General features: G+C 64.8%; 61 protein-coding genes, 1 pseudogene and 1 riboswitch (1 of these 63 only partly in view). Of the genes and pseudogenes, 33 read left to right on the forward strand and 29 right to left on the reverse strand.

All coding sequences use genetic code 11. The annotated features are described in order from the left end of the window. Window positions 1-121: 121 nt before the first annotated feature. The gene (locus tag FHS78_RS13660; protein WP_167094934.1) at window positions 122-646 is read left to right on the forward strand and encodes a hypothetical protein; all 525 of its coding nucleotides are present in this window, start codon (window positions 122-124) and stop codon (window positions 644-646) included. Window positions 647-1144: 498 nt separating this feature from the next. Continuing rightward, window positions 1145-1567 (forward strand): hypothetical protein, encoded by a 423-nt coding sequence (locus tag FHS78_RS13665; protein WP_167094935.1) that lies wholly within the window; start codon window positions 1145-1147, stop codon window positions 1565-1567. A gap of 66 nt (window positions 1568-1633) precedes the next feature. Here the strand turns inward: FHS78_RS13665 and FHS78_RS13670 are convergent. Both FHS78_RS13670 and FHS78_RS19685 read right to left on the reverse strand, forming a co-directional pair. Then, a pseudogene (locus FHS78_RS13670) lies at window positions 1634-2644 on the reverse strand (DNA-packaging protein); the annotation flags it as partial. Next, on the reverse strand, window positions 2553-3095 hold the full coding sequence (locus FHS78_RS19685; RefSeq protein WP_343041982.1) for a hypothetical protein: 543 nt from the start codon (window positions 3093-3095) through the stop codon (window positions 2553-2555). The gene FHS78_RS19685 and the pseudogene FHS78_RS13670, both read right to left, overlap by 92 nt. 150 nt (window positions 3096-3245) lie before the next feature. Here FHS78_RS19685 and FHS78_RS13675 point away from each other — a divergent pair, with 150 nt between their 5' ends. Then, window positions 3246-3854: an HAD-IA family hydrolase gene (locus tag FHS78_RS13675; RefSeq protein WP_167094937.1), complete on the forward strand. Its 609-nt coding sequence runs from the start codon at window positions 3246-3248 to the stop codon at window positions 3852-3854. Between the two features lie 145 nt (window positions 3855-3999). On the opposite strand, the gene FHS78_RS13680 is transcribed toward FHS78_RS13675, so the two are convergent. After that, window positions 4000-4515: a hypothetical protein gene (locus FHS78_RS13680; RefSeq protein WP_167094938.1), complete on the reverse strand. Its 516-nt coding sequence runs from the start codon at window positions 4513-4515 to the stop codon at window positions 4000-4002. A 9-nt stretch (window positions 4516-4524) separates the two neighbouring features. Then, the gene (locus FHS78_RS13685; protein ID WP_167094939.1) at window positions 4525-4998 is read right to left on the reverse strand and encodes a YcgN family cysteine cluster protein; all 474 of its coding nucleotides are present in this window, start codon (window positions 4996-4998) and stop codon (window positions 4525-4527) included. Window positions 4999-5231: 233 nt separating this feature from the next. Here FHS78_RS13685 and FHS78_RS13690 point away from each other — a divergent pair, with 233 nt between their 5' ends. Further along, window positions 5232-7349 carry a transglycosylase domain-containing protein gene (locus tag FHS78_RS13690; RefSeq protein WP_167094940.1) on the forward strand — a complete coding sequence of 706 codons (2118 nt, stop codon included), beginning with the start codon at window positions 5232-5234 and terminating at the stop codon, window positions 7347-7349. A gap of 156 nt (window positions 7350-7505) precedes the next feature. Here the strand turns inward: FHS78_RS13690 and dmeF are convergent, their stop codons facing one another. Together dmeF and FHS78_RS13700 are read right to left on the reverse strand one after the other, a co-directional pair. Further along, on the reverse strand, window positions 7506-8492 hold the full coding sequence (dmeF, locus tag FHS78_RS13695; RefSeq protein ID WP_167094941.1) for a CDF family Co(II)/Ni(II) efflux transporter DmeF: 987 nt from the start codon (window positions 8490-8492) through the stop codon (window positions 7506-7508). Between the two features lie 23 nt (window positions 8493-8515). Then, entirely contained in the window at window positions 8516-8788 is a 273-nt protein-coding gene (locus FHS78_RS13700) for a metal/formaldehyde-sensitive transcriptional repressor (protein ID WP_167094942.1), read from the reverse strand. Window positions 8789-9152: 364 nt separating this feature from the next. Here FHS78_RS13700 and FHS78_RS13705 point away from each other — a divergent pair, with 364 nt between their 5' ends. From FHS78_RS13705 to FHS78_RS13740, 8 genes are all read left to right on the forward strand, one after another. Further along, on the forward strand, window positions 9153-10964 hold the full coding sequence (locus FHS78_RS13705) for an ATP-binding cassette domain-containing protein (protein WP_167094943.1): 1812 nt from the start codon (window positions 9153-9155) through the stop codon (window positions 10962-10964). Window positions 10965-11128: 164 nt separating this feature from the next. Next, complete coding sequence (locus FHS78_RS13710; protein ID WP_167094944.1) at window positions 11129-11608, forward strand: hypothetical protein; 480 nt, start codon at window positions 11129-11131, stop codon at window positions 11606-11608. 160 nt (window positions 11609-11768) lie between these two features. After that, on the forward strand, window positions 11769-12818 hold the full coding sequence (locus tag FHS78_RS13715; protein ID WP_167094945.1) for an ABC transporter substrate-binding protein: 1050 nt from the start codon (window positions 11769-11771) through the stop codon (window positions 12816-12818). Window positions 12819-12995: 177 nt separating this feature from the next. Then, window positions 12996-13757 (forward strand): ABC transporter ATP-binding protein, encoded by a 762-nt coding sequence (locus FHS78_RS13720; RefSeq protein ID WP_167094946.1) that lies wholly within the window; start codon window positions 12996-12998, stop codon window positions 13755-13757. Then, window positions 13754-14560 (forward strand): ABC transporter permease, encoded by an 807-nt coding sequence (locus FHS78_RS13725; RefSeq protein ID WP_167094947.1) that lies wholly within the window; start codon window positions 13754-13756, stop codon window positions 14558-14560. Before FHS78_RS13720 ends, FHS78_RS13725 begins: the two co-directional genes overlap by 4 nt. Before the next feature lie 384 nt (window positions 14561-14944). After that, window positions 14945-15280 (forward strand): DUF2849 domain-containing protein, encoded by a 336-nt coding sequence (locus FHS78_RS13730; protein WP_167094948.1) that lies wholly within the window; start codon window positions 14945-14947, stop codon window positions 15278-15280. A gap of 44 nt (window positions 15281-15324) precedes the next feature. Next, on the forward strand, window positions 15325-16983 hold the full coding sequence (locus FHS78_RS13735; protein ID WP_167094949.1) for a nitrite/sulfite reductase: 1659 nt from the start codon (window positions 15325-15327) through the stop codon (window positions 16981-16983). Continuing rightward, window positions 16970-17494, forward strand: a complete 525-nt coding sequence (locus tag FHS78_RS13740; RefSeq protein WP_167094950.1) for a DUF934 domain-containing protein — start codon at window positions 16970-16972, stop codon at window positions 17492-17494. Before FHS78_RS13735 ends, FHS78_RS13740 begins: the two co-directional genes overlap by 14 nt. A gap of 77 nt (window positions 17495-17571) precedes the next feature. On the opposite strand, the gene FHS78_RS13745 is transcribed toward FHS78_RS13740, so the two are convergent. Next, on the reverse strand, window positions 17572-17958 hold the full coding sequence (locus FHS78_RS13745; RefSeq protein WP_167094951.1) for a winged helix-turn-helix transcriptional regulator: 387 nt from the start codon (window positions 17956-17958) through the stop codon (window positions 17572-17574). A gap of 73 nt (window positions 17959-18031) precedes the next feature. Between FHS78_RS13745 and FHS78_RS13750 the strand changes: the two genes are divergently transcribed. Next, window positions 18032-18358 (forward strand): nuclear transport factor 2-like protein, encoded by a 327-nt coding sequence (locus tag FHS78_RS13750; protein ID WP_167094952.1) that lies wholly within the window; start codon window positions 18032-18034, stop codon window positions 18356-18358. 157 nt (window positions 18359-18515) lie between these two features. On the opposite strand, the gene phaP is transcribed toward FHS78_RS13750, so the two are convergent. Then, entirely contained in the window at window positions 18516-18875 is a 360-nt protein-coding gene (gene phaP, locus FHS78_RS13755; RefSeq protein WP_167094953.1) for a phasin family protein, read from the reverse strand. A gap of 166 nt (window positions 18876-19041) precedes the next feature. Next, complete coding sequence (locus tag FHS78_RS13760) at window positions 19042-20388, reverse strand: D-amino acid dehydrogenase (protein WP_167094954.1); 1347 nt, start codon at window positions 20386-20388, stop codon at window positions 19042-19044. A 144-nt stretch (window positions 20389-20532) separates the two neighbouring features. On the opposite strand from FHS78_RS13760, the gene FHS78_RS13765 reads away from it, so the two are divergent. Further along, entirely contained in the window at window positions 20533-21870 is a 1338-nt protein-coding gene (locus tag FHS78_RS13765; protein WP_167094955.1) for an aminotransferase family protein, read from the forward strand. A 20-nt stretch (window positions 21871-21890) separates the two neighbouring features. Here FHS78_RS13765 and FHS78_RS13770 read toward each other — a convergent pair whose 3' ends face one another. After that, a complete protein-coding gene (locus tag FHS78_RS13770) occupies window positions 21891-22346 on the reverse strand; it encodes a hypothetical protein (RefSeq protein WP_167094956.1) in 456 nt (151 codons plus the stop codon). 107 nt (window positions 22347-22453) lie between these two features. Here FHS78_RS13770 and FHS78_RS13775 point away from each other — a divergent pair, with 107 nt between their 5' ends. After that, a complete protein-coding gene (locus FHS78_RS13775) occupies window positions 22454-22888 on the forward strand; it encodes a MarR family winged helix-turn-helix transcriptional regulator (RefSeq protein WP_167094957.1) in 435 nt (144 codons plus the stop codon). A gap of 122 nt (window positions 22889-23010) precedes the next feature. Next, window positions 23011-24219 carry an Acg family FMN-binding oxidoreductase gene (locus FHS78_RS13780; RefSeq protein ID WP_167094958.1) on the forward strand — a complete coding sequence of 403 codons (1209 nt, stop codon included), beginning with the start codon at window positions 23011-23013 and terminating at the stop codon, window positions 24217-24219. A gap of 249 nt (window positions 24220-24468) precedes the next feature. Here FHS78_RS13780 and FHS78_RS13785 read toward each other — a convergent pair whose 3' ends face one another. After that, on the reverse strand, window positions 24469-25689 hold the full coding sequence (locus tag FHS78_RS13785; protein ID WP_167094959.1) for a mechanosensitive ion channel family protein: 1221 nt from the start codon (window positions 25687-25689) through the stop codon (window positions 24469-24471). 26 nt (window positions 25690-25715) lie between these two features. Continuing rightward, the gene (locus tag FHS78_RS13790; RefSeq protein ID WP_167094960.1) at window positions 25716-27359 is read right to left on the reverse strand and encodes a peptide chain release factor 3; all 1644 of its coding nucleotides are present in this window, start codon (window positions 27357-27359) and stop codon (window positions 25716-25718) included. Window positions 27360-27538: 179 nt separating this feature from the next. Between FHS78_RS13790 and FHS78_RS13795 the strand changes: the two genes are divergently transcribed. Then, window positions 27539-27757, forward strand: a complete 219-nt coding sequence (locus FHS78_RS13795) for a hypothetical protein (protein ID WP_167094961.1) — start codon at window positions 27539-27541, stop codon at window positions 27755-27757. A 107-nt stretch (window positions 27758-27864) separates the two neighbouring features. On the opposite strand, the gene FHS78_RS13800 is transcribed toward FHS78_RS13795, so the two are convergent. Then, entirely contained in the window at window positions 27865-28293 is a 429-nt protein-coding gene (locus FHS78_RS13800; protein ID WP_167094962.1) for a MerR family transcriptional regulator, read from the reverse strand. 64 nt (window positions 28294-28357) lie between these two features. On the opposite strand from FHS78_RS13800, the gene FHS78_RS13805 reads away from it, so the two are divergent. Then, window positions 28358-28996, forward strand: a complete 639-nt coding sequence (locus FHS78_RS13805; protein ID WP_167094963.1) for a cation efflux transmembrane domain-containing protein — start codon at window positions 28358-28360, stop codon at window positions 28994-28996. 102 nt (window positions 28997-29098) lie between these two features. Here the strand turns inward: FHS78_RS13805 and FHS78_RS13810 are convergent, their stop codons facing one another. Then, window positions 29099-29440, reverse strand: a complete 342-nt coding sequence (locus FHS78_RS13810) for a DUF1491 family protein (protein ID WP_167094964.1) — start codon at window positions 29438-29440, stop codon at window positions 29099-29101. Window positions 29441-29615: 175 nt separating this feature from the next. Here FHS78_RS13810 and FHS78_RS13815 point away from each other — a divergent pair, with 175 nt between their 5' ends. From FHS78_RS13815 to FHS78_RS13830, 4 genes are all read left to right on the forward strand, one after another. Continuing rightward, on the forward strand, window positions 29616-30683 hold the full coding sequence (locus FHS78_RS13815; protein WP_167094965.1) for a hypothetical protein: 1068 nt from the start codon (window positions 29616-29618) through the stop codon (window positions 30681-30683). A 486-nt stretch (window positions 30684-31169) separates the two neighbouring features. Then, complete coding sequence (locus tag FHS78_RS13820; RefSeq protein WP_167094966.1) at window positions 31170-32003, forward strand: hypothetical protein; 834 nt, start codon at window positions 31170-31172, stop codon at window positions 32001-32003. 354 nt (window positions 32004-32357) lie between these two features. Continuing rightward, window positions 32358-32822 carry a DUF5330 domain-containing protein gene (locus tag FHS78_RS13825; RefSeq protein WP_167094967.1) on the forward strand — a complete coding sequence of 155 codons (465 nt, stop codon included), beginning with the start codon at window positions 32358-32360 and terminating at the stop codon, window positions 32820-32822. A 170-nt stretch (window positions 32823-32992) separates the two neighbouring features. After that, window positions 32993-33412, forward strand: a complete 420-nt coding sequence (locus tag FHS78_RS13830; protein ID WP_167094968.1) for a SufE family protein — start codon at window positions 32993-32995, stop codon at window positions 33410-33412. A gap of 60 nt (window positions 33413-33472) precedes the next feature. Here FHS78_RS13830 and FHS78_RS13835 read toward each other — a convergent pair whose 3' ends face one another. Both FHS78_RS13835 and FHS78_RS13840 read right to left on the reverse strand, forming a co-directional pair. After that, the gene (locus tag FHS78_RS13835) at window positions 33473-34243 is read right to left on the reverse strand and encodes a DUF6456 domain-containing protein (protein WP_167094969.1); all 771 of its coding nucleotides are present in this window, start codon (window positions 34241-34243) and stop codon (window positions 33473-33475) included. 3 nt (window positions 34244-34246) lie between these two features. Then, on the reverse strand, window positions 34247-34705 hold the full coding sequence (locus FHS78_RS13840) for a helix-turn-helix domain-containing protein (protein WP_246220508.1): 459 nt from the start codon (window positions 34703-34705) through the stop codon (window positions 34247-34249). Between the two features lie 142 nt (window positions 34706-34847). Between FHS78_RS13840 and FHS78_RS13845 the strand changes: the two genes are divergently transcribed. Beyond that, the gene (locus tag FHS78_RS13845) at window positions 34848-35411 is read left to right on the forward strand and encodes a helix-turn-helix domain-containing protein (RefSeq protein ID WP_167094970.1); all 564 of its coding nucleotides are present in this window, start codon (window positions 34848-34850) and stop codon (window positions 35409-35411) included. 13 nt (window positions 35412-35424) lie between these two features. Here the strand turns inward: FHS78_RS13845 and FHS78_RS13850 are convergent, their stop codons facing one another. The 5 genes from FHS78_RS13850 to FHS78_RS13870 all read right to left on the reverse strand — a co-directional run bounded on the left by FHS78_RS13850 (window position 35425) and on the right by FHS78_RS13870 (window position 38523). Beyond that, window positions 35425-35916 (reverse strand): hypothetical protein, encoded by a 492-nt coding sequence (locus FHS78_RS13850; RefSeq protein WP_167094971.1) that lies wholly within the window; start codon window positions 35914-35916, stop codon window positions 35425-35427. A 102-nt stretch (window positions 35917-36018) separates the two neighbouring features. Next, window positions 36019-36567, reverse strand: a complete 549-nt coding sequence (locus tag FHS78_RS13855; RefSeq protein WP_167095087.1) for a PAS domain-containing protein — start codon at window positions 36565-36567, stop codon at window positions 36019-36021. Between the two features lie 97 nt (window positions 36568-36664). Then, window positions 36665-37057: a Ros/MucR family transcriptional regulator gene (locus tag FHS78_RS13860; protein WP_167095088.1), complete on the reverse strand. Its 393-nt coding sequence runs from the start codon at window positions 37055-37057 to the stop codon at window positions 36665-36667. A 250-nt stretch (window positions 37058-37307) separates the two neighbouring features. Next, window positions 37308-37754, reverse strand: coding sequence for a hypothetical protein (locus FHS78_RS13865; protein WP_167094972.1), 447 nt, complete (start codon window positions 37752-37754; stop codon window positions 37308-37310). Between the two features lie 25 nt (window positions 37755-37779). Further along, window positions 37780-38523, reverse strand: coding sequence for a ParA family protein (locus FHS78_RS13870; protein WP_246220509.1), 744 nt, complete (start codon window positions 38521-38523; stop codon window positions 37780-37782). Between the two features lie 123 nt (window positions 38524-38646). Then, window positions 38647-38742: riboswitch (cyclic di-GMP riboswitch) on the reverse strand. A 163-nt stretch (window positions 38743-38905) separates the two neighbouring features. On the opposite strand from FHS78_RS13870, the gene FHS78_RS13875 reads away from it, so the two are divergent. Continuing rightward, window positions 38906-40033 carry an aromatic ring-hydroxylating oxygenase subunit alpha gene (locus FHS78_RS13875; protein ID WP_205305321.1) on the forward strand — a complete coding sequence of 376 codons (1128 nt, stop codon included), beginning with the start codon at window positions 38906-38908 and terminating at the stop codon, window positions 40031-40033. 260 nt (window positions 40034-40293) lie between these two features. Beyond that, entirely contained in the window at window positions 40294-41085 is a 792-nt protein-coding gene (locus tag FHS78_RS13880) for a helix-turn-helix domain-containing protein (protein ID WP_167094973.1), read from the forward strand. On the opposite strand, the gene FHS78_RS13885 is transcribed toward FHS78_RS13880, so the two are convergent. Beyond that, a complete protein-coding gene (locus tag FHS78_RS13885) occupies window positions 41082-42191 on the reverse strand; it encodes a DUF2336 domain-containing protein (protein ID WP_167094974.1) in 1110 nt (369 codons plus the stop codon). The two genes, FHS78_RS13880 and FHS78_RS13885, sit on opposite strands and share 4 nt — an antisense overlap. A 165-nt stretch (window positions 42192-42356) precedes the next feature. Here FHS78_RS13885 and FHS78_RS13890 point away from each other — a divergent pair, with 165 nt between their 5' ends. The 3 genes from FHS78_RS13890 to FHS78_RS13900 are packed head-to-tail and all read left to right on the forward strand — an operon-like array spanning window position 42357 to window position 43458. Continuing rightward, window positions 42357-42665 carry a hypothetical protein gene (locus tag FHS78_RS13890; protein WP_167094975.1) on the forward strand — a complete coding sequence of 103 codons (309 nt, stop codon included), beginning with the start codon at window positions 42357-42359 and terminating at the stop codon, window positions 42663-42665. Between the two features lie 55 nt (window positions 42666-42720). Then, a complete protein-coding gene (locus FHS78_RS13895) occupies window positions 42721-42993 on the forward strand; it encodes a hypothetical protein (protein ID WP_167094976.1) in 273 nt (90 codons plus the stop codon). A gap of 6 nt (window positions 42994-42999) precedes the next feature. After that, complete coding sequence (locus tag FHS78_RS13900) at window positions 43000-43458, forward strand: hypothetical protein (RefSeq protein ID WP_167094977.1); 459 nt, start codon at window positions 43000-43002, stop codon at window positions 43456-43458. A gap of 149 nt (window positions 43459-43607) precedes the next feature. Here the strand turns inward: FHS78_RS13900 and FHS78_RS13905 are convergent, their stop codons facing one another. The 4 genes from FHS78_RS13905 to FHS78_RS13920 are packed head-to-tail and all read right to left on the reverse strand — an operon-like array spanning window position 43608 to window position 45403. After that, window positions 43608-44354: an SDR family oxidoreductase gene (locus FHS78_RS13905; RefSeq protein WP_167094978.1), complete on the reverse strand. Its 747-nt coding sequence runs from the start codon at window positions 44352-44354 to the stop codon at window positions 43608-43610. Window positions 44355-44400: 46 nt separating this feature from the next. Further along, the gene (locus FHS78_RS13910) at window positions 44401-44631 is read right to left on the reverse strand and encodes a tautomerase family protein (RefSeq protein WP_167094979.1); all 231 of its coding nucleotides are present in this window, start codon (window positions 44629-44631) and stop codon (window positions 44401-44403) included. Window positions 44632-44642: 11 nt separating this feature from the next. Continuing rightward, window positions 44643-44975: a carboxymuconolactone decarboxylase family protein gene (locus FHS78_RS13915; RefSeq protein WP_167094980.1), complete on the reverse strand. Its 333-nt coding sequence runs from the start codon at window positions 44973-44975 to the stop codon at window positions 44643-44645. Between the two features lie 5 nt (window positions 44976-44980). Next, entirely contained in the window at window positions 44981-45403 is a 423-nt protein-coding gene (locus FHS78_RS13920; RefSeq protein WP_167094981.1) for a (R)-mandelonitrile lyase, read from the reverse strand. A 125-nt stretch (window positions 45404-45528) separates the two neighbouring features. Between FHS78_RS13920 and FHS78_RS13925 the strand changes: the two genes are divergently transcribed. Together FHS78_RS13925 and FHS78_RS13930 are read left to right on the forward strand one after the other, a co-directional pair. Next, the gene (locus tag FHS78_RS13925) at window positions 45529-46422 is read left to right on the forward strand and encodes a LysR family transcriptional regulator (RefSeq protein ID WP_167094982.1); all 894 of its coding nucleotides are present in this window, start codon (window positions 45529-45531) and stop codon (window positions 46420-46422) included. Window positions 46423-46498: 76 nt separating this feature from the next. After that, window positions 46499-47299: a carbon-nitrogen hydrolase family protein gene (locus FHS78_RS13930; RefSeq protein WP_167094983.1), complete on the forward strand. Its 801-nt coding sequence runs from the start codon at window positions 46499-46501 to the stop codon at window positions 47297-47299. Window positions 47300-47516: 217 nt separating this feature from the next. On the opposite strand, the gene FHS78_RS13935 is transcribed toward FHS78_RS13930, so the two are convergent. After that, the gene (locus FHS78_RS13935; protein WP_167094984.1) at window positions 47517-48560 is read right to left on the reverse strand and encodes a DUF2332 family protein; all 1044 of its coding nucleotides are present in this window, start codon (window positions 48558-48560) and stop codon (window positions 47517-47519) included. 130 nt (window positions 48561-48690) lie between these two features. Continuing rightward, entirely contained in the window at window positions 48691-49839 is a 1149-nt protein-coding gene (locus FHS78_RS13940; RefSeq protein ID WP_246220510.1) for a citrate synthase/methylcitrate synthase, read from the reverse strand. Window positions 49840-49953: 114 nt separating this feature from the next. Here FHS78_RS13940 and FHS78_RS13945 point away from each other — a divergent pair, with 114 nt between their 5' ends. Continuing rightward, window positions 49954-51219 (forward strand): citrate/2-methylcitrate synthase, encoded by a 1266-nt coding sequence (locus FHS78_RS13945; RefSeq protein WP_167094985.1) that lies wholly within the window; start codon window positions 49954-49956, stop codon window positions 51217-51219. Between the two features lie 6 nt (window positions 51220-51225). Here FHS78_RS13945 and FHS78_RS13950 read toward each other — a convergent pair whose 3' ends face one another. Then, on the reverse strand, window positions 51226-52419 hold the full coding sequence (locus tag FHS78_RS13950) for a sensor histidine kinase (protein ID WP_167094986.1): 1194 nt from the start codon (window positions 52417-52419) through the stop codon (window positions 51226-51228). A 270-nt stretch (window positions 52420-52689) separates the two neighbouring features. On the opposite strand from FHS78_RS13950, the gene FHS78_RS13955 reads away from it, so the two are divergent. Together FHS78_RS13955 and FHS78_RS13960 are read left to right on the forward strand one after the other, a co-directional pair. Then, a complete protein-coding gene (locus FHS78_RS13955) occupies window positions 52690-53946 on the forward strand; it encodes an MFS transporter (RefSeq protein ID WP_167094987.1) in 1257 nt (418 codons plus the stop codon). Further along, window positions 53943-54633, forward strand: partial view of an MFS transporter gene (locus FHS78_RS13960; RefSeq protein ID WP_167094988.1) — the 5' portion only. It continues 557 nt past the right edge of the window; the window shows 691 of its 1248 coding nt (coding positions 1-691); its start codon is at window positions 53943-53945; its stop codon lies beyond the right edge, outside the window. The genes FHS78_RS13955 and FHS78_RS13960 overlap by 4 nt, the downstream gene beginning before the upstream one ends.

The raw sequence follows: 54633 nt of genomic DNA on the forward strand, positions 1-54633 counted from the left end.
ATGAACTCCGTCTCGAAGTCCTCAAGCTCGCGAAACGCTGGAAGCCGAAAACAAGCCGGTGAAATGGGCGGGGTGTGACCGGAACACCGCTTACGGGAATACACATATTGTTGGGGAAAAGATGCTTGATATCGCTCAATGGCTGGATTCATTCCATTCATTGGTATGGGTGGCGTTAATTGTCATCTGCCTGCAATTCGTGGTCGCGGGAGCGCTCATCTCACTCGCCTACTACATCGTTTCCAAGGACAAGTTACGGCTGGAACTGTTCTCGCGTCGCCTCAGCGTTTTCGAGGGCATCCAGGAAATCCTCACTGACTATATCGTAAGAGAACATATCGGCCCGGAAGAGTTGCGGCGCTACGTATCGGTCACCTCCGAAGCGCCTTTCATCCTCGGGCAGGATGTCGTCGCGCATCTCAACGAAATCCGCTCGCGCTTCATCGTCCTTGTCGTGTGGGGACAACTTCCCGACAGGAACAATCTCCCCGCTTCCGAACGCGAGAAGGCGGAAATGGCGGAACGCTGGATCAAGGACCACATCGATTCCGATACGCTGCAAAAGCTCTTCGTGAAGGAAATGGGTCTCTTCTTCTCCCGGAGAAAACGGGAACGACCCCGGACCCTTCAAACCACAAGCGCCTAAGAAAACGCGCCTTCGCGCCACGGGCGCACCCCACCCGATTTTCATGGTGCCGCGAGAAGCGCATCGCCGGCGTTCGGCGCAAGACGCTGCAACACGCCATGCCCCATGCCGACAATCCTGTCATCTTTCGACGCGGGTACAACTGCGATTTGTACGCCGCCAATCCATGCGATGAAAAACGGTCAGCCGGACCGTCCGTATGCTGCCGACCCGCATCCCGTCGGCACGACGGAGGCTGGTGTGATTCTATTGAGCAAAATATCCATATCGGACCCGATTAGATGCATTAGTAAAGTGAAATTACAATTTCTAATGCAATATTATGGATCAGGTCGGACGAACCGCTTGTCCATTTAAGCTTTCTTGAATGTAAGCTTCTTTGCATCTAGGGACCCGGTACACATCATGGTTTTGACTGTAGCGCTAATAGTTACAATTCAATTTGTGCTGGGTTTCGGAGCGCTCGCTCTGGCTTGCGCCTATTCGTCCCGGTGTCATATGCGGAGGGGCCTTTTCAAACGACAGCTCACCATATTCGAGGGCGTCCAGGACACCTTCACCCATTTCGTGACGCATGGCCGGATCGATGCGGACAGCCTTCGCTTCTTCACATCCGTCACAGCCGAGGCACCGCTCATCCTGGGGCCGGACATCGTTTCCCTTCTCGACGAGATCCGCTCGCACCTCCTCTTCATGGCCATGATCGAGGAACGGCAGCAGGCGGGCGACCTGACGTCTTTCGAGCAGAAGCAGCTCGACAACGCAAAATGCCGGCTGCAGCGGATGATAGACACCAACGCGCTCCAGACCCTCTTCATGAAGGAAGTTCACCAGCGCTCGCACATCGGCAAGCGGGTGAACCACATCCGGCGCAAGATGTTTCCCGGATTGCCGTCCGGCGCGACCTCCCCCTCCTACTGACGGGAAAACGCATGGCGAGCCCGCTCGCCCGCCATGCGCATCGCATCACCGCTGTTTGCTCTTGCCGTCGCCGCCCTGATTGCTTTCGGCGACGATCCGGTCCGCACCATGGTCGCGATAGGCCTTCGCCGTCCTGTTCGCCCAGGCCAGCGGCGAGACGCGCGGCAGGCTGCGGTCGTCCAGCACAAACCCGTGCCCGCGCGCATCCCGCCCGGCGACCACGATGCCGCATTCGTCCGACGCCGGACCGCTCGTCACTGGCGGGTCCACCGCCACCACGATGCGCGTCAGCTCCGGCAGCGCATTCACCCGTGTCTCTTCCAGCAAGCCGCGCGACCAGAGCGCATGCGGATTGTCCTCGATCAGTTCCGCGTCGAGTTCCTGCCGCCCCAGCCGCGTGCCCTCGTAGCGCGCGATCACCGAGCGGAAAAACGCATCCGCCAGATTGGCGCGGTTGGCATAGGTCGAGGCTTTCGTCACCGCCGTCGCTTCGTCCTTCATGAGGCGCTTGACCAGCGGCACCGGCCTCGGCGTCGTCGTCACCACCTGCCGGGGCCGCTCGCCCAGCCTGAGGCCGAATTGCAGCATGTCCCAGGCCGCTTCCGCATAGCGCCATTTCGCCAGCTCGTCGGCCCAGGCCGCGTCGAATTGCGGCCCGCGCAGGCTTTCCGGTTCCGTCGCCGAAAACAATTGCGCCACCGCGCCGTTCGGCCATAGAAGTCTGCGCCGCGAGGCCTCGTATTTCGGCTTCGCCACGCCGGAGATGGCCATGAGCCCGGACGGCCCGTCCACCATCACCTCGCGTGCATCCGCATAAGTTTCGCCGACAAGTGCGATGCGGCCGGCTCGGTTCGCGTCCACCTGCGCCCGCACCCATTCCGCGCCCGCGCGGGTTTTCCCTGCGCCGCGCCCGCCCAGCACCAGCCATGTCGTCCAGTCGGTCGACGGCGGCAACTGGTCGGCGCGCGCCCAGAAGGGCCAGTGTTCAATCAGAAACGCCGCTTCCTTCGCCGTCAGGCTTTTCAGGAAGCCGCGCCTCGCCGTTTCCGGCAGCGAGGCCAACGAGGCGGCGCTCAAGCTCGGCGCGGAGCGCGGCGCCCCCCTTGTCTGCTCCATCCTTCGGTTTCGCCTTCTTGGTCGCGTTCTGAATTTCGGTCAGCTTGTCGAGCGAGCGCACCAGCACGGTCAGCCGCTTCGCCGCGCGTTCGCGGTCGGCGGGTGCACCGTCCTGCTCATATTCCTTTTCGATATCGCCGATTTCCCGGTCGATGAGCCGTCGCAGCCGCGTCAGCAGATTGGCCTGCGTCAACCGTCCCGCCGTGGCGCGCTCCTCCGGCGCGGCGTTTTTCGCGCGGCTTTGCGTACATCGCATCGGCCAGCCTTCACGGGTCGCCCTGGCGGAAAGGGTCTGCCACGGAATGCCCAGCGTCGCCGCCGTCTCGCGCAGCGGGATTGCCGGATCGGCATAGGCGCGCCTCACCGCCGCCCAGTCGATGCTTTCCGCATCCTGTTCGTTCGTCTCGTTCACGGATTTCCCGATATACAAAAGAAGGTAGGAAGGAGCGGCCCGCTTGCCAATTGGGGATATCTTCGAAATTGCAAGTCGTCCCCGCATGCGTATCGTGGGTTCGAATCCTATCCTCTCCGCCACGCACAATAAGTTGGAGAACGCGAAAACATGGTCCGCTGCCTGATGCTCGATGTGGACGGGGTCGTGGTCACGGGCCGCCCGGAAGACGGCCTGTCCTGGGCCACCGACATCGAACGCGATCTCGGCATCGCGCCCGATGCGCTGCGCGACATCTTCTTCGCGCCGCACTGGACCGACATCGTGACGGGCCGCAAACCGCTTCTCGACACGCTCCACACCTGCCTGCCCGCGCTTGCGCCCTCGCTCACCGCGCAGGCCTTCATCGACTACTGGTTCGAAAAGGATTCGCGCATCGACCGCGCCGTGCTGGCCGCCTGCGACGCGCTGCGCGGGCGCGGCGTGCGGGTCTTCCTCGCCACCAATCAGGAACATCTGCGCGCGGCCCACCTCATGGACCGCCTCGCGCTGCGTCCTCATGTCGACGGCATGATCTATTCCGCCGATATCGCCGCGCGAAAGCCGGATCGCGCCTTTTTCGACGCCGCCGAAAGGATCAGCGGCGCCGCGCCGCATGACATTCTTCTGGTGGACGATACGAAGGCCAATATAGACGCCGCCCTCGCAGCAGGCTGGAACGCCGCGCATTGGGCGCCGGGGACGACTCCCGAAACACTTCCGGATATGGTCCGAAGATAGGAAGCGAGCGCCCCGCTGCCAATTGGGGATATCTCGTAAAATACGAAACGGATGTCATCCCGGCGAAAGCCGGGACCCAATCCACGTTTCGGCATGCCGGGAGGATACTTGTTGCCCGGACCTATTGGCGGTGGCGTATCGCCTTTCACCCTGAGCGGCACAAATACCAGTTCGGATCCCGCACAGGCTTGCAATTCGCTGGGGAATAAAAGTCCTCTATTCGGGCATTGGTGGATACTTTTACGATCCAGATGCCTTCAGTACTCCCGCCGAACCCGTGGCCGAAAATCAGGAACTTAACCAGCCGAACATTCTTCCAGCCAAGGGCGGTCTCATTCTCTGGAGATTCTTCCGACCGAAAGACATCCACCGACTGCACGTCGATCTTCGCCATCTGACGCACGATGTCGGTGTAAGCAGCCTTATCCTCTGATGACAAAGGCCCGTATTGCTTATTGAGATGCATGTTCCCCTTTTCAGGGGTGAAATCCTCGGTGATATATTTGAACTTGGGATTTTTAATAAGCTCACGATCCAGCGTCTCGAATGCTTTCTCGTGAGCATGGAAGATGGCCTCCGCCTCGTCCATCGTTCCCCATTCTTCACATGCGAAAAGGGAAAGGAGGGCGAACAGAACAAAGAGCCGAACCGATATTTTCATGAAAGGCCCTCAATCCGCCTCGTCGCCCAGCTCGTCCCTGTCGTCGAAGGGCCAGCTTGCTTCGTGGTCCTCTATGTCGTCCTTCACGTCGGACTCATAGACGAACCGTCCCCGTACGGACATTCCGGCCTCGATCACCGTCCGGTATTCGCCGGAGCGCAAGGGGTGCCACCACGCAAGGCCCCGCCCCTCCTTCAGCCGCCGATAGGCGCAGGAAGGCGGCATCCAGTCGATGTCCTCGATATTGTCCGGCGTCAGCGGAATGCAGTCCGGTACGCGCTTGTTGCGGTTAGGGTAGTCCGTGCAGCGGCAGGTGCCCGCCTCCAGCAGGTCGCAGCCCACATCGGTATAGATGAGCTCGTCCGTCTCCTCGTCCTCGAGCTTGACGAGACAGCATTTGGCGCAGCCGTCGCATAGCTGCTCCCATTCCGCCTTCGTCATTTCGTCGAGGCGCTTCACGCGCCAGAAGGGTTCTTCGCTCATGCGCGCCTCTTGCCCCTTTGCGCGAACGGGGTCAAGTGTGCAGTGCCAGGTGTGCGGTGCAATGTCCCGCGCGATCTGTGCCGCCCGGGTCACAATAGTGCCCCATTCATGCCCTGTTCAGCCCTTTTCCGGCCATATCCCCTGCACAAACATGGTGATTATGGCCGGCATCGGTATTCTCCGCCCCCTATGGTCGCCATCGGGGGACGGGACTTCAGCGGGGCAATGGCGCTTTGAGCGATAACTGGGACGATCCGGAATATCCGCCTTCCGCGGAGCGGCTTCCGTCGCCGCCGGAGAACGATCCGGCGCCTTCGGGCCCGCGCCACGGGCCGACCGCGCGCCTCCTCGCCATCCTCGCCGCGGGTCTGGACTGGTTCCGCGCGATCGAGATGCCCCGGGGCCGCGAGTGGATCGCGCCCATCGCCTCCTTCGTCTTCACCTTCTTCTTCATTCTGGCCGCGCTGCTCGTCTTTGACACGCTGCCCAAGATCGACGGCCGCCTTGCCGCCGGTCCGCATTCGCCGGGGCTTGCCGTCACCGTGCTCGACACGAACGGCAAGGAAATCGGCTCGCGCGGCGGGCGCGCGGCGAAGGACGTTCCGCTGGGCGAACTGCCGCCCTATCTGGTGAACGCCTTCATCGCCACCGAGGACCGCCGCTTCTACGAGCATGGCGCGGTCGAACTGCGCTCGATCCTGCGCGCCGCGCTTGCCAATCTGAGCGCGGGCGGTTTCGTGCAGGGCGGGTCGACCATCACCCAGCAGCTTGCCAAGAATCTTTATCTCGACAATGCCCGCACGCTCTGGCGCAAGGCGCAGGAAGCGCTGATCTCCGTCTGGCTCGAACGCCGCCTCACCAAGGACGAGATCCTCGAGCTTTACCTGAACCGCATCTATATGGGCGGCGGCACCTATGGCGTGGAAGCGGCGTCACAATATTATTTCGGCAAGTCCGCCCGCGAGGTCACGCTGGCCGAGGCCGCCATTCTGGCCGGTCTGCCCAAGGCGCCCAGCCGCTTCGCGCCCAGCACCAATCTGAAGGCGGCCCGCACGCGCGCCGGCCATGTGCTCGACGCCATGGTGGCGAACGGCAACATCACCGAGGCCGAGGCGCGGGAAGCCCGCACAAATCCGGCGGAGATGGCGGTTCGCGACGCGCCGGACAGCGAAAACTATTTCCTCGACTGGGTTTATGACCGGGTGGGCCGGCTGCTGCCCGAGGCCCGGGGCCGGTTCATCGTCCGCACCACGCTCGACCGGAAAAAACAGGCCGCCGCGGCCGCCGCCATCGCCGGGGCGCTCAAGGCCAATGGCGAAAAGCTCAATATCTCGCAAGGCGCGATGATCGCGCTGGCGCCCGACGGCTCCATCCTCGCCATGGTGGGCGGCAAATCCTATGGCGACAGCCAGTTCAACCGCGCCGTGCAGGCCCGCCGCCAGCCCGGCTCCGCCTTCAAGCCCTTCGTCTATCTGGCCGCGCTGGAAGACGGCATGAAGCCCTGGTCGGGCTTTTACGACAAGCGTCTCGACTATAATGGCTGGACGCCGCAGAACGCCGGCGGCAAGAGCTGGGGCCAGGTCACCATGACGACCGCGCTTGCCCATTCCATCAACCGCGTCGCGGTGCAGGTCGGCGACAAGGTCGGCGTGGAGCGGGTTCGCGAGGCGGCAAAGGAACTCGGCATCGCCTCGCCCATTCCGCATAATCTGTCGATCACGCTCGGCTCGTCCGGCGTGTCGCTGATGGAACTCACCGGCGCCTATGCCGCCTTCCCGGCCGAAGGGCGCCTCATCGCGCCTTACGCGATCCGCCAGATCACGGCGAGCAACGGCTCGATCCTCTACACCCATGCGACCGGCACGGCGCGCGCCACGAGCAAGCGTTCGGCACGCTACATGAATGCGATGCTGCGCCGGGTCATGACCACGGGCACCGGCAAGGGCGCGCGGCTTGACGACCGGCTGGCCGCGGGCAAGACCGGCACCTCGCAGGATTACCGCGACGCCTGGTTCATCGGCTATACCGGCAACGAGATCGCAGGCGTCTGGTTCGGCAATGACGACAATGCGCCGATGAAGCGCGTCTATGGCGGCACGGTCGCCGCGCGGGCCTGGAAGAGCTACATGCAGGCCTCGCTCAGGGGCACCCCGCCCGCCCCCATTCCCGGCGTCAGCGACACCGACTGGGTGAACCCGGACGACGAGCGCAAGCACGAGCCGGAAGATAGGCTCACCGGCTTCTTCGCAGGCCTTGCCGACATCTTCTCCCGCACCCCGCGCCAGGACCCCAACCGCCGCTGGGGCTCCGGCTTCCGCCGCGGCGGCGAGATGGTCGGCTCGGGATACTAACCTCAAAACACCCGTGTCATCCCGGCGAAAGCCGGGACCCACTCGCCTCTCATCCGGCCCCGGCGCTCCCCCTCACCCTGAGGAGCGGACGCCCCTCCGCGTCTCGAAGGGCGAGGCCCGAACTCGTCGCCCGGCTCCCGGGGACGCCCCGCCCGCTCAACCGCGACCTTCTGCCGGTTCGACTTCGACGGTGATATGCGACAGCCCGCGAATGGGGGTCAGCCGGGCCTTGTAATAGGAGGGCTCCCGCGGCGTCGCCGAGACGAGCGCGACGATGGCGGCATGGTGCCCCGGCCCGACCTGCCACACGTGAAGATCGGTGATCCGGCTATCGGCCTTTTCCATCGCCCGGTGGATTTCACCGGGAATATCCCTGTCTCCCGGCGTCCGATCCAGCAGCACCGCGCCGGCATCGCGTATCAGCCCCCACGACCAGTGCGCGATGACCAGCGCGCCCACCACCCCCATCAGCGGGTCCGCCCATATCCAGCCGTAAACGCTGCCGAGCGCCAGCGCCAGAATGGCGAGGATCGATGTCAGCGCATCGGCCAGCACATGCAGATAGGCGGCACGCAGATTATTGTCGCGCGCCCGTCCGGCATCTGCGTGGCCATGCCCCTTGCCGTGATCGTGCCCGTGAGCTTGATCGTGCCCATGATCGTGAGCATGCCCGTGATGATGGTGATGATCGTCCCTCAGCAGCCAGGCGCAGGCGAGATTGACGGCGAGGCCCAAAGCGGCGACGCCCATCGCCTGTCCGAAGTCGATCCGCACCGGGTTTGCCAGCCGCACCAGGCTTTCCCAGCCGATCAGCAAGGCGACGAGCGCGAGAATGACCGCGCTCGCAAAGGCCCCCAGATCGCCGAGCTTTCCCGTGCCGAAGGCGAAGCGCGGGTCTTCCGCGTAGCGCCGGGCATAGAGATAGGCCAGCGCGGCGATCAGCATGGCGCCCGCATGGGTCGACATATGCCAGCCATCCGCCACCAGCGCCATCGAACCGTAGATCGTGCCGGCCGCGATTTCGACGACCATCATCGTCGCCGTCAGCGCGATGACCAGCCAGACCCGGCGCTCGTTGCGCCTGTGGTTCGCGCCCAGAAAATCATGGGAATGGGTATGCGTGGAGATGTCGTCGAGTGTCATGGAGCCGCCTTCCCGCGCCGCGTCTACTTCATGTAAGTCCGGATGATGCCGAGCAGTTCCTCGCCGCCCTGCTCGCGCTCGGCGGCGCTTCCGGCCCGCAGAACATGCTCGCGAAGATGGTCCTCCAGCAGTTCCGCCGTGAGCCCGTTCATCGCCCCCCGCGCGGAGGCAAGCTGGCGCAGCACTTCCGCGCAGGGCTTTTCGCTATCGAGCGCGCGTTCGACCCCCTCGAGCTGCCCCTTGAGGCGGCGGATCCGGGCGATCAGCTTGTCTTTCTTGCGGATGGTGTGAGCCATGGCACGCCGGGCCTTTCGATCAATATAGTATAGGGGACTATAGTATATGCCGCACCGGAGGAAAAGAGCCCCCTCGCCCTGAGAAGCGGACGCCCCTCCGCGTCTCGAAGGGCGAGCCCCGCGCCTGCCGCCCCGGATCCCGGGGCAAGCCCGGGATGACATCCGTTTTTTTGGAAAGGCCGAGGCCAAAACCAAAGTGTCATCCCGGGATTTATTCCCGGGATCCACTCGCATCGCGATGTGCCGATAAGTGGATTGGGTCCCGGCTTTCGCCGGAATGACGCCGAAGCTGCGACACCCCATTGCCAGCCCCCGCGCGATACGTCACAAAGGCGCCCGCAACCTTCCACTCACGGGTACCGTCTTGGCTCCGCCTCTTCTCGCGCTTCGCGACATCAAGGTCGATTTCGCCGATCAGATGCTGATCGACGGCGCGGCGTTTTCGCTCGCGCCGGGCGACCGGCTCTGCCTCATCGGGCGGAACGGCGCGGGCAAGTCCACCCTCCTGCGCATCGCGGCCGGGCTCACCGAGGCCGATGGCGGCGAGCGTTTCGTCCAGCCGGGCACGAAGATCGCCTATCTGAGGCAGGTGCCGGATTTCGCCGGCGCGGAGACCGTGCTCGACTATGCGACGGCGGAAGGCGCGCCCGCCCATCAGGCGGAAGCCGTGCTGGGCGATCTCGGGCTCGACCCCGCCGCCCCCACCTCGTCCCTTTCCGGCGGCGAGGGGCGCAAGGCGGCGCTGGCGCGTGTGCTGGCGGGCGAACCGGACGTGCTGCTGCTCGACGAGCCGACCAACCATCTCGACCTTCCCAGCATCGAATGGCTCGAAAACCGTCTCACGCAGTTTCGCGGCGCCTTCATCCTCATCAGCCATGACCGCGCCTTTCTGAAGCGGCTCACGGCGGGCTGCCTCTGGCTCGACCGGGGCACGATCCGGCGTCTCGACAAGGGCTTTGCGCAGTTCGACGACTGGTCGGAACAGATCCTCGCCGAGGAGGAAGTCACCGCCCGCAAGCTCGACAAGCTCATCGAGCAGGAAACGCAATGGTCGCGCGAGGGCATTTCCGCGCGGCGCAAGCGCAATCAGGGGCGTCTCAGGCGGCTTGCCGACATGCGCAACCAGCGCGCCCAGCGCGTACGCCAGACGGGCCGCGCCGAAATGGGTCTCGAAAGCGGGCAGTCCTCCGGCACGCTGGTCGTCGAGGCGAAGCATGTCTCGAAAAGCTGGCCGCTGCCCGATGGCGGTTCGCGCATGGTCGTCCGCGATTTCTCCACCCGCATCCTGCGCGGCGACAAGGTGGGTCTCATCGGCCCCAATGGCGCGGGCAAGACGACGCTTCTCAAAATCCTCACCGGCCAGCTTCAGCCGGATGAAGGCACCATCCGCATGGGCACGAATCTGACGCCGGTCTATGTGGACCAGTCCCGCGCCTCCCTCAACCCGGAGGCGACGCTTTGGGACACGCTGTGCGAAGGCGGCGGCGACCAGGTGATGGTGCGCGGCCAGCCGCGGCATGTCGTTTCGTACCTGCGCGACTTCCTGTTCCGCGAACAACAGGCGCGGCAGCCGGTGAAGGCGCTGTCGGGCGGCGAGCAGTGCCGGCTGTTGCTCGCCCGCGCACTCGCCAAACCCTCCAACCTTCTCATCCTCGACGAGCCGACCAACGATCTCGACATGGACACGCTCGACCTGTTGCAGGAACTGCTCGCCGATTATGACGGCACGCTGCTGCTCGTCAGCCATGACCGCGACTTCCTCGACCGCGTCGTCACCTCCGTCATCGGGTTCGAGGGCGACGGCGTGCTGCGCGAATATCCCGGCGGCTATTCCGACTTCATCCGCCAGCGCAAGGACGACGCATCCGCCGCCGACGCCCGGCGCGAGTCGCGGCCCGCCGCCCCGAAGACCGCAGACGCCCGGCCCAAACAGCAGACCAAGCTCTCCTACAAGGACGGTCTGGCGCTCGAGCAGTTGCAGAAGCGGATGCCGGAGATCGAGGCCGAAATCGGCAGCCTCGAAAACGTGCTGGCGGACCCGGATCTCTATGCGAAGAACCCGGAGAAATTCGCAAAAACCACCGAAAAACTGGATGCGCTCAGGGCCGAGCTGGCGGAAGCGGAAGAACGCTGGCTGGAGCTTGAGATGAAGCGCGAGGCGCTGTCGGGCGGCTGACAGGGTTAACCAATCTTCAAATTGTGCTTTGACTGTGTCCCATAATGGGGCTCTCATACCGTCAGGCAAGGCGCGGCCCGATAGAGACGGGGTGTGTGGGCGGCGCTTTCCGTCGAAAAAACAGGCTGTCGGATATTCGGGGTCCGATAGCGGGGGATTTCCATATGGGGAAATGGCCACTCTGGATCGGCACCACGCTGCTCGCGGTCGCAGGCCTGCAGCTCGCCATGATTTTCGTTCTGCCGAGCCTGCCGATCGACGTTTCTTCCGAAAAGACGCCGCCATCGACCGGCGATGCGCCGGGCGAGGTCGCGGCCGCCGCGCAAAGCGCGACAACGCAGGCCGCGCCGACGGCTGACCTGCCGCTCTACACCGCCTGCGTTCGCGAAACCTCGAAACATCCGATGCGTCTGGCGGCGGCGAGCGCGCAAGGCGCCCTCCCGGACGACCGGCAGCGCGATCTGCGGCGCGTCGACATGCTGTTCGTCTTCTCCGTCGATGCCCGCTCCGCGACCGCGCAGGCCGCGCATGATCGGGTCGTGATGCGGGCGCCCGCGCAGTTCGGCGTCGTCATGTATCGCAGCGTCGTCGCCCATGGCCGCGAAGACGGCGCGCAACAGGCGGCGGACTGCATGCCGTTCTGACGCGGCCATGTCCGGCGGCTGGTTCTCCCCCGCCGCCGCTGCTAGGCTCTTTCTCACAGATACGGTTGCTTTATGCCCATTCGCGTCATGCCCCGCTTCAGGCAGGGCATGACGAACAGGCAATTGTTTGCCATGTAGCTATCGCGGGGGAACCATCCACATGAATCGCACTCTCATGCTCGGCGGCGGCGCCATTCTCGCCGCTATCGCGGTGGCGCTTCTGCTCGTCCTGGACACCGCCGCCCCACCCGCGACGGATGACGACCTCGTTCATGTGAGCTTTGCCACCGACTGGAAGGCGGAAGCAGAACATGGCGGTTTCTATCAGGCGCTGGCCAAGGGCTATTACCGCGAGGCGGGGCTCGACGTTTCCATCAAGCAGGGCGGCCCGGCGGTGAACGTGCCCCAGCTTCTCGCCACGGGTTCGGTCGATTTCGGCATCGGCTCCAACGCCTTCATCCCGCTCAACATGGCGGTGGTGAATGCGGGCGCCAAGGCCGTCATGGCGACCTTCCAGAAAGACCCGCAAGTGCTCATCACCCATCCGCGCGACGATGTGAAAAGCATCGCCGACATGAAGGGCAAGCCCATCATGGTGTCGGATGCGACGGTGAGCGCCTTCTGGCAATGGCTGAAGGCGAAATACGATTTCACCGACGACCAGATCCGCAAATATACCTTCAACACCGCCCCCTTCATCGCCGACGAAAAGGCGATCCAGCAGGGTTATCTCTCGTCGGAGCCCTACACCATCGAAAAGCGAAGCGGCATGACACCGCAGGTCTTCCTGCTCGCCGACGCGGGCTATCCGGGCTATGCCTCCTTCATCATGGCGCCGAACGAGCTCATCGCCGAGCGGCCCGAGGTGGTTCGCGCCTTCGTCGAGGCGAGCATTCGCGGCTGGGTCGATTATCTCTACGGCGACCCCGCACCCGGCAATGCGCTCATCAAGCGGGACAATCCGGATGCGACGGACGACCTGCTCGCGCATTCCATCTCGGTGCTGAAGGAAAACGGCATCGTCGATTCCGGCGAGACGGAAACGCTCGGGATCGGCGCGATGACGGATGCGCGCTGGCGCGATTTCTACACCGCCATGCGCGATGCGGGCGTCTACCCCGCCGACCTCGATCTCGACAAGGCCTACACGCTCGCCTTCGTGAACAAGGGCGTCGGGCTCGAGCTAGAAAAGAAGTTCAAGGGCGAGTGAGCCCTCTGGCTTTGCAGTCCAAAACAGGAGCTGTCATCCCGGCCTTGTGCCGGGATCCAGGGGCAACAGATGCAGAGTGTTCCGCCCCTGGGCCCCGGGACAAGCCCGGGGTGACATCCGCTTTGTGATCTTCCCCCGCTATTCCCAAGGAATTCAGAAGACCCTACTCTTCATCTCATGTCAGAAGCCACTTCCTCCCCCCTCATCTCGCTCGACCGTGTCGGCAAGACCTACGCCTCGGGTATCATGGCGCTCGGCGGGGTGAGCGCGGAGATTGCGCAAGGCTCGTTCGTCTCGCTGGTCGGGCCGTCGGGCTGCGGCAAGTCCACGCTGTTGCGCATTCTCGCAGGGCTCATCTCCGCCGATAGCGGCGCCGTCGCATGGCCCGCCACCGGCGCGCGCCCGGCGGAACTCGGTTTCGTCTTTCAGGAAGCGACGCTCATGCCCTGGGCCAGCGTCTTCGACAATGTCTGGCTGCCGCTGAAGCTCAAGGGCCGGTCGAGAGAGCAGGCGCATGAGCGCGTCATGTCCGCGCTTTCCCGCGTGAGCCTGGCCGATTTCGCCGATGCTTTCCCGCGCGAGCTTTCGGGCGGCATGCGGATGCGCGTCTCCATCGCCCGTGCGCTGGTGACGGAGCCGCCCCTGCTGCTGATGGACGAACCCTTCGCCGCGCTCGACGAGTTCACGCGCGAAACGCTGGACGACGACCTCCTCGCGCTCTGGCACGCGCAAGCATGGACGGTCGTCTTCGTCACCCATTCCATCTACGAAGCGGTTTACCTGTCGCAGCGCGTGCTGGTCATGGGCGCGCGGCCGGGCCGCATCGTCGCGGATGTGAAGATCGACGCCCCGGCGGAACGCGGACGCGACTTCCGCGAATCCCATCTCTATATCGACCAATGTGCGGCCATCTCCGCCAAGCTCCGGGAGGCGTCATGATGACCGACAGCCGGTTCCAGACGCGCTTCTGGCGCATCGCGCTGCCGCTTCTCGTCGGCGTCGCCGTGCTGCTTGTCTGGCAGGGCGCCGTTACCGCCTTCGACGTGCCTTCCTTCGTCCTGCCCGCGCCCACGCTCATCGCCGAAAGCCTTGTCGCCAATTTCGGCTCGCTGATGGGCTCGCTCGTCGTGACGTTGCGCGTCACCATCGCGGCCTTCCTGCTCGCCTCCATCGGCGGCGTGGCGCTTGCCATCCTCTTCGTGCAGAACCGCGCGGTGGAAACGGCGCTCTTTCCCTATGCGATCATCCTGCAGGTGACGCCGGTCGTCGCCATCGCGCCGCTCATTCTCATCTGGGTCGGCTTCGACCAGGTGGAACTGGCGCTCCTCATCCTCGCCTGGATCGTCGCTTTCTTCCCGGTCCTCTCGAACAGCGTGCTGGGCCTGCGCTCGGTCGATCACAATCTGGCCGATCTCTTCCGGCTCTACGGCGCCTCGCGGCTGCAGACGCTGATCGAGCTTCAGCTTCCCGCCGCGCTGCCCTACATCCTTGCGGGCATGAAGATTTCCGGCGGCCTCGCGCTTATCGGCGCGGTGGTGGCGGAGTTCGTGGCCGGCTCGGGCGCCTCCACCGGCCTTGCCTGGCGGATCGTCGAAGCGGGCAACCGGCTCGACATCCCCAAAATGTTCGCCGCCCTCTTCCTCCTGTCGCTGCTGGGCATTGCGATCTTCTTCCTGCTGTCGCTGGTGGAATATCTGCTGCTGCGCCGCTGGCATGAGAGCGTGATCCGGCGGGAGGGGTAAGGGCCGGGGTCCAGAGCGTAAATAATACCAGGGCCACGGCCCTTCGAGACGCGGCTTCGCCGCTCCTCAGGGTGAGGATTGAATTCTGAAATGCCTCCTCATCCTGAGGAGGCCCGAAGGGCCGTCTCGAAGGATGCGGCCCCTGGATCCCGGGACAAGCCCGGGATGACATCCATGGGAAGCGGAAAGCTCCCGGAAATCCGCCATTTTTCCAATTTTTATATCTTTTCAGTGTGAATAATATAATTCTACACTCCTATTGACGCGCAATTCAAAAACACCCATCTTATGCGCGAAATACGGCAGGTGCCGGAAGCGCTCGCGTGAAACCAGCGAAAGCACGTCCCGTCCCCTGCGCCACCTTCTTGATGATGGGAGCGGCCAATGGCCCAGCACACGCGCAAGGGCGCCAAGGAACAGGCGCTGACGGCGAACCGTCTGATCGACGGGGTCGTGGTCTATCTCACCGCGGACGGCAAATTGTCGGAATCGCTCCAGGACGCGGAAGTGGCCGAGGGCAAGGAGGCCGCCGAGGCGCTGCTCACCCGCGCGACGCCCTTCGTGGACGCCAATGAAATCATCGAACCCTATCTCTTCGCCGTGGAACTTGAAGACGGACGGATCCGCGCCGTCAGCGTTCGCGAGACGATCCGTCAGGCCGGGCCGACGGTCCGGCTCGACCTCGGCAAGCAGGCGGAGCTGGCCGACGTTCACGGCTAGGCGCGCAAAGACACGCCGGTCTCCGGCGGAAAGGCAGACGACCCATGTATCGTTACGATGAGTTCGACCACAGTCTCGTGAAGGAACGTGTCGAGCAGTTTCGCGGCCAGGTCGCGCGGCGGCTCGACGGCGACATCACCGAAGACGAGTTCAAGCCGATCCGGCTGATGAACGGTCTCTACCTTCAGCTTCACGCCTATATGCTCCGCGTCGCCGTGCCCTATGGCACGCTGTCCTCGAAACAGCTTCGCAAGCTGGCCGACATCGCGCGCAAATACGACCGCGGCTACGGCCATTTCACCACGCGGCAGAACCTTCAGTACAACTGGCCGGCGCTGAAAGACGTGCCCGCCATTCTGGACGAGCTGGCCTCGGTCGAAATGCATTGCATCCAGACCTCGGGCAACTGCATCCGCAACGTCACGTCGGACCAGTATGCCGGCGCCGCGAAGGACGAAGTGGAAGATCCGCGCATCATCTCCGAGGTGATCCGCCAGTGGTCCACCTTCCACCCGGAATTCTCGTTCCTGCCGCGCAAGTTCAAGATCGCCGTCTCCGGCACCGAAGCGGATCGCGCCGCGATCAAGGTGCATGACATCGGCATCCAGATCGTGACGAACGACAAGGGCGAGGTCGGCTATCAGGTCTATGTCGGCGGCGGCCTCGGCCGCACGCCCATGATCGGCAAGAAGATCGGCGATTTCGTGCCCAAAGCCGACCTCCTCGCCTATCTCGAAGCGGTCATGCGCGTCTACAACATGAACGGACGCCGCGACAATCTCTACAAGTCGCGCATCAAGATCCTCGTGCACGAGATCGGCGCGGAAGAGATGCAGCGCCAGGTCGAGGAAGAGTTCGCCGAAATCAGGAAGACCGGCGCGCTCAACCTGCCGCAGGACGAGATCGACCGTATCAAGGCCTATTTCGCCGATCCGGCCTTCGAGGACCTGTCCGACGACGCGGCCGAGCTCGATGCCGCCATCGCCGCCGACAAGGGCTTTGCCCATTGGGTGAAGAACAACACCGCCGCGCATAAGAAGCCCGGCTATGCCATCGTCAACATCTCGCTGAAGCCCATCGGCGGCACGCCGGGCGACTGCTCGGCCGACCAGATGGACGCGGTTGCCGCGCTCGCCGAAAAATACAGCTTCGACGAGCTGCGCGTGACGCATGAGCAGAACCTGACGCTCGCCCATGTGCGCAAGGCCGACCTCAAGGCGGTTTACGATGCGCTGAAGGCGGCCGATCTCGCCACGGCGAACGTCAATCTCATCACCGACCAGATCGCCTGCCCCGGCCTCGACTATTGCAATCTCGCCAATGCGCGCTCCATCCCGATCGCGCAGGAGATTTCAAACCGCTTCGCGGATATCGAACGCCAGCACGACATCGGCGAGCTGAAGATCAACACCTCGGGCTGCATCAATGCCTGCGGCCACCACCATGTCGGCCATATCGGCATTCTCGGCGTCGACAAGAAGGGCGTCGAATATTACCAGGTGACGCTGGGCGGCTCGGCGGACGAGAACACCGCCATCGGCGACATTCTGGGCCCGGCCTTCACCGAGCAGGAAATTCCCGACGCCATCGAGAAGATCGTGAAGATCTATCTCGACACCCGTCAGGACGGCGAACGGTTCATCGACACCTATCGCCGCGTCGGCATCCAGCCGTTCAAGGAGAACGTCTATGAAGCTCATTAAGAACGGAAAATTCGTCGAGCAGGATTTCGTCGCCGTCGGCGCGGACGACGCCCTGCCCGACGGCGCGGTGATCGTGCCGCTGGAACGCTGGGAAGCCGAACGCGACAGCCTCATCACCCGCAACACGCCCATCGGCGTGAAGCTGGAAAGCGGCCAGCACCCCGAACGCATCCGCGAGGATCTCGACCATTTCTCGGTGGTGGCGCTCGATTTCCCGATCTACCGCAATGGCCGCGCCTATTCCTATGCGCGCCTGCTGCGCGACCGCTACGGCTATGAGGGCGAGGTTCGCGCCGTCGGCAATGTGCTGCAGGACCAGTTCTATTTCATGGTCCGCTGCGGCTTCGATGCACTGGAAGTGCAGGACAAGATCACGCCGGAAGTGTTCGAGCAGTCGGTCGGCGCCTTCACCTATGCCTATCAGCCCGCCGCGGACGACCGCCCGACCGTCATGTCGCTGCGCCACCGCCTCGCGGCCCGCGCGGACGAAGCCCGCGCCGCCGCGGACTGACCTGCCTCACGCCTTTTCGCCGCTCGAAAACGAAACGCCCCGTCTGTTGAGGACGGGGCGTTTTCGTTCGCCGGGCCCTAGTCTTCCGGCGTCCCGTCTTCGGGGCGCTGCGCGGCCCATGTCAGCAAGGCATCCAGCGCAGGGCACAATGCCTGGCCCCAATCCGTCAGTCCGTATTCCACCTTGGGCGGCACCTGATGATGGACGATGCGGCGCACGATGCCGTCCGCCTCCATCTGACGAAGCTGCTGGATGAGCATTTTCTGCGAGACGCCCGGGATGGCGCGTTCGAGTTCGGAAAAGCGCAGGATGCGCCCGCCGAAAAGATGGAAGAGGATGATGAGCTTCCACCGCCCTTCGAGCAGTTTCAGCGCCTGTTCCACACCTTCGGCCGCCGATTCCCGGGTGTATTCGGCGGGCTTACTTTCCGGTGAGTACCTTACTTTTTCGTGCGTTCTTGTCATTTCGTAAGCCTAGTCCAATCTTTGGGACAGCGCCAACGCGGCACGTCTCCGCCGCCAACCCGAAGAGGTTCCCATGTCGATCGCCCTGCCCCAGCCCATCGCGGATTATTTCGCCGCCGACAAAGCCGACGGAGAGGCCGTCGCCCTCTGTTTTACCGAAGACGGCATCGTCACGGACGAGGCCCGCACCCATGAGGGCCAGACCGCCATTGCAGAATGGAAGAAGGAAGCATCGGGAAAATATCAGTATACGGTCAATCCTTTCTCCATCGAGGAGAAGGAAGGAAAGACCGTCGTCACCAGCAAGGTCGAGGGCGACTTTCCCGGCAGCCCCGTCGATCTCCGCTACAGCTTCACGCTGAACGGGAACAGGATCGCCCGGCTCGAAATCGGGCAATAAGCTTCGATCCCGAACCGGAGGGCATGCGCGGCCTCGCCCTCGGCCGGGCAAGGCCCCGCCGCCCGGAAACAACAAAGCCCGGCTTCGAGAGCCGGGCTTTTACGCGTTTACGCAACAGATACGCTACTGACTAAACAGCAGGAATGAAGGACGAAGGTCAGGCGGCCTTCATCTTCTCCATGGTCTCGGTGAACTTCTCGGTGTACGGCGCCATCGCACTCTTCATGGCGGACACGGTGAGTTCGTTCAGTTCGCGGGCCGCATCCATGTTGCGCTTCATGGCGGTGCGAACGAAATCGGTCTGGAGGTCCATCGCGGATTTGACGTTGCCCGAGGTCATGATCGCGCGGGCGGTTTCCACGGACTCTTCGTAGTTGGTCCGGGTCAGTTCGCGGAGGATATCGGACGCCGCTTCGAAGGCGGCGGTGTCGATTGCCGGCGTCGAGGGGAACGTCGCCGTCTTGGCTTCGGCCTTCTTGGCCGTGGACTTGGCAGTGCTCGTCTTGCTCTCGGTCATAGCTGTAGCCTTTTTCCGTTATCGCGTGGTCGCCCGTGTCTTCCGGGCGTCTCCCCGCACATACCGGCGCGCCGGATTTGTGCGCTGCACAATAGATAGGCAAGACCCTACCCCGGCGTCAAGTACTTTTTGTGCATCGCACAAAAATTTAACATATGTGAGCCGGTTAAAAGGAAAATCGCTTATGGGAAAAAGGGGTTAGGTCTAGCTGCGGCGCACTGCCGCAGATCAGATCGGCCAGCGCGGCGGCGCTTCCCGCCCCCATGGTCCAGCCCAGCGTGCCGTGCCCCCCATTCACGAAAAGCCCCTGAATCGGGCCGCTGCGCGCCGCCAGTTCGCCGATGACGGGGCTGCCGTCCGGGCTCATGGGCCGAAGCCCGCACCAATATTCCGCCCGGGCCTCCAGCGGGTTCATCTGGGGCATGAGGCCGGTCAGCGCCTGGAAGACGGAGCGCGCCCTGGGCATTTCGAGCGTCAGGTCGTAGCCGCCGATTTCCGCCTGCCCCGCCGCGCGCAGCCGGTTGCCGAGGCGGCTCACCACCACCTTGCGCGCCTCGTCGGTGACGGAGACGTTCGGCGCCATCGGCCCGGCCTCCTCTTCCAGCGGCAGCGTCACGGAATAGCCCTTCACCGGATAGACGGGCAGCCGGACGCCCAGCGGCCTGAGCAGCCGCGCCGTCATCGGCCCGGCGGCGACCACCACCGCGTCGGCGGCGACCAGCTCGTCGGCGAGCCGCACGCCCGTCGTCTTCCCGTCATGCACCTCGATGGCCTCGACCTCCTCGCCCGCGCGGAAGCGCACGCCCAGGCTTTCGGCGGCGGCGGCGAGTTCCCGGCAGAAGAGATGCGCATCGCCCATCCCGTCCGAGGGACAATAGATACCGCCCGCGATCTCGTCCTTCTGGAAGGCGGCGGCGAGCGCGGGCTCCAGCGCCACGCAATCGGTCGGGCTCAGCTCGCGCTGCTCCACGCCCGCGGCGTCCATGCGCGCCATGCCCTCGCGCGCTTCCGCTAGCCCGTGCCGGTCGCGAAAGACGCGCAATATGCCGTTTTGCGCATGATCCATGTCGAAGGTCTCGCCCCGGCCGGCAAAGGCGGCGCGATAGGCGTCGAGCCGGGCGCGCGTCAGCAGCGCCAGTTGCAGGTTCGGCAGCACCCTTTCCGCCCGCGCGCTGGCGCGGCAGCGGCTGAGGAAGCGCATCAGCCAGAGCCATTGTTCCGGGTCGGGCTTCAGCCTCAGCCGGAAAGGCGCATCGTCGCGCCCCATCCATTTGAGGATCAGCCCCGGCACTTCCGGCCCCGCCCAGGGCGCGACCTCGCAGGCGGAAAGCTGGCCGCCATTGGCGCGGCTCGTTTCCAGCCCCGCGCCCTCGCGCCGCTCCAGCAGCGTCACGCTCGCGCCCCTGAGCGCCAGTTCATAGGCGGTGGCCACGCCGACGATACCGGCACCGATAACCACGATATGAGATGGGGCGACATGAGAGGGAGCGGAACTCGAGGCAGGGGACGTCACGACAAAAATCCTTCAGCGATAGGCGCGCATCATGCGCCACTTCATGCGCCGCCGGAAGACGGGCATACTGGATTCACACATGAAAAGAGGTGATGGCAGAGATCGCTCTGCGCAAGCACCCGATTCAAGACAAGGATGCGTCCCATGAACAAACCCTCTCCCGCCGCCGGCAACTGGCCCTTCGTCCCCCCGCCCCGCGTGGTGGACGTCACTCATGCGGAGGGCTGCACGCTCTATACGAAGGATGGCGGCGAGATTCTCGACGCGGCGGGCGGGGCCATCGTCTCCAATATCGGCCATGGACGGCGGGAGGTCGCGGACGCGGCCGCCGAGGCCATGACGAAGATGACCTATGCGGTGCCGCCTTTCGTGACGCCGGAGCGCACGCGGCTGGTGGAGCGCCTCACCCGCGCCTGGCTGCCGCCGCATCTCACCCGCATCTATCTCTCAAGCGGCGGGTCGGAAGCGGTGGACGCGGCGGCGCGTCTTGCCGTTCAGCATTTCCGCGCGGGCGGCGACACGAAGCGCTGGAAGATCATCGGGCGCGACATTTCCTATCACGGCACCACCATGTTCACGCTCGACATCGCAGGCCATGTGGCGCGCAAGCGCGGCTTCGAGCAGTTGATGCACGACATGCCCCATGCACCGACGCCCTATTCCCTGCGCTCCTCGCTCGGGCGGCATCATCCGGATTTCGACATCGCCGCCGCGAAGGCGCTGGAAGACATCATCCTGCGCGAGGGGCCGGAGACGGTCGCCGCCTTCGTCGCCGAGCCGATCACCGGCTCGTCGGGCGGCGCGCTCATGCCCGGGCCCCGCTACTGGCCGCTGGTGCAGGAGATCTGCCGCAAATACGGCGTGCTTCTCATCGTCGACGAGGTGATGGTCGGCTTCGGGCGCACCGGCAAGCGCTTCGCGTCCGAGCATTTCGACATCAAGGCCGACATCATGATTTCCGGCAAGGGACTTGCGGGCGGCTATGCGCCCATTGTCGGCGTCTATGCGACGGAAGAGGTCACCGCGCCGCTCGCCGACAAGGGGCAGGCGCTGATGTTCTACACCTATGGCGCCCATCCCGGCGCCTGCGCGGCGGCCGACAAGGTGTTGCAGATCATGGAGGACGAAGAGCTGGTCGCCCGCTCCGCCGAAAAGGGCAAGGCGCTTGCCGAACGGCTCGAAGCGCTGCTCGGCCGGCATCCGAATGTCGCGGAAATTCGCGGCGAGGGTCTCTTCCGCGGCCTTGAGATCGTGAAGGACCGCGAGACGCTGGAATGCTTCCCCGAAGACGCCGCCGTGGCAGGGCGCGTCGTCGCGGCGGGGCTCAAGCAGGGCGTCTTCTTCTATGGCGGCGGCACGGGCGCGGTGCGCGACATCGTCTGTGTCGGCCCGGCCTTCATCGTCTCGGACGCCGAACTCGACCGCATCGCCGAAACGCTCAAAACCGCCATCGACAAGGCCGTGGAGAGCGCGTCGCGCTGAGGCGTTCCGATCTTCCGGGATCAGACGAACTGGAGCAGCCCGGCCCCCGCATTGACGAGGGTTTCAACGGCGTCCACGACGAATATCGTCAGCATCGGCCCGGTACGGACAGGCCAATAGGCCTCTCCCTGCCGGCCGCCATTTCTGAGAATCGGGACGTTGTAGATAAACTGCGAAAAATGCGCCAGGCCGAGGACGAACAGGAGCACCGCCCTTTCCGCCGGCGCGGCGAACAGGGCGCTGCCGCTCACGGCCAGCGCCAGAAGAGCGAGCGACAAGACGGCGAACGCCCCGTTCATGCCGCCCAGAAAGCGGATCGACGCGGCGGTCGTCAGGAACAGGGGCGAGGACCGCGCGGATGGCGGGATCAGCACTTTCGCCGCCGTTTCCTGCTGATAGGCGAAATAGCGGAACGCCATCGCAAACCAGATCGCGCTCGCAACCAATGCAAGAACATATGCCAGATTCGGGATCATCGCGTTCCTCCCCGCCGTCGAATGTGATGGCCGCGCCCCGCTTGTCATCAAGGGCGCGCCTCGTTAGATTAGTTCAATATTGAACCATCTAATTCAAACTTGAACCAATGTCAAACGAGAACGACCCTCACGTCTTCCATATGCTGCATATCGCGCATGCCGAACTGTTTCGCGCCGCCGACCGGCTCATGAAAGCCCGGGAAGGCATTGCAACCGCGCATCAGGTGATCCTCTTCACGCTCGCGGCCGAGAACGGGCTTGCAAGCGCCGAAGTGGCGCGCCGTTGCGGTCACAGCAAATCGCGGCTTACCAATCTGGTCGATACGCTGGAGGCGAAGTCTCTGGTCGAGCGCAGGCATGCGGATGCGGACAAGCGCATACAGAATCTCTTCATCACCCCGAAGGGCCGGGCTCTGGTAAAGCGCGTCTCCTCGATGACCCGGCGGCTCAATGCGCAGCTCCTGGAGCCGTTCAGCGAGAGCGAACGCGACGCGATCCGCTCTTTCCTGGCGCATGTCGTCAAGGAGGCAGCATCGATCTGACCGTCGATCGGCGCGACATCGACATCGCAATGCGTCGACGGAGGCACGCCTTTCCAGATGCGCCCGCCGTCATTTCCGCCTAACCTTTCCACCATGCAAGATGGGCACGGGGGGACGGGCAGATGGCGACGCAACATCCGACACGGCGCAACATCCTCAAGATCGGCGGCGGGGTTACGCTTGTCGCCGTCGGCGGCCTTCTCTGGCGCGCGGAAGACCGCGGCGTCTTCACCCGTGGCGAAGGGCGCGCCTACGCCGCCTGGCATATGTGGAACGCGCCGGAATATCGCGGCACGCCGCTCGCCCTTGTCGCGGCGGGCGTTCTCGCCTCGAACCCGCACAACACGCAGCCCTGGTTCTTCCGCATTACCGACACGTCCATTGCGGTGGAAGCGGACCATGCGCGCAACCTCGGGACGATGGACCCTTACTTGCGTGAAATGCATATCGGTCTCGGTTGCGCCGTCGAGAACATGATGCTGGCCGCATCCGTCAACGGCTTTACCGCCACGCCGGACCTGCGCACCGGCCCTCTTACATCCGATGCCTCGCCGGCGGGCCGGGTGCTGGCCGCCACCCTTCGCCTCGACAAGGCGGAGCCGCCCGCCGCGCCCTCTGCGCTGCACGATGCGATACCGCGCCGCCATACGGATCGCGGCGCATATGACCGCGCGCATGGGCTTCCCGACGGATTTCTCGATACGCTCCGCGCGCTCGCCGCCGACATGCCCGAGACACGGCTTCGTTTCATCGCCGACGGCGAAGAGCGCAAGCGCATCGACACCGCCATCGTCGACGCGACGGCGGCGATCGTCGCGGATGAAGAGATGGTGCATGACAGCAATCTCTGGTTCCGCAACGGACCGGACGAGATCGACAAGCACAAGAGCGGCGTGACGCTCGACACGGCGGGCCTGCCGCCGCTCATCCTCGCCGCCGCGAAGATGCTGCCGCCCGTCTCCGCCGAAACGAGCCACGAGACATGGCTCGACGCCACGCGCGACGTCCATGTGCCGACCGCCGCCGCCATCGGCGTCATATCCGTGCCCGACCGCCACGACAGGCGCGCCGCGCTGGAGGCGGGCCGTCTCTGGCAGAGGCTGCATCTGGAAGCGGCGCGCGCCGGCGTCGCGATGCAGCCGCTCAACCAGCCGGTCGAAATGGCCGACCGCGACAGCCAGCTCGGCCGCGCGCCCGACTGGGAAATGCGCCTTGCCGAATTCGCGGAGGACGGCTTTGAGCCCACCTTCTGCTTCCGCATGGGCACGCCCACGCGGCAGGCCCCGGCAAGCCCCCGCCGCCCCGTGGACGAGGTCAGCGGGGAGGCCTAGTGCCCGCCCCGCTTCACTCGGCAAAATCAGGAACAAGGTGTCATCCCGGCAACAAGTGCCGGGACGACACTGAAATTGGGGCTGTTCCATCAAGCAAAACATCGCCTGTCATCCCGGGGCTTGTCCCCGGGATCCACTCGCGTTGCAGCGCGCCGAAAAGTGGATTGGGTCCCGGCTTCCGCCGGGATGACACACGGCTTTTACGTTTCGTGCCAAAGAGAACGCGCCGCCCCTTCAGACGCCTTGACCTCACGCCTCGCCGTCATCGTCGATGGGGCCCTGCGCGACCTGGTTTCCGGCAGTCCTCGACGCGACCGGCTTCGCCTCGCGGTCGGCCACCACCTCGTCGGGCGAGGGCGGCAGCGTTTCCACATAGATGGAGCGGCTGGGGAACGCAAAGCCCGTGCCCGCGCCTTCGACGATCTCCTTGATCTTCAGGGCGAGCCGTTCCTTCACTTCCAGATATTCCGACCATTTGGTCGTATAGGTGAAGCAATAGACCATGATGTCGATGGAGGAAGCGCCGAAGCTGTCGATCCGCACGAGCTGGGCGGCCAGATCGCCCGGTACGAAATCATTGTCGTCGTCGATAAAGGCCTCGATCTCGTCGCGGATCTTCTGAAGCTGTGCGCCCGTCGTGCGGTATTCGACGCCGATCATCCATGAGATCCGCCGATAGGTCATGGCGGAATAATTGATGACCGAATTGTCGGCCAGCGCCTGGTTCGGCACATAGACCGGTGCCTTGTCGAACTGACGCACCAGCGTGGAGCGGAAGCCGATCTTTTCCACCGTGCCTTCCACCACGCCGTCGACCTTGATCCAGTCGCCGAAGGAGAAGCGCCTCTCGATGAGAACGCTCAGGCCCCCGATCAGGTTCTTGAAGAGATCCTGCGCGCCCAGCGCCACGGCCACGCCGAAAAGGCCGAGCCCTGCGATGATCGGCGCGACCTGCACGCCCCATATCTGCAACACGGTCGCCGCGCCGATCAGGATCATGGCGACGCGGGCGCTCGTCACCACCCAGTCCATGATCTCGTTCGTCAGCAGGCGTTGCAGATTGGACAGCCCCCGGCCGATGGGCGTCACCGCATTGTGAAGAAGCCAGAAGATCGCAATGGCGATGAAGGAGCGGTTGAGGTTTTCGACGATGGTCGCCGCCGTGCCGGAAAAGGCCAGATACTCGGTCGCGAAGAAAAAGCCCAGCGCCACGAAGAGATAGCGCATCGGCTCCTTCACCGCGTCGACCAGGTAATCGTCGATTTCGGTTTCGGTCCGTGCCGACCAGCGCACCGCCGCGCCGAGCGCAAAGCGGGTGAAGAGACCGCGCAGGAAAAAGAACACGCCGAATATGGCGAGCGCGACGAGGATGGAGCCGATATCGACGCCGTAAATGCCGTTCTGCCAGACGGATTTCGTCAGTTCCCAGTATTTCTGAAAATCGTCCGGGATCGACTGGATCGAGTCCATGCTCCGCCCTGCCCTGTTGGTTGAGGTTATGCCGGCTCAGGCGCGCGTTCGCGCGTGGCGCTGAATGTAACGTCCGGCCAGCGCTCGCTTGTATAGTTCAGTTCCCACGGGCTCTTCGCCATGAAGACGGGCGCCCCGTCGCGGTCCGTCGCCATATTGCCGCGATGCGCCTCGACGAAACGCTTCAGCTCCGCGGGGTCTTCCGCGTTCACCCAGCGCGCCGTCTGATAGGGCGACGGCTCGAAATGGACGTTGATGTCGTATTCCGCCTTGATGCGCGAGGCGAGCACTTCGAGCTGGAGCTGGCCCACCACGCCGATCACCCAGTTCGCGCCGATCTCCGGCTTGAAGACCTGCGTCACGCCCTCTTCCGCCAGGCTTTCCAGCGCCCGGCGCATATGCTTGGCCTTCATCGGATCGTCGAGGCGCACGCGCTGGAGGATTTCCGGCGCGAAGTTCGGAATGCCGGTGAAGGTGAGCCCGTCCAGTTCCGACAGCGTGTCGCCCACGCGGATCGTGCCGTGGTTCGGAATGCCGATAATGTCGCCGGGATAGGCCTCGTCCAGGATCTCGCGGTCCTGCGCGAAGAACATGATCGGGTTGTGCACGCCGATGGCCTTGCCGGTGCCGGACTGCTTCAGCCGCATGCCGCGCTTGAACCGGCCCGAGCACAGCCGCATGAAGGCGATGCGGTCGCGATGGTTGGCGTCCATATTCGCCTGCACCTTGAAGACGAAGCCGGAGACCTTGTTCTCGGTCGGCTCCACCACGCGGTCGGTCGCGTTCTGCGCGCGCGGCGTCGGCGCGAATTTCACCACCGCGTCGAGCAGTTCGCGCACGCCGAGCTTCCGGAGCGCGGAACCGAAATAGACCGGCGTCAGATGGCCTTCGCGATAGGAGTCGAGATCGAAGGAGGGGCTTGCCTCGCGCGCAAGTTCCATTTCTTCCAGAAACGTCTCCAGCTCTTCCGGCGGCACATATTCGGTGATCGAATTGCCGCTCAGGCTCGCCGGTTCGTGCTGGGCGCCTTCGCTGCCCGGCTTTTCATAAGGTACGAAGCGGTCGTTCTCCGGATCGAAGATGCCGCGCAGGAGCCCGCCCATGCCCGCGGGCCAGATCATCGGCACGGTGTCGAGCGCGAGCTTTTCGGCGATCTCGTCCATCAGCTCGAAGGGGCTCACGCCTTCGCGGTCGATCTTGTTGATGAAGGTGATGATCGGCACGTTGCGCAAACGGCAGACCTCGAAGAGCTTCAGCGTCTGCGCCTCGATGCCCTTCGCCGCGTCGATCACCATGATGGCGCTGTCGGCGGCCGTCAGCGTGCGATAGGTGTCCTCGGAAAAGTCTTCATGGCCCGGCGTGTCCAGCAGATTGCAGATCGCGCCTTCATATTCGAAGGTCATCACCGCCGACGACACCGAGATACCGCGATCCTGCTCGATCTTCATCCAGTCGGAGCGGGCGCGCCGGCTGTCGCCGCGCGCCTTAACCTGACCGGCAAGCCGGATCGCCCCGCCCTTCAGGAGCAGGTTTTCGGTCAGCGTCGTCTTGCCGGCGTCGGGATGGGAGATGATGGCAAAGGTGCGCCGCTTGGCGACCTGCGCTTCCACATCCTTGTCGCCGCCGGGCTTGCCGGTGCCGGGCTGGGGCCTGGCTGATGCCTCGCTCATTCTGTCTCCAGAGGAATTCTGCGGCCCCGAGGGAAATCCGGGGGCCCGTCTTTGGCGCGGAACCTAACCGATACCCGGCTTTCGGCCAAGACCGCCGCGACGTTATGACAATTGCCAGCAGCGGCCATGAACGTGCACTTTTCAGCCATCGACATTTTACGAATTGAGGAGACACCCAAATGGCAACAGCCCGGGAAGTGATTACCCCCCATATCGAGGCCGCGCTGGCCGAGGCGGCGGAGAAGAAGATCTCCACCGACGCCATGGCCCGCATCATGTTCGAGAAGGTCCTGCGCATCTGGCGCGAGACCCGCGAGCCGGAAGACATCATGGCCGAACTGCGCGAAGCTGCCGACCACCTCGACCCGGACGAGGACTTCATGTTCATGCGGCCGTAAAGGCTGAACGAATGCCGTCATGACCCGGCTTGTCCGGGTCATGACGCATTATTTGAAAGAGCCTCCTCCGGCCCCGCATCCGGAAAAACCGCCCGTGCGGGGGATGGTCATGCGGCTCTCCCCTCCGGGTCCGCCGCCGACAGGGCCTCGATGATCCGGCAATCGCCGATGCGGCCGCCCTGGCAGCAATCGCCGACCCGTTTCAGTTCCTGCGCGAGTTTCTGGAGATCGGCGACCTTGGCTTCGATTTCGGCGAGATGGTCGGCAACGATCCTGTCGACCGCCTCGCAATCGCGATCTTCCTTCTGGGAAAGGTCGAGAAGACCGCGGATCTGTTCCAGCGTGAACCCCAGATGCCGGCAACGGCGGATGAAGTGCAGCCGTTCCCGGTGCCCCTTCGTATAAATCCTGTAATTGCCCGCCGACCGGTCCGGTTCCGGCAGCAGCCCGATTTTCTCGTAGTAGCGGATGGTGACGACCTTGGTGCCGGTCGCGCCCGCCAGATCGCCGATCCTGAAACTGCGTTCTTCCGCCATCCCTTGACCCTATAGTTACTATAGACACCACCTTAGCGATCGAAACGACAGATTGCGAGGCGTCATGGGACAGTGCTGCGACTGCGAAACACCGGAAAGCCGGCTGCGCGATGCCGCCTACCGGCGCATCCTCTGGATCGCGCTTTTCATCAATGCGGGCATGTTCCTCGCGGAAATCGGCGCGGGCCTGATGGCCGGTTCCGTCTCGCTTCAGGCGGATGCGCTCGACTTTCTGGGCGATGCGGGCAATTACGCGGTGAGCCTTTTCGTCCTCGGCATGGCGCTTGGGGTCCGGGCAAAGGCCGCCCTCGTCAAGGGCCTGACGATGGGGCTGGTCGGCCTCTGGGTCGCCGGATCGACAGTGTGGCATGCGCTCGAAGGCACATTGCCCGGCGCGGGCGTGATGGGGGCCGTCGGTTTCGCCGCCCTCGTCGCCAACGGCATCGTCTTCGCCCTTCTCTGGGCCTGGCGCGAGGGCGACAGCAACATGCGCTCCGTCTGGGTGTGCTCGCGCAACGATCTCATCGGCAATGTCGCCGTGCTGCTGGCGGCCCTCGGCGTCTTCGGCACCAAGAGCGGCTGGCCCGATATCGCGGTCGCCGCCGTCATGGCCGCGCTTTCGCTTCAGGGGGCCTGGGCGATCGTCCATCACGCCCTCGCCGACCTGCAAGCATCCGCGACGCCCGAACAAATGCCGTCATGACCCGCATCCGCCCTTCAATGCCCTCCCCCTTGAGGGGGAGGGTTGGGAGGGGGTGAAGCGCCACGCGCAGACCTCGCGCATGTCTGCGCCATCCCGCCCCGCCTAGCCCACAGGTTCCTGCAGGAAATGGCGGCCCTGGCGGTCCTCGATCTCGACCACCCAGATGTCGGGGTCGAAGCGCCGCTGCTTCTCAATATAAGTGTCCGCCTCCGGCTCCGGCACCGGCGCGCCCTGGGGTGCGCGCATCCAGATGAGATTTCCCTCCCCGTCGCGGGCCGGCGCGAAGACGCTGGCCATGCCGTCCAGCGTGTTGAGCTTTACCAGCACGATGCCCGAGCCCGCATCGCCGCGCCGGACCACCATGGCGCTGGCGCCTTCCGTTTCGCAGCGGCGGATGAGCGCCTTCACCCAGATTTCCGCCTTCAGGCGCGGAGCGGCCTCCATCACGAAACCGCCGTTTCAGGCCATCGCGGCCCCTTGTGGGCGGCTCTGTCGTCCGCTGTCTTCATCATGTTTCGTTTTTCCACTTTGCGGGCAGCCGGGCCGCGCATTAGACTCAGGCATCAATTCCATAGCACCGGCAGGCGTTCCGGGGGAATGACCTGGAGGGGACAAGCTGATGAACGGCAAGTTGCGTTTTCTTGCACAGGCAAGTGCGGCCGCCCTTTTCGCGGTCAGCCTTGGCGGGTGCCTTGGCCAGACCGGCGACAAGACGGCGGCCTCGACGCCCGCGACGGCGATCCGGACACCCGCCGCCGACGGGACGAAGGACACACGCAGTCTCGAGGAACTGGCGAAGGCGGTTCTCGCCGACGCCAAGGAGCTCGGCGTACCGCTGCCGCTGCCCGCGCCGTCCCATGGCGGCGTTGCCGTCGCTTCCATCGATCCGGCGGCGGGGCTGAGCGCGCTGCGCCCCAATGCGCCGCGCGCGGCCACCGGCAATGCGCTGGCGAATTACCGCGCGGGCGTCATCTGGGCGGCGTCCAACCCGCTGGAGACGCCGCGCAATGTGCGCAAGGCGCTGAAGCAGCTCAAATTCTCCGACCCGGCGCCGCTGGCGGAAAACTGGCTGAACGAACAGGCCGACATCGCCAAACATAACCGGGCCTTTGCCGACGGCGTGCGCGGCCAGCTTCGCGCACAGGGCAAGCAGGCCCTTCTCGCCCTCATCGCCAGCGATGTGGGCTATGTCTTCAACATCCCCGGCGCGGGCGAGGCGATGGCCGATGTGGTGTCCCATGTCGGCGTCGAGGACAAGGCGCTTTCGACGCTGTCCACCCGGCTGCGCGACAGCTCCTATGCCATGCAGCGCTCCAAATGGGGCATGATCGAGCCGCTGACGCTCGACACCGCGCCCGTCAAGACGGCCTCGGCCTCCTGGACCGACAGGCTGAAGGGCGTGTCGTCGGCGATTTCGCCGGTTTCCCCGGCCAATGCCTATTCCGTTTCCGTGATGCACCGGATCATGGCGACCGCCGCCCGCGGCATCGTCGACCCGGATCGCCCGGTCGCCGCCTCGGCCACGGGGTCGGACACCGCGCGCTGCCTTAACTGGGCCCGGCTCAACCTTGCCCAGTGCATCGCGGCGGCGCATTTCCCCTCCGAAGAGGCCTATTGCACCGGCAAGCACGCGGTGGAGGAAGTCCGCCAGTGCTGGGCCGCCGTGCTTCCGCCCTCGGGCGACTGAGGGGCGTTTTTCACGCGCCGTCGACAAAACCCGACCGTTCCGGATTTCGGACGCCGCGCTTCCCCGGGGAGCGCGGCGTTTCCGTTTGCCCGTTTGAGAGGCAAACTCCGGCCTCCGCGGGCCGGACGAGCGGCGGTTTATGGTTAACCCGGGCGCCATCTGTCCCGATAAAATTCGTTTCTTCCTGAAATAAAACACTTCGTTTTTCAGGCGGTAATTTATGACATATTCGTTTCGATACCTTCCTTTTTGAGTCTTCCTGTTTTTTCTTCGGTAGAGAGCGCGTCTCTTCACAGTAGAGATACAAAAAACCACCGTATTAGAATTGCCTAATTCGGCGGCCCGGGTATTTCTGTGCCGACACTGCCCGGGCCGCCTCATTTCATCGACCGCGGACCTCCATTTTTCGGATCGCCGGGCAGCTTCGCAAAAACAGGCAACCACCGAAGCGGCCATCGCCGTTTCGTCTCATCGAGAGGCTCAAGGATGAAAAAAGCGCTCCTTGGCTGTTTGTGCATCGCACTCCTTGCGGGCTGCAAGGACAACAGCTCTCCTTCCACTTCCACGTCCGGGACCAGTTCCCTGGGGCTCGAACTTGCCGGCGACCAGGGGCTCGTCACCGCCCTGGCGGGCAGCGACATGCTCGGCGCGGCGACCGGCACCGCCGGGGCCGTCAACGACCTCATCGGTGGCACCAACCCGCTCATGGAACAGCTCATACCGGTCATGGAGGCCCTGCAACCGATCGGCGTTCCGCTGGATCAACTGGTCGAGGGCAGTATCACCCCCGCCCTTTCGCAGCTCTCCGATCCCGGCCTCGGCGCGTCCGGGCCCGACAGTCCGGTCACGCAGCTTCTGGGCGGCGACATTCTCGGATCGCTGATCGGCACCGAGGAAGGCGCCGTGCCGGTGATCGTGGCGGGCACGGATGGCGGCATCCTCGGCGCCCTCCTGCAGCCGGTCACCGACAATCTGCCGGCGGAGGCGTCGCTCGCGCCGGTCACCCAGCCGCTGATCGCCGCGCTTTCCGGCTCCGGGGCCGGCGACCTCTCCGGCGGTCTCGGCGATCTCGGCGGCTTCGGCGCCCTTCCCGGTCTCGACGGGGCAGGCCTCGACGGGGCCGGTCTTGATGGCGCAGGTCTTGATGGCGCAGGTCTGGGCGGCGCCGGGCTGGGTGTGACGGGCGAGACGGGGCTGATCGGCGATCTCCTCGGTACCGATCCCGTCGGCGCCCTCATCGCCCCGGTAACGCCCGTCGCGGATCTGCTGGACGGCGGCAATGAAGGCCTTCTCGGCAATCTGGTCCCCGCCGGGAACTGAGATCGGGCCGCTCATCGAACGAGACCCCGCCTCATCCGGGGCGGGGTCTTTTTCCTTTCCGGTTCTTTCCGGAATCCCCCCTTTCTCTAAAATTTTAATGGAATTCGCCCCGTTTTTTAGAAAACTTCGCCTCGAATTTTACCTGCTTTTTCGACAAAGTTACATAAAAGTCGACAATACTTTTAAGAAGAAACGGAAGTTTCTATAGTTACAACACTCACCATACAGAGTGTTGTTTTGTCTATTTGTCAAAATAGGACAGTTTTTACTTATCCAGTTAAGCCTCTAGCTACGGTCGCCGCCCTAGCTTTGCGTCAGGCACCCGCCAGGCGGGTTTCAACAAGGGTGGTACCGATGTTTTCGTTTCTTCTAAGAGCCGCGTTCTGGATTACCGTGCTGGCCTTCCTTTTGCCGTCGGCGGGCAATCTCACGGCCTCGCACACGCCGCAGCCGGAGACCGGCTTCACGACAGCCGCATTGGAAAGCGGGGCGCCGGCCGGGCAGGCCGAGCCCGACATGGATGCCGGCGAAGCGCTCTCGCTCGCGGCGAAGTCGGCAAGCGACGTGCTCGGCTTTTGCGACCGCAACCCGGATGTCTGCGCCCGCAGCAGCGCGATCGTCGATCACGTCATCAACCAGACGACCTATTACGGCGGACAGCTCTTCGTCTGGCTGACCGACAAGGCCCGGGAAACGGCTTCGGACGGACAATCGCGGGCGGCGGCGCAGCCGGAAAAATCCGACACGGATGCGCAGCACCAGGCGCCGGCCCATGCGGTCCCCGCCGCCCGCCCCCTTCAACAAATGACGGGAGCCTGAGCGCCACCACCCCTCAGGCCGCCGTCATGACCGGGCACCTAGGAATCCCGGTCAGCCAACGCCCCGTCCGTTACCGCGGACGGGGCGTTTTGCCGTCCGGGGCCCGCGCGCTTGTGTCCCGGCGCCATCATGGCTATGTCCTACTCAATCGAAGAACGGGACAGACCGGCATGAGCGCGGAAGAACTGATTGAGGATTTTGCCTTTCTCGACGACTGGGAAGAGCGCTATCGCTATGTCATCGAACTGGGCAAGGACCTCCAGCCGCTGACCGACGAAGAACATTCGCCGGAAAACAAGGTCACGGGCTGCGCCAGTCAGGTCTGGCTGGTGCGGGAAATTCACCCGGGCGAGGACGGCCGCCCCCGCCTGGTCTTCCGGGGCGACAGCGATGCGCATATCGTGCGCGGCCTGATCGCCATTCTGCTGCGCATCTTTTCCGGCAAGACGCCCGAGGAGATCGCGTCGATCGACGCGCGCGAGATATTCGGGAAGCTCGGTCTCAACGAGCATCTGAGCCCACAGCGCTCCAACGGCCTCTTCTCCATGGTCGCCCGCATCCAGGCGGAAGCCAAAGCCGTCGCGGCCTAGGATCGGTCCGGCCATCTCCCTCTTCTCACCTCCCCCGTCGAGGGGAGGGGCTTTACCCCCTCATCCCATCCCGTAATGCTTCGCCAGCCGGGCGAGCGCAATTTGCAGCACTACCTTGCCCGAGCGCGGCGGCCAGCCGAAGCGGCGCTCCACCGCCTCCAGCCCTTCAAGCTCGCAGCACAGATAATAAAGCGGTTCGGCAAGTCCCGGCCCGACCTCGCCGAGCGCGCGCGACAGCCTTTCGCGCGCCGCGAGCGCCCTGTCGCTCGCCTCGGCGGGGTCGCGGGGGCTGCGCGCGCCCTCGCCCGGCGCCAGCGCCATGGCCCAGTCCGCCGTCACCCGCGCCGTCATCCGGCCCAGCGTGAAATCCCGGCGCAGCCGCTCGCCCGCCTCGAATTCGGTTTCGCCGATCAGCGGCTTGCCGTGTGCGCCCTTGCGCCGCCGGAGCCAGCCGAGCGGGCTTTCGCCCTCGTTGACCGTCACCCTTTCCTTCTCCGCCGGGTCGGGATGGGCCTTGCGGGCAAGCGTCCGGTGCTGTGTCTGGAACGGATCGGCGGCCGCCTCCAGCCGCCGGTACCAGGCCCGCCCGGCCTCGCTCGGTATCCATATCCCGGCATTCTCCCGCGTCTCGCGGCAGGTCACGAGATCGCGGGCCTCCATGTCCCGCCAGATCCGCGCATCGAGCCGGAGGACGGGCCGCCGCCAGCGATTGCGCGCCACGAAGAGCCCGTAATCGCCTTCCGCCAGCCGCGCCACATAGGCGCCGGTTTCGTCGAACCGCCTGAAAAGCCGCCGCACTTCCCGGGCCAGCTCCCGCTCCGCGACCGCCACGGCTCACCACCTGCCCAAATCGGCGCAAGGATCGGCGCAAGGATCGGCAAAGGCATCGGCACAAGCGTCCCCGGCATGGGCGCGCACCGACTGTTCGAGCCGGTCGAGCAGCAGGTCGAAGGCCGCGTCGTCGCGCCGGTCCTCGATCAGCCGGCAGGCATGGGCCGCCGTCGTCCGGTCGCGGCCGAAATAGCGTCCCACCGCGGAGAGGCTGAAGCCGAACGCCACATGGGTCAGATACATGGCGACCTGCCTTGCCTGGGCCACCGGGGCATGGCGGCGCGTGGGCGCGCGCAGTTCCGCCACCGGCACGTTCCAGGCCCGGGCGATCACCTCCTGCATCAGCGCCACCTGCGCCCGCCGCGCCGGTTCGCCGCCCGTCTCCCGCAAGGGCGCCGCGAGGCTCTCCCGCCGCCAGTGCCGACCCTCGTCGGACGCATTCGATCCAGAACTCGCATACATCGTATCCCTCCGTCTTCCGCGCCTCTCGCGAACATACTGCGAACTTACGAATACACTGGACAATTATTTACGTATTTCGTAAAAGCGGGGATAAATTGAGCGATCGAGCGACGACTTCCCTGCCCCCCAGGAGTCCCCGAAAGTGAAGACCCGCCTACGCCATTTTCGTACCCGTCGTGGCCTCACGCAGGGCGACCTCGCGCGCCGCCTCGGCACGACGGCGGCAACCGTTTCGCGCCTCGAAACGGCGGATATGACGGTATCGACCGACTGGCTGGAGAAATTCGCGCGCGCGCTGGATGTCGCCGTGGGCGATCTCATCGCCGCGCCGGAAGAGGGCGCGGCCATGCTGGCGGGCTCGCTCGCGCCGGACGGGCGCGTCGCCCCGCCCCCGCCGGGCGAAACGTCCGTCGCTTTGGATGTGGCGCTACCCCGCCCGGTCGCGCTTCGCATCGCCGCCGCCTTCGGCGCCTACCGGAGCGGCGACCTTCTGATCGGCAGCAAACATGAAGAGGCCGATGCCCGGCGGTTCGCCGGGCGGGAATGCATCCTGTCGGCGGGCGGTACGGTCCGCTTCGGCAAGCTGGTCTCGCTCGCGGACGAGGACGCGCTGTTCCTTGTCCCCCTCGCAGGGGCCGAGGCGGAACGGCTCGGTCGGCTGGACTGGCTGGCCCCCGTCGCGCTGATGCTCCGCCGCTTCGACTGACGGCGCCGGACGGCTACTCGCCGGCGTTCCGGCACGCCACGGTCGCCTTGTTCGCCACTTCGTCCTTGCCGCCGCACTCCATGCCGGGAAAGCAGAAGGAGGCGGGCTGGTCGATCATGGAAAAGGCGATATAGCTCTCGCCCTTGTCCGTCGGGCGGATCGCACCGTTCAGCGAATAGTTTTTCGTCTCGCCGCGCATCAGCGACAGCCGGTCGCCCACCGCGGGTTCGGAGAGCGGGACATAGCCCTCCGCATCGAAGGTGATGGCGGCGCGGCCCGTCACATCGCGAATGGTGCACTGCGCGGCAAGGTCGGTCGGCACGGAGGCCGCGCCCTCGATGGCGAAGACCGCCCTTTCGCCGGATGCGATGGTCTTGGTGCCGCTTTCGAGCACCGCATTGGCCGCCCGCGCCTGAGGCAGGGCGAGGAAAGCGAGCGCGACCCCCGCCGCGATCGTTCCGGCGGCCCGCATGGCCGTCGGTGTTGTCCTTCCGGTAAAACGCATGGTCTCCTCCGCTCTCGTCACCGTCCCCGCCCGCACAGTGTCGCCCGGGAGGCGCCGCAACATCAAGCGGTCCCGTGGCCAAAGAAAACAGGGTGGAAACGGTCAGGCGATCTCGAGGCTGGCGCGGCTTGCCAGCGCATGCGCCTTTTCCGACTGAAGAAAGACGTCATGGCCCATCACCATGTGAATGCGGCCTTCCTCGTTTTCGAGCGGCAGGCGCAGCCAGAAACGAAAGAGCTTCGCGCCGCCGGGCCGTCCCGCCTCGATGACGCCCTGCGCCGGACGCCGAGACCGGATGACCTCGCGATAGGCCACGTCCCAATAGGCCCGGCCATCGCCCTGCTCCAGCTCGTCGAGCATGAGGCCGGTCGTTTCCCGCCCCAGATAGTCGCGCAGCCGCGTCCCCGCCAGGCGCACGCGCAGGCGGGGCGGATTGTCGTCCAGCACATCGTAAAGGCTGATGGAGGGAAGAAGCGCCCGCATGTCGCCGGGGCGAATGTCGATGCGGCGCGGGCAATGGCCGCTAGCGCCGTCCGGACCGGCGGGCAGCTTGCCGCGCCAGTAGTCGAACAGTTCCTGCTGCTCCGGCAGGATAAGCTGTGCACGGATCGTCTGAAGCTGCGAACTGCCTATCTCGTCTGCGTGCGACAGGGCTTCATCCTTTCGGCATGCCGCATCGCCGGAACGGCGTGCGAATCACCTGACGATGATGAATCCCGTCTGCGCGGAATGCAAGTAGGCAGCGATGTCAGCGCTTGCGGGTGCCGGCGCCGCGTCCCTTCTGGCCGAGCCCCATTTTCTTGGCAAGGCGGGAGCGCGCTTTCGCATAGCTGGGCGCGACCATCGGATAATCCGCCGCGAGGCCCCAGCGCTCGCGATATTCTTCCGGCGACAGATCGTAATGGGTCCGGATATGACGCTTCAGCGATTTGAATTTCTTGCCGTCTTCGAGGCAGATCAGATACTCGGCCGTGATCGACTGATCCACCGGCACGGCGGGGTCCGGCCGGGCCTGGTCCGCCGACGCTTCGCCCGACGCGGCCTGTTCCAGGGCGCCGTGAACGAGTTCGATCAGTTTAGGCACGTCATCGGGAGCGACATTATTGTGCCCCACATAGGCGGCGACTATTTCCGCCGTCATGTCGATCAGTTCAGCCGTCAAAATGCCTCCGCCCCCGCTCGCGGAAACCGGACGCGGATTTCACGGCGACTTGCTCCGGTTTCGATTCATATTATTTCAAGTGGCAACTCTATATCCGTTTTATCGATGAAAAATCAAGGTTTCATGCACTCGACGGCAAAAATTAAATACTGCGCGTCATTTCATTGGCATTGTTTTCGCTGAACTCCGGGGAAGACGGCATAAAGCGCCCGCTGTCCATTTGAGTGCATTATTTGAGGTAGCGCTTTCGGGGATCGAAGCGCGGCACATGCAGCGAATCGAGATAGTCGTCGATCGCAGAAATCATCAGATCCTGATGCGTCCGCTCCAGCACGGTCGAGGCCAGCCGCAAGCGGACATAGCGATGCTGCTCCAGCCGGATCGACGTCTTGACGCGCGGCGGCACGCTGCCCCTGCGTTCCACCGCCGGGCTGATGTCGCGCTGGCGGCGTTCCGGCCCGGCATAGCGGGCGCGGTCTTCGACGGGCACGTCGCGGCGTTCCGCCTGCTGCGCCGTCGGCATTTCTCGCGGGTCGGGACCGGGCATGGGCGGCGGCGCATGCGGGGCCGGATGGCCCTGCCCCTTGCCATGGCCGCCGCGATCCGGCGCAAAGGGAAGCGCGTGCCGGCGGGTCATCATCCCGGCATTGAGAGTCGCAAATCCGTCTCGGCTCATCGTCTCGTTCCTTTTCCGGCTCGTATCAGTTGGCACGGCGGCCAAACATGGGTGCATTCCGGCCAAGCGCATTGAGATTTGTCCGGTAGGGCACGCGCGGCGGCGCAAGGCCCGCCTGCTCCTCTTCGGAGGCGTCCATGCGGGCGATCCGCTCGGCGAGATACTCCCAGAGTTCGCTCAGTTCGCGCGCGGAGCGGCCCGCGGGCTTTGCCTCCATCACCGTGCGCCCGTCGATCATGGCGGCGGCGAATTCGACGCGGTGATGCAATGTCACCGGCGCCACGGTGCCGTGCTGCGACAGCGCCACCGCCGCGTCGGAGGTGATGCGGGCGCGCGGCGTCGCGGCATTGACGACGAAGATCATCTGCTTCTTGTGCCATTCGGCAATGTCCACCGTCGGCCCCACCGCGCGCAGGTCGTGCGGGCTCGGCCGGGTCGGCACCAGCACGAGATCGGCATGGGCGACGACGTCGGAAATCTGGCGCGTGATGGCGGGCGGCGTATCGATGACGAGAAGGCGCACGCCCGCCTCCCTCGCCTGCTCCACCGCGCTTGCCAGCGTCGTCATGTCGGCCTTGAGATAGGTCGGCATGTCCGCATTCCGCGCGGCGTGCCATTGCTCCAGGCTGCCTTGCGGATCGGTGTCGATGATGGCGACGGGGCCGTGCCCCGCCAGCGCGGCCTGAACCGCGACGTGCCCGGCAAGCGTCGTCTTGCCAGAGCCTCCCTTCTGGGACGCAAATACGAAGACTCGCATCGGTGCCGGCATGGAAACACTCCTCTCGGACCTCTGGCCGGAGACGGGTGCAAAGCCGAAATCATCGGAGGTTGCTGCGTGGAGCGGGCATGGCGGAAGCGTGGCGCTGCGTCGCGCGTTTCCAGGATCCTGTCCGGCGGCAACCCCGCTACCCTTTTCCGCGCGTCATGTGCGAAAGGAGGGCCGGAGGCTTTGCGTCCCGCCGTTTCCGGCGGTTTGCCATTTTCATCCGGGTGCAAATGGAGACCATCCGCATTCCCTTGCCGTCAACGCTACGCATGGCCTGTTAACGGGCGTTTAAAACCTTTATGAAGAACCGAACTATCGGCTCCTTGCGCTTTCACGGGCGCGACCGGGGGTCGCAGGCGGGTGCGCCCGTTAGACGTGGCCGCCCTTGCGCGTCCATAATGCCGCGCCGCTCGCCATCCTGTCGCCACTACGGAAAAACCGCCTCGCCATGCCGCGTTTTCTTCACAATATCTGGTACTTCGCCATGCCCGCCGAGGCGCTCAGGCCGGGCGCTCTCGTGCACAAGGTGATGCTGGGCGAACCGATCGTGATCGGGCGCAGCGAAACGGGAGAGGTTTTCGCGCTGAAGGACATCTGTCCGCATCGCGGCGTTCCGCTGTCGGCGGGCCGGCAGGTCGCCGCGGGCGAAGCGGGCTGCGCGGCCACCACGGTCGAATGTCCCTATCATGGCTGGAAGTTCCGCACCGACGGGCATTGCGCGGAAATTCCCTCGCTGGTGCCCGAGCAGACCGTCGAGGTCGACAAGATCCGCGTGCGCGCCTATCCCGCGCGCGAGGTGCAGGGCAATATCTGGGTCTTCATCGCCGCGCCGGACACGCCCGACCGCGCGCCGGAGATCGAGCCGCCCGTCATGCCCGACATCGGCGAGGCGGCCGTGCCGCGCCTGCGCGAAGCGATGGTCTTCAACTGCCATATCGATCACGCGGTGATCGGTCTGATGGACCCCGCGCACGGGCCCTTCGTGCATCAGTCCTGGTACTGGCGCAATGCGCGCTCCATCCACGAAAAGGCGAAAGAGTTCGCACCCGCCGATTTCGGGTTCAAGATGGTCGAGCACAGGCCGTCCAGCAATTCCTTCGCGTACAAACTCCTGGGCGGCGCGCCGACCACGGAGATCGCTTTCCGCCTGCCCGGCATCCGCATCGAGCACATCAAGGTCGGCAGGCATCGCGTCATCGGGCTGACCAGCGTCACGCCGGTCGACGAAACGCATACGGAGATCACGCAGAGCTTCTACTGGACCATGCCGCTGCTTTCGCTGCTGCGCCCCATCGCCCGGGGCTTCGTGCGCGCCTTTCTGAAGCAGGACCGCGACATGGTGAACCTGCAGCAGGAAGGCCTGCGCTTCGATCCGCGCCTCATGCTCATCAACGACGCCGATGTGCAGGCCAAATGGTACAACCAGCTCAAGAACGAGTGGGAAACCGCGCAGAAAGAGAGCCGTCCCTTCGTCAATCCGGTCAAGCCCGCCACGCTGCGCTGGCGAAGCTAGGCCATTCCCGACCCCGTCATTGCGCGGAGCGAAGCGACGAAGCAATCCGGCCCGGCGCTCGCAATGACGGCACCGATTCCATTTTGAATCGGAACTGCCCTTCTCGGCTAAGCCCCTGTTAAACACGCCATACATCCGAAATGGACGCAGTTAGACATGACTGGGCCCTTGTGCTTTGATTCACACAGGGACGAATCGCAGCGCTTCACCCCCGCGCGCAGAAGGTAGCGCGGGAGGGAGCCCTATCTCCGGCCGGCGGGATGACCCAGAAACACGACGACGAAGGCGTTCAACGCATTGCAGGCGCGGATGGCGAACCGGCCTTCGTCGTGATGCCCGTCGCCGCCTATGACGCGCTGAGGAAAGCCGCCGAGCGCGACAGCGCCGCGGCGACGCTCGAACATACGCTCACCCCCGTCCCCGCCCCGGTGGCGCGGCGCATCGCCCATGGCGAAAACCCCGTCCGCGTCTGGCGCGAACATCGGGGGATGAAGGCGATCGATCTGGCGCGCACCGCCGGCGTCGGCGCGCCCTATCTTTCGGAGATCGAGACCGGCAAGAAGGACGGCAGCTTCCGCACCATGGCGGCCATCGCGGATGTGTTGCGCGTCTCGCTCGACGACCTCGCGCCGGTCGCCGACACGGAACGCAAACGCGCCCGGCAGCGCGCCGCGCTCATCAACAGCGTCAATGCGCAGGTCCGCGCCTTGCTGACGCTGGTGGGCGGCGATTTCGACACGGCCGCGGTTCGCCGCGCCGTCACCCAGCTCGTCTCCGACGCCGTTACCCTCAAGATGCAGGATCCCGAGCTTGCGGGCTGGATCGACGACATGCTGGAAAGCGCGCGTACCGTGCTCGACCTCATCGACCGCGCCGAGCAGGACATCATCGAGACGGCGCAGCGCGCAAGGACATCGCTTGAAGAGCTGGTGAGCGGGCCGGGCTTCCGGCGCAAGATGGCGGTCGTGCTCGACGAGACCGGCACCGGCGAGACATGCGAGAGCGGGCCGGAGATCGTCGCGAACCTCACCCGGGCCTCGGCGGCGGACTAGATCCCCTCGCCTTCCGCCCGCCCGGCTTCGCTCCCCACGGCCACATCCCAGTAGCGCAGGGCGACATCGGCCTTGTCGGCGGTGAGGCTGTCGAACAGGCCGCCGATCCGGTCGAGATCCCGCTTGGTCGGCAGGCCTTCCTGGCGGGCATCCACCGCGACGACGATCAGTTCCCCGAACTCCTTGCGGGTGAGCGACACCGCCTTGGCGAACACCGCCAGCGGTTCGCCGCCATGATCGTTCAGTATACGGTACATGGTTTCGGGCCGGACCTCGGACATGGCTGCGAGGTCTTCCGAGAAGCGGTCCAGGTCGCCCTTGCCCACGCCGGACACGAGCGCCATCAGCTTCTCGCGGTCGATCGCGCGCGGACGGCTCAGCAGGGACAGCGTCACGCGCATTGCCTCGTCCATGCCGCGCAATCCGTCCCCGTCGCCGAGGATGGGATCGAGAAGATCGTGGATGCGGGAGCGGTCGACGGTAAAGCGCTGCATGATTTCCAGCCGCTGCCCCCCGTCGCACCACCAGAACATCATCTGCGCCATGCGCGCGGAAAGTTCCGGACGCGCCAGCAGCGGCTCGCGGAATTCGGGATCGCTCGCACTGCGCGCCACGAGGATTTCGACGGCGCGGAGCGAAAGACGCAGCGAGCGGTTGTTGAGCAGGCGGCAAATCGTGGCCGTCTCCCCGCGTTCGACGATCTCGTCGGCAACGGCGCTCGACAGCGCGCGGCGCCCCGCGATGATGAACCGGTGCGGCTCGTCGCTCTCCGAAACGATACGCACCAGATCGCCGTCGGTGAGCGGCATGCCTTCCAGCAGAATTTCCTCGGCGATCTTCGCCTCGTCGCGCGCCAGCGCCATGGCCAGCTCGCGCGGGCAATCGCTCTGCTGCCCCAGCCGTTCGGCCAGCCGCAGGCGCATCCCCTCATCGAGACGGCTCACCAGTTGCGCCAGTACGCCGTCCAGCAGGTTGCGCTCCTGCGGCGGCACGAGATTGCTCGGCAGGAGCGCCAGATCCGCGATCCGGCGCAACACCGCCTCCCCGTCCCGGCCGGTGCCGGCGGGCGCGTCCAGGGTCGTATTCTGCGTATTGCCCAGAGCCATTGACGATGCGGGCGCGACCTTGCGCGGCGCTCCTTGATGAAACCCGCCCATAGTGAAACACCCGGGCTGTTAAAACCTCGTAAAGCATGATGGTCGCATTTGCGCCTAATCCGCCGCCTCCCTATCTTCAGGGGCGGGACGAATGCCGAAAAAGGAGGCCGCGGGATGCGTCGCAAGGCTGTTTTACGCGCGTTGATCGGCGGAATTCTGCCGATTCTGGCCGGTTGCGCGGATCTGGGCGCCAGTTCCCATGCCGGCGAGCCCGAATACAGGCAGGGCCATTCCGACGGCTGCTGGGCGGCCACATCCGGCCAGAAAGATGCGGCCAACCGGAACGAAGCGCTCTACAAGAGCAGCGACGCCTATCGGGCGGGCTGGAAGGCGGGCTTCAATTCCTGCCGCGTCGACAGCGGCGCGCGGAACGCCAACGACCCCTATACCGGGTCATCCGGCTCCGGCCCGTTCGGCTATTGAGTAACGGAAACGGAAAGTCCGGCGCCCGAGGGGCCGGTCGAGGGGGGAAAAACATATGCGCATAGCCATCGGCCTTATCGTCATCCTGATCGTCGCCGCCGTCGCGGCGCCGGTCCTCTATTACGGCACGACCGATCCATGCCGGATGCTGGCGCAGGAAATGGCCGCGGATGCCTATAGGCCGATGGCCAGCACTCTGGGCGGCGACCCGGACGACGTGCCCGAAAGCGTGGAGCGCCCCATGCGCCTCATCACCAGCCAGATGTCGGGGCGCGAATGCAGCGAAGAACTCTGGGACCGCTGGTTCGGCGCCGGCGGGCCGTCGTGACCGCCCATGGCGAAGCTCTCCCGCGCGCGCATCATTCTCATGGGCCTCGGTCTTGCCTTTGCCATCGCCCTGCCCCTGACCTCGTTCGTCCCGACGTCGGAGGCGCGCCCGCGCATCTCCACGGGCCGCGAGCTTTACGCCGCCTGCAAGGCGCTGGCCGCCTGGCATCTCAATCCCGTCGGCCACACGCCGATCCCGGCGCGCAACTGCCGCCAATACATCGTCAACTATTTCACCGTGATCCATTATCTTCATACGGATGAAGCGGCGAAGAAGGTATTCGGCAATTCCGCCAAGGATCCCTATGCCTGCCTCAATCTCGACGGCCCGCGCAGCTACGACCAGCTCGCCGCGCGCATCGTCCGCACGGCGGAGTGGCACCCGGAACTCATGGACACGGATGCGGTGAAACTGATGAGCCGCACCTTCCTCGACAGGCCGCCCTGCACGGACAACATGAACTGAGGGAACGAATGTCGTCCCGGCACTTGTTGCCGGGACCCACTCGCATCGGCCGCTTGCCGCAACGCCAATGGATCCCGGGAACAGGTCCCGGGATGACAGCCAGGGTTGGGGTTCCTTCACGCTATCCAGCGGATGAAAGCCCGCCCGCGTCAAACAGGCTGCGCCGTCGGGCGGAACACGATCTCGCTCACATCCACATCCTTCGGCTGGCCGATCGCGAAAGCGATCATGCGTGCGAAGCTGTCGGCGGGTATGGCGATCCGGTCGACGAAATCGCGCACGCTCGTCGCAATATCCTGCTCGCTGATATGGTCGAGCAGTTCCGTCGCCACCGCGCCGGGCGAAATGATCGTCGTGCGGAGGTTGTAGGGCTTCACCTCCTGGCGCAGCCCTTCGGAGATCGCCCGCACGGCGAATTTCGTGCCGCAATAGACCGCCGCGCCCGGCTCCACCTTGTGGCCGTAGACCGAGGACACATTGATGATATGGCCGTCCTTCTGTTCCTTCATGTGGGGCAGCGCCGCGGCGATGCCGTTCAGCACGCCCTTGATGTTGACGTCCACCATCTGGTCCCACTCGTCGAATTTGAGCCGTTCCAGCGGCGCAAGCGGCATCAGGCCCGCATTGTTGAGCAGCACGTCGATGCGGCCATAGGTCTCGACCGCCTTGTCCACCAGCGCCTTCACCTCCTCGCGCTTGGTCACGTCGGTCGCCACGGCCAGCGCCTTGCCACCCTTGTCGGTGATTTCCTTGGCCAGCGCCTCGATCCGGTCCGCCCGGCGCGCGCCGATGACGACCGTTGCGCCTTCCCCGGCCAGATGGCGCGCGGTGGCCGCGCCCATGCCGCTGCTCGCACCGGTAATGACGACCACCTTGTCCTGAATATTGTCGTTCATTTCATGTCTCCTTGTCCGCCGGTCCCGCTACGTCGCGCCGCTTTCTTCAAAGCGGGTCGTAGCCCGGCTCCTTGTAGAGGGTGTTCCATTTGTCCTTGATCTCCGGCTTGTAGACCTTCTCGGTCCACTCCTTCGCCGGGACTTCTTCCAGCGCGACCGACACGGAGTCCGCGCCATTGCCGAGGATTTTCCCGATATCGCGGGTGATCGCCTCGGCCAGGTCCTTCTTCTGCTTCTCGCTGCTGCCGGGCCAGAGCTTGACGACGACATGGGGCATGGCCGTCTCCTTCAGCTTTCGGTGTCGTTGAAAACGCGTTCCGCGATGGGCAGCGCCGTGTTCGCCGTCGGCCATCCCGCATAAAAGGCAAGATGCGTGATCGCCTCGATGATCTCGTCCTTCGTGAGCCCGTTCTCCAGCGCCTTCTTCAAATGAAAGGGCAGCTCGTTGACGCGGTAGAGCGAGATGAGCGAGGCAACCGTGACGAGGCTGCGGTCGCGGGACGAAAGGCCCGGCCGCTCCCAGACATCGCCGAACAGAACATCGTCGGTATAGTCCGCCAGCGCGGGCGCGATATGGCCGAACGCTTTTTTGGCATGATCGGGCTTTGCATGATCCGACATGGCGCTCACCCCTTCCCGTTCTTCGAGGGGCCGGGCAGATACTGCTCGTCGGTGACGGGCTCCAGCCAGTCCACGACCTTGCCGTCCAGCGCTTCCTGAACCGCGATATGCGTCATGGAGGTGGTCGGCGTTGCGCCGTGCCAGTGCTTGTGGCCCGGCGGGCACCAGATCACGTCGCCCGCGCGGATTTCCTCGATGGGCTCGCCCTCGCATTGCGTCCAGCCGACGCCCGAGGTCACGATCAGCGTCTGGCCCAGCGGATGCGTATGCCAGTTCGTCCGCGCGCCCGGCTCGAAGGTCACGCTGGCGGCGGAAACGCGCGCCGGCGCCTCGGTCTGCACGAGCGGATCGACGCGGACGGTGCCGGTGAAAAATTCGCTCGGCCCCTGCTGCGACGGGCGCGAGCCGTTTCGATAGATAAAGCTCATTTCGGACCTCCTCTGCCTTCGATGGCGGGCGGGGACGTTCCCCACCCTTGCTACAGGAGATAGTCGCATTGACCGGCCGGGATTAGGCCGTATTATCCGATTACACTTATTAGTATGGCTAATGAATGGCGCATGAAAACCTGAACGATCTGGCCGCTTTCCTCGCGGTCGCGCAGGAACGCAGCTTCACCAGGGCGGCGGCGAAGCTCGGCGTCTCGCAATCCGCGCTGAGCCAGACAATCAGCAATCTGGAGGCCCGTCTCGGCCTGCGCCTCCTCACCCGGACGACCCGCAGCGTCGCCCCGACGGATGCGGGCGAGCGTCTGGCGCGAACGCTCGCGCCGCGCCTTGAGGAAATCGACGCCGAACTCACCGAACTGACGGAGCTGCGCGAGAAACCGGCGGGCACCATCCGCATCACGGCGGACGAACATGCCGCCGGCATGGTGCTCTGGCCGGCGCTTGAGAAATTCCTGCCGGACTATCCCGACATCAAGGTCGAGATCGTCATCGATTTCGGCCTGACCGATATCGTGGCCGAACGCTATGACGCCGGCGTGCGCAATGTCGAAACCGTGGCGAAGGACATGATCGCGGTCCCCATCGGCCCGCCCATGCGCATGGCCGTTGTGGGCAGTCCGGACTATTTCAGCGGACGCACCCGGCCAAAGGTGCCGCAGGACCTGACCTCGCATCGCTGCATCAATCTGCGCCTGCCCACCCATGGCGGCCTCTATGCCTGGGAGTTCGACAAGGACGGTCGCGAATTGCGCGTGCGCGTCGACGGCCAGCTCATTTTCAACAGCGTTTCCATGATGGTGAAGGCCGCGCTCGGCGGCGCGGGGCTTGCCTATGTGCCGGAAGCGGAAGTGACCGGGCACCTGAAGAAAAAGCGCCTCATCCGCGTGCTGGAGGACTGGTGCGAGCCTTTCTCCGGCTACCACCTTTATTATCCCAGCCGCCGCCAGCACGCCCCCGCCTTCGCCCTTCTCGTCGAGGCGCTGCGCTACCGCAAATAGGCGAGCGGCGCGGCAGGTTCCCTTCCGTGTATAATGATCGGGGAGAAGGTCGGTCCCTCGGTAAGAGTCGAGTTCGATGAGTAAACTGAAAATAGCGCTTGGGCAGATGCGGATCGACGACGGAAACGCGCCCGACAATCTGCCCCATAATCTGAAACGCATCGAAGCGATCATCGAAGAGGCCGGACCGGGCCACGATCTCATCGTCCTGCCGGAAACCGCGACCAGCGGATTTGCCGACCGCGCGAGCGTGGCGGCGGTCGCCGAACCGCTGACCGGCCCCACCGTCGAAAGGCTGACCGGGCTCGCCGCGCGCCATGCCTGCGTCATCGCCATCGGTCTTGCGGAACTGAGCGGCGAGGATTTTTTCAACACCGCCGCCATCATCGGCCCCGGCGGGCTGCTGATGGCCTATCGCAAGACGCATCTCTGGCGCGACGATCTCGCCATCTTCCGCCCCGGCTCGGAGGTGGCCGTCGCGGATATCGGCGGCTACAGGCTCGGCGCGCTCATCTGCTACGACGTCGAATTCCCCGAACCCGCCCGCCTCGCCGCGGCGCAAGGCGCCGACCTCATCGCGCTCAGCAACGGCAATATGAACCCTTACGGCGACGTCCACCGCCGCGCCATCGCCGCCCGCGCGCAGGAAAACCAGCTCTTCGTCGCCGTCGCCAACCGCGTCGGCGATGGCAAAGACATGACCTTCGCCGGCGGCAGCATGGTCGCCGGCCCGGACGGCAGCACGCTTCTCGAAATGGGCACCGAAGAAGCCATCGGCTCCCTCGAAATCGACCTCGATCAGGTGAGCCTCGCGCGCCGGGATTATTGCTATCTCGACGAAAGGCGGTTCCGGATCGAAGGGGACGCCAAACCTTAGCTGTCATCCCGGCGAAAGCCGGGACCCACTCGCATCAACCGCTTGCCGCAGCGCCAATGGATCCCGGGAACAAGTCCCGGGACGACAGTTTTGTCTGTGGGTAGAGAAGAAATCAAAAACTCGGTGTCGTCCCGGCACTCGTTGCCGGGACCCACTCTCGGTAGCTCCTTGTCGAAGCCCCAATGGGTCCCGGCTTTCGCCGGGATGACATTGGGAGTTAAGTCCACCGCGTCCAGCGCCCATGGAAATCCGTGCGGGCGAGCTCCAAATCCTCCCCCGAGGGCCACAACCGCAATCGCAACGACGCCGAACTCGGATCGGTTTCATCCGCCTCCATGCTCAGCCAGGCGAGCGGTGCATCTTCGCTCGCTTCAAGGGCGGCTTCTTTCATCACCGCTTCAATCCGCGCCTGCGTTTCCGCCGGCAAATATTGCCAGACGATGGTGTGAGAGAGCACGCGCGTATGCCCCGCCTTGCTCGGCTTTGCGAAATGCCGCGCGACCCATTCCACCGCATCGGCCTTTTCCACCTGCGTGCCGCTCCGCGCGGCGGCATCGACCGCCGCCTCAATCCGGGCGAGCCGCGCCGTCTGGTCCGGCCAGATATAGGAAAGCAGCCTTTCGCGTGCGGCCCCGTCTGACATGTCGAGCGGGTTCAGGTCGCAGCCCCGACGCGAGGCGACGGCAAGCGGTGCGTCGAGCGGCGGCGTCTCGCCTTCCCATGACGACATGATTTTGACCGGCGATGTGGGATCGCCCCATTCGCGCCCGCCGAGATCGTAATGATAGCGGTCGAAATTGAGGTTGAGCCCGGCGCTCGACCCAATCTCATGAAGGGCGAGCGGCAGGCCCGTCCGCGCCGCGATGTGGAGGCACCCGCCAAGGATCGCATTCGACCGCGAGACCTCGTTCGTCTGCGGCGCGCTGTCGAGAAACGCCGTCAGGAACGCGTCTTCCCGTTCCATCGCCGCGGCAAGCGCCTGCCACAACTCGTCATCCGTCACCTCGTTCGGCGGATAGGCCGGCGCGAGCGATGCCCTGTCCTGCCGCTTCAGCGCATGAAACGCACCCGCCGCGCGGATCGGCAGCGCATCGCTTTGCGGATCGCCCTCCCACGCAAGGATGCGATTACCGAAATTCGTGCGCGCGTCGAGCCGCTCGCCCAGCAACCGGCACAGCCGCGCATTGAGGGGCGAACCCAGATAGTCGCAGGCGATGGATTGCCGCTCGAAAGCGGCGCGAATGTCGTTGCTGTTCGTCACTTTTGATTATGCCTTCCATGTCGTCCCGGCACTTGTTGCCGGGACCCACTCACTTTTCCATTTGCCGAAGAGCCAATGGATCCCGGGAACAAGTCCCGGGATGACACTGACAAAGGAAGCAACCAAGCGGCTACGCCGCTTCCGTCTCGTCGTCCGGCCACGGGCCGACATAGCGCGACTGCGGACGGATGAGGCGTCCCACCCTTTCCTGTTCGATCACATGCGCCGTCCAGCCTGCGATCCGCGACATGCCGAAGATCGCCGTGAAGGCCGCGCGCGGAATGCCCAGCGCCTCGAGCAATATGGCGGTGTAGTATTCCATATTCGTGTCGAGCGGGCGGTCGGGCTTGGCGCGCTTCAGGGCGGCCAGCGCTTCCTTTTCCACTTCTCGGGCAAAGACGATGCGCTCATTGCCGTCGGTGATATAGGTCAGCGCCGTGTTGAAAACATCCGCACGCGGATCGCGCACGCGGTAGACGCGATGGCCGAAGCCCATCAGCCGTCCGCCCTCGCCGATTTCCCTTTCGAGCCAGGGGCGGATGTTCTCCTGCGTGCCGATCGCATCCAGCATGTCGAGCACCGGCCCCGGCGCGCCGCCATGGAGCGGGCCCTTCAGTGCGCAGAGCCCGGCGACCACGGCGGAGATCATGCCCGCCCTTGTCGAGGCCGTCACGCGGGCGGCGAAGGTCGAGGCGTTCATGCCGTGGTCGGCCACCGTGACGAGATAGGCGTTGAGCGCCTTCACCTCGCCCTCGCCCGGCGCCCTTCCATTCAGCATACGGAGGAAATCCGCCGCCTGCCCCGCCTTCGGGTCCGGCGCGATGTTCTCCTTGCCTTCCCCGGCCCGGCAGAGCGCGGCCACGAAAACGGGCGCGGCGCCCAGCGCGCGGATATGGGCGGGGATATCTCCCTCGTCCGGCAGCAGGGCGAGCCCCGCGCGCAGGCCCTCGATCACGTTGAGCCCTCGCGCAACGCCGACGAGCCCCGGCACCAGCCGATAGGCGTCTTCGCGCGACCGGCCGAGCAGGTCACGCACCTCCTCCGCTTCCGGCGCGGGATCGAGCCCCGCCGCGGCCCAGAGTTCGGCCGCCGCCGCCTCGAAGTCATGCGTCTCGGCCAGCGCCTCCACCTTGTGCCCGGCGACGATCAGCCGGCCGGCCTGACCGTCCACATCGCTCAGTGCCGTCTCGGCGGCGACCACCTCGTCGAGGCCGCTCGCGCTGGCATCCTTCAAGGCATGGTCCCAATCTCGCCCCGCCTTCATCTCTATCTTGCTCATGGCATCACCTTTCTCAGCGAATTCATGAGCGGAAACTGGCGATGGCTTGATTATTGGTCAATCTTGATTAAGCTAATCAATATTAAAATACTTTTGCGGCGCAGCATTTCGGAAATGGCGGACAAATCGAAAAAAGGGCCGGGAACTCCCGAAAACCTCTACCTCTCCGCCCGCGAGGCGGCGGCGGAGTTGGGGGTGAGCCTTGCCACGCTTTACGCCTATGTGAGCCGCGATCTCATCCGCTCCGAGCCCGTCCCGGACAGCCGCGCCAAGCGCTACCGGGCCGAGGATATCCGCAAACTCAGGGCCCGCCGCGGCGGTTCGCCGGGCGAAACGGCCCTGCCGCCCGGCGCCAAAGCCGGTTTCGGCCTCGGCGGCCAGCCGGTGCTGGAGAGCGCAATCACCCTCATCAGCGACGGAAAGCTCTATTATCGCGGCGCTGACGCTACGTCATTGGCTGAAAATGCCAGCCTCGAACAGGTCGCGACGCTGCTCTGGGGGCTCAGCGACATCCAGCCCTTCACCCGGGACGAACTGCCGCCCTGGACGCCGAAACTCGAGGCGCTGGCCGCGGAACTCAGGACCATGCCCCGGATCGAGCGCTGTCTGGCGCTGCTCCCCGTCGCCGCGCTGGAAGACGCCGCCGTCTACAACATGACCGAGCGCGGCCTTGCCGCCACCGGCGCGCGCCTCCTCCGGCTGGTGGCCGCCATCGTCGCGGGCGAGACGCCGGGTCCAGCGCCCGTCCATGAAATGCTAAGCCGGGCAATGACTTATGGCGACAGGCCGGGGACGGAACTGATCCGCGCCGCGCTCGTTCTTTCCGCCGATCACGAGCTCAACGCCTCCGCCTTCACCGTGCGCTGCGTCGCCGGAACGGGCTCCAATCTCTACGCCGCCATGCAGGCGGGCATCTGCGCCGCGCAGGGGCCGAAGCATGGCGGCCTCACCACCCGGGTCGAGAGTTTCCTTTTCGATCTGGCCAACCGGCAGGACATCGAGGACGCGGTCATCCAGCGCCTGCGCGAAAACGATCCCCCGCCCGGCTTCGGCCACTGGCTCTATCCCGACGGCGATCCGCGCGCGAAATGCCTGCTCGACATGCTGGCGCGCTCGCATGGGGACGATGCGGTTTTCCAGCGCGTGGAGCGCGTCCGCCGCGTGATGGCGGAAGCCGGCGGGCTGCATCCCAATATCGATTTTGCGATTGCCGCCACGGGTGGCGTTCTGCACCTGCCGCGCGGCGCGGCGCTCACGCTTTTCGTGCTGGGCCGCATGGCGGGCTGGATCGGCCACGCCATGGAGCAGTACCGCTCCGGCCAGATGATCCGCCCCCGCGCCCGCTATGTCGGCGAAACGCCCCGCACCGGCCTCCAGTGAGACGCCTCAGGCGACGTCCGTCATTCGGCTTTCGGCGGGGATCGACGGCACGAGACGCGAAGGCGGCAGGCAAATGCAGACCGTCGTCCCCACGCCGATCTTGCTTTCAAGGCACAAAGTGCCGTCATGCGCCTCCGCCATGGCCTTGGCGAGCGGCAGGCCGAGCCCCGTTCCCGCTCTCGTCCGTGTAAAGGAGTTTTCCACCTGCTCGAAAGGCTCGAGCACCTTTTCCAGCTTGTCGGCGGGTATGCCGATTCCCGTATCGTGCACGGCAATCCGCATGCCTCCATCTGCGCTCGTTTCCGCGACGACCGAAATATCCCCCTGCGGCGGCGTGAATTTGACCGCGTTCGAGACCAGATTGACGAGAATGCGCCGGATCTGCTGCTCGTCCGCAAAAAGCGTCGGCAGGTCCGCCTCGATCTGGGCGGAAAGCGTCAACCCGTTTTCGGAGATCGAGGGGGTCATCATGCGAACCACTTCATCCACGATCTCCGGGATGACGATCTCGGTTTCGTTCAGTTCCGACCGCCCCGCCTCGATCTTCGCCATGTCGAGGAGTTCGTTGATCATGCCGAGCAGATGAACGCCGGAAGTGTGGATATCCGCGACATATTCCTTGTAGCGCGGGGGCTGCATCTCGCCGTAAAGCTCCATGCGAATCAGGTCGGCAAAGCCGATGATCGCATTGAGCGGCGTGCGCAGTTCATGGCTCATGGTCGCCAGGAATTTGGTTTTGCTCTGATTGGCGGCTTCCGCACGCTGCCGCTGGCGCTCCAGGTCCTCGGCGCGGCGCTCGGTCAGCCCGGCCATCACGCGCATCAGCGTCGCCGCCGCGCCGAGACCGAAATAGGCGCCATTTTCCGTCACGATATAGCCCTGCAGCGGCGATGAAAGCCCAGAGCCGAAAAGCCGCGCATTGACCCGCTCGCAGCTCTCGGAGGCATCGACGACAAGGGGATAGCGGTTCATCAGCGATGAAATCGGCCGCCGCCCGTAAATCTCCCGGCCGTAAAGGCGGACATAGACCAGCAGGAAATCCTGGCGGCTGACCATCCCGACCGGGCGCCCGTCGTTCACCACCGGCACGTTCAGCAGAGATCCGCTCGCCATGAACCGATCGAACGCCTCCTGGCATGTCGTCCGGGACGAAAACGGCGTCACCCTCTCGGCAAGATCCCGCGCTATCGGAATTTGCATTGTCTCACTCGCTACAGCCCACCCGGCGCGTCGTCTCTCGTCGCCCGACGCGCTATGGCGACAAAGAATGGCGGCAACCCTTTAACGGACCTTGAAAGCTATCGGGCCGGGAGCAGTCATCATAAATAATTCGCATAACCGACATGCTGGACGCTTCGGACCGGATCGCGTCTTATGAAGACATTGGAATCGAAGACATAAGGGGAGAAAACAATGGACAGACCAGAGCCATGCCGGCGACCGGACCGGCACCAAAGCGCCTGATCCCTCATGGAAATCCCCTCCGGAGCGGACGCCCCGCCGGCCGAGGCAAGCCGCAAGCACCGCCTGCGCCTCTACCTTTCGGGCCAGGCGAGTTGGTATGTGAGCCTCGGCATCCAGTTCGTGATCTTTCCCTTTCTGGTGACACAGGTTCTGGACGAACCGGCCTATCGTGTCGGGCTGGCCCAGATGTCCCTGATGGCGCCGGCCATCCTCTTCATGCTGTTGGGCGGGTCGATGGCGGACCGGGCGGATGCGCGCACCATTCTGATCCGCGTTCATGCGCTCGCGGCCATGCCGCCGATCCTGCTCGCCACCCTGCTGCTCTATGGCGAACTCAGCTATGGCGCGCTGATCGTCTATGCGCTCGCCATGGGGACGCTTGGCGCTTTTGCCCTGCCTGCGCGCGATTCCGCCCTGACCCGCGTCGCCGAAACCGGCATTCAGCAGGCCGTGACGCTTGCCATGGGCGCCCAGATGATCTCGCAGCTGGTCGGCATGCTGATCGCGGCGACCGCCGCCTATACGGGGACGCATGTGCTGCTCTTCTTCCAGGCCGCGGTAATGATCGCGGGCGGCATTGCCAGTTGGCGACTGGCGCCGCTGCCGCCGTCCCACGCACCCGGCACCGACGGGCCTCTCGCACAGATTCTGGACGGGCTGCGGGTATCGCGCCGCGAACCGATCGTCATCACCGTGATCGGCGCGATGTTCGCCGTCGGGATCTTCTATGTCGGCAGCTTCCTCGTGGTGTTGCCGCTTATGATCCGCGACGTCTATCACTCCACACCCGATGAATTCACGCTGCGCTTCGCCGTCGTCAATATCTGTTTCTGGGGCGGCACCATCGCGGCGACGCTGGCGCTGCTTCGCACCGGCCATATCGAGCATCGCGGGCGCGTCATGATCGCTTCGCTCACATCCGGCGCGATTGTGCTCGCCTTGCTGGGCCTTTCGCTGCCGTTCTGGGCCCTGTGCATCCTGATCTTCATCTGGGGCACGGGCGCGGGCACCACCATGACGATGGGCCGAACCATCGTGCAGCTCGCCGCGCCGGACAGCCATCGCGCCCGCGTATTGGCGCTCTATCAGCTCGGCTTTTCCGGCGGGGCGCCTGTCGGCTCCTTCTGTATGGGCTATCTTGTCGGCACGATGGGCATTCACAGCGCCACGCTCGCTCCGGCCCTGATCGTCACCCTCATTCTCGCCGGGCTGGTCCGCTTCTCGCCCATATGGGCCTATCGGGACGAAGAGCGGTCGCTATGACATCTCCGAACGGCACGCCCCGGCAGCACAATCTCGACCATCGCTGGTACATGGTCGGCATATGGAGCTACTTCACGGCCATGGGCATTCAGGGTGTGCTCTACCCCTGGATCGTCGCTTTCGTGCTGGACGAACCGTCAAGCCGCGTCGGCATCGCGCAGATGCTGTCCATGTTGCCGATGCTGCTTTTGAGCCTGTTCGGCGGCGCGGCGGCGGACCGGGTGGAATTGCGAACCCATCTGATGCGGCTCCAGTTCATCGGCGTCCTTCCGCCGCTGGCCCTTGCCGGTCTGATGATGTCCGGCTTCCTGACCTATGAAATCGCAATCCTTTATGCATTGAGCGCCTCGGCGCTTGGCGGCTTCATCATGCCGGCGCGCGACTCGATGCTGTCGCGCGTCGCCACGAAAAGCCTGGGCGGCAACATTCAGCGCGCGGTCGCCATGGCCATCGGGGGACAATTTCTCGGTCAGGTCGTCGGCTTCCTCATCGGCGGCCCGGCCGAATATATCGGCGCCGTGCCGCTGCTGATCGCCCAGAGCGCGTTTCTCGTCATCGCCGCGCTTTCCACCTCCAAGCTCTCGCCCGCCCCGCCCACCAGACGGGAGGGCACGCGGCGCTCTCCCCTTCAGGATGTGAAGGAAGGGCTGGCCACGATCTGGGCCGACGATCGCGTCAGGCCCGTGC

Origin of the sequence: Parvibaculum indicum, from assembly GCF_011762095.1 — a bacterium.
Taxonomy (GTDB): domain Bacteria; phylum Pseudomonadota; class Alphaproteobacteria; order Parvibaculales; family Parvibaculaceae; genus Parvibaculum; species Parvibaculum indicum.

Coding starts and splice junctions, on each gene's coding strand:
- FHS78_RS13660 (WP_167094934.1), top strand. CDS start 122: ATGCTTGATATCGCTCAATGGCTGGATTCATTCCATTCATTGGTATGG.
- FHS78_RS13665 (WP_167094935.1), top strand. CDS start 1,145: ATGCGGAGGGGCCTTTTCAAACGACAGCTCACCATATTCGAGGGCGTC.
- FHS78_RS13675 (WP_167094937.1), top strand. CDS start 3,246: ATGGTCCGCTGCCTGATGCTCGATGTGGACGGGGTCGTGGTCACGGGC.
- FHS78_RS13680 (WP_167094938.1), bottom strand. CDS start 4,515: ATGAAAATATCGGTTCGGCTCTTTGTTCTGTTCGCCCTCCTTTCCCTT.
- FHS78_RS13685 (WP_167094939.1), bottom strand. CDS start 4,998: ATGAGCGAAGAACCCTTCTGGCGCGTGAAGCGCCTCGACGAAATGACG.
- dmeF (WP_167094941.1), bottom strand. CDS start 8,492: ATGACACTCGACGACATCTCCACGCATACCCATTCCCATGATTTTCTG.
- FHS78_RS13700 (WP_167094942.1), bottom strand. CDS start 8,788: ATGGCTCACACCATCCGCAAGAAAGACAAGCTGATCGCCCGGATCCGC.
- FHS78_RS13710 (WP_167094944.1), top strand. CDS start 11,129: ATGGGGAAATGGCCACTCTGGATCGGCACCACGCTGCTCGCGGTCGCA.
- FHS78_RS13715 (WP_167094945.1), top strand. CDS start 11,769: ATGAATCGCACTCTCATGCTCGGCGGCGGCGCCATTCTCGCCGCTATC.
- FHS78_RS13720 (WP_167094946.1), top strand. CDS start 12,996: ATGTCAGAAGCCACTTCCTCCCCCCTCATCTCGCTCGACCGTGTCGGC.
- FHS78_RS13725 (WP_167094947.1), top strand. CDS start 13,754: ATGATGACCGACAGCCGGTTCCAGACGCGCTTCTGGCGCATCGCGCTG.
- FHS78_RS13730 (WP_167094948.1), top strand. CDS start 14,945: ATGGCCCAGCACACGCGCAAGGGCGCCAAGGAACAGGCGCTGACGGCG.
- FHS78_RS13735 (WP_167094949.1), top strand. CDS start 15,325: ATGTATCGTTACGATGAGTTCGACCACAGTCTCGTGAAGGAACGTGTC.
- FHS78_RS13740 (WP_167094950.1), top strand. CDS start 16,970: ATGAAGCTCATTAAGAACGGAAAATTCGTCGAGCAGGATTTCGTCGCC.
- FHS78_RS13745 (WP_167094951.1), bottom strand. CDS start 17,958: ATGACAAGAACGCACGAAAAAGTAAGGTACTCACCGGAAAGTAAGCCC.
- FHS78_RS13750 (WP_167094952.1), top strand. CDS start 18,032: ATGTCGATCGCCCTGCCCCAGCCCATCGCGGATTATTTCGCCGCCGAC.
- phaP (WP_167094953.1), bottom strand. CDS start 18,875: ATGACCGAGAGCAAGACGAGCACTGCCAAGTCCACGGCCAAGAAGGCC.
- FHS78_RS13765 (WP_167094955.1), top strand. CDS start 20,533: ATGAACAAACCCTCTCCCGCCGCCGGCAACTGGCCCTTCGTCCCCCCG.
- FHS78_RS13770 (WP_167094956.1), bottom strand. CDS start 22,346: ATGATCCCGAATCTGGCATATGTTCTTGCATTGGTTGCGAGCGCGATC.
- FHS78_RS13775 (WP_167094957.1), top strand. CDS start 22,454: ATGTCAAACGAGAACGACCCTCACGTCTTCCATATGCTGCATATCGCG.
- FHS78_RS13780 (WP_167094958.1), top strand. CDS start 23,011: ATGGCGACGCAACATCCGACACGGCGCAACATCCTCAAGATCGGCGGC.
- FHS78_RS13785 (WP_167094959.1), bottom strand. CDS start 25,689: ATGGACTCGATCCAGTCGATCCCGGACGATTTTCAGAAATACTGGGAA.
- FHS78_RS13790 (WP_167094960.1), bottom strand. CDS start 27,359: ATGAGCGAGGCATCAGCCAGGCCCCAGCCCGGCACCGGCAAGCCCGGC.
- FHS78_RS13795 (WP_167094961.1), top strand. CDS start 27,539: ATGGCAACAGCCCGGGAAGTGATTACCCCCCATATCGAGGCCGCGCTG.
- FHS78_RS13800 (WP_167094962.1), bottom strand. CDS start 28,293: ATGGCGGAAGAACGCAGTTTCAGGATCGGCGATCTGGCGGGCGCGACC.
- FHS78_RS13805 (WP_167094963.1), top strand. CDS start 28,358: ATGGGACAGTGCTGCGACTGCGAAACACCGGAAAGCCGGCTGCGCGAT.
- FHS78_RS13810 (WP_167094964.1), bottom strand. CDS start 29,440: ATGGAGGCCGCTCCGCGCCTGAAGGCGGAAATCTGGGTGAAGGCGCTC.
- FHS78_RS13815 (WP_167094965.1), top strand. CDS start 29,616: ATGAACGGCAAGTTGCGTTTTCTTGCACAGGCAAGTGCGGCCGCCCTT.
- FHS78_RS13820 (WP_167094966.1), top strand. CDS start 31,170: ATGAAAAAAGCGCTCCTTGGCTGTTTGTGCATCGCACTCCTTGCGGGC.
- FHS78_RS13825 (WP_167094967.1), top strand. CDS start 32,358: ATGTTTTCGTTTCTTCTAAGAGCCGCGTTCTGGATTACCGTGCTGGCC.
- FHS78_RS13830 (WP_167094968.1), top strand. CDS start 32,993: ATGAGCGCGGAAGAACTGATTGAGGATTTTGCCTTTCTCGACGACTGG.
- FHS78_RS13840 (WP_246220508.1), bottom strand. CDS start 34,705: ATGTATGCGAGTTCTGGATCGAATGCGTCCGACGAGGGTCGGCACTGG.
- FHS78_RS13850 (WP_167094971.1), bottom strand. CDS start 35,916: ATGCGTTTTACCGGAAGGACAACACCGACGGCCATGCGGGCCGCCGGA.
- FHS78_RS13860 (WP_167095088.1), bottom strand. CDS start 37,057: ATGACGGCGGAAATAGTCGCCGCCTATGTGGGGCACAATAATGTCGCT.
- FHS78_RS13865 (WP_167094972.1), bottom strand. CDS start 37,754: ATGAGCCGAGACGGATTTGCGACTCTCAATGCCGGGATGATGACCCGC.
- FHS78_RS13870 (WP_246220509.1), bottom strand. CDS start 38,523: ATGCCGGCACCGATGCGAGTCTTCGTATTTGCGTCCCAGAAGGGAGGC.
- FHS78_RS13880 (WP_167094973.1), top strand. CDS start 40,294: ATGACCCAGAAACACGACGACGAAGGCGTTCAACGCATTGCAGGCGCG.
- FHS78_RS13885 (WP_167094974.1), bottom strand. CDS start 42,191: ATGGCTCTGGGCAATACGCAGAATACGACCCTGGACGCGCCCGCCGGC.
- FHS78_RS13890 (WP_167094975.1), top strand. CDS start 42,357: ATGCGTCGCAAGGCTGTTTTACGCGCGTTGATCGGCGGAATTCTGCCG.
- FHS78_RS13895 (WP_167094976.1), top strand. CDS start 42,721: ATGCGCATAGCCATCGGCCTTATCGTCATCCTGATCGTCGCCGCCGTC.
- FHS78_RS13900 (WP_167094977.1), top strand. CDS start 43,000: ATGGCGAAGCTCTCCCGCGCGCGCATCATTCTCATGGGCCTCGGTCTT.
- FHS78_RS13905 (WP_167094978.1), bottom strand. CDS start 44,354: ATGAACGACAATATTCAGGACAAGGTGGTCGTCATTACCGGTGCGAGC.
- FHS78_RS13910 (WP_167094979.1), bottom strand. CDS start 44,631: ATGCCCCATGTCGTCGTCAAGCTCTGGCCCGGCAGCAGCGAGAAGCAG.
- FHS78_RS13915 (WP_167094980.1), bottom strand. CDS start 44,975: ATGTCGGATCATGCAAAGCCCGATCATGCCAAAAAAGCGTTCGGCCAT.
- FHS78_RS13920 (WP_167094981.1), bottom strand. CDS start 45,403: ATGAGCTTTATCTATCGAAACGGCTCGCGCCCGTCGCAGCAGGGGCCG.
- FHS78_RS13925 (WP_167094982.1), top strand. CDS start 45,529: ATGGCGCATGAAAACCTGAACGATCTGGCCGCTTTCCTCGCGGTCGCG.
- FHS78_RS13930 (WP_167094983.1), top strand. CDS start 46,499: ATGAGTAAACTGAAAATAGCGCTTGGGCAGATGCGGATCGACGACGGA.
- FHS78_RS13940 (WP_246220510.1), bottom strand. CDS start 49,839: ATGAGCAAGATAGAGATGAAGGCGGGGCGAGATTGGGACCATGCCTTG.
- FHS78_RS13945 (WP_167094985.1), top strand. CDS start 49,954: ATGGCGGACAAATCGAAAAAAGGGCCGGGAACTCCCGAAAACCTCTAC.
- FHS78_RS13950 (WP_167094986.1), bottom strand. CDS start 52,419: ATGCAAATTCCGATAGCGCGGGATCTTGCCGAGAGGGTGACGCCGTTT.
- FHS78_RS13955 (WP_167094987.1), top strand. CDS start 52,690: ATGGAAATCCCCTCCGGAGCGGACGCCCCGCCGGCCGAGGCAAGCCGC.